23 protein-coding genes (2 of these 23 cut by a window edge) are annotated in these 57,671 nt (G+C 60.7%); 21 read left to right on the forward strand and 2 right to left on the reverse strand.

Annotation, left to right across the window (positions count from 1 at the left end):
- The 7 genes from OIM11_01555 to tig form a co-directional block, all read left to right on the forward strand.
- Positions 1-33,239: the 3' portion of a BspA family leucine-rich repeat surface protein gene (locus tag OIM11_01555; protein HJI99833.1), read on the forward strand. It extends 10,729 nt beyond the left edge of the window; the window shows 33,239 of its 43,968 coding nt (coding positions 10,730-43,968); its start codon lies off the left edge, out of view; it ends in the stop codon at positions 33,237-33,239.
- A gap of 173 nt (positions 33,240-33,412) precedes the next feature.
- Positions 33,413-34,066 carry a hypothetical protein gene (locus OIM11_01560; protein HJI99834.1) on the forward strand — a complete coding sequence of 218 codons (654 nt, stop codon included), beginning with the start codon at positions 33,413-33,415 and terminating at the stop codon, positions 34,064-34,066.
- Positions 34,067-34,445: 379 nt separating this feature from the next.
- Positions 34,446-35,243 carry a transposase gene (locus OIM11_01565; GenBank protein HJI99835.1) on the forward strand — a complete coding sequence of 266 codons (798 nt, stop codon included), beginning with the start codon at positions 34,446-34,448 and terminating at the stop codon, positions 35,241-35,243.
- Positions 35,244-35,336: 93 nt separating this feature from the next.
- Complete coding sequence (locus OIM11_01570) at positions 35,337-36,602, forward strand: molybdopterin molybdotransferase MoeA (protein HJI99836.1); 1,266 nt, start codon at positions 35,337-35,339, stop codon at positions 36,600-36,602.
- Positions 36,603-36,817: 215 nt separating this feature from the next.
- Positions 36,818-37,633, forward strand: coding sequence for an ATP-dependent sacrificial sulfur transferase LarE (gene larE / locus OIM11_01575; protein HJI99837.1), 816 nt, complete (start codon positions 36,818-36,820; stop codon positions 37,631-37,633).
- 207 nt (positions 37,634-37,840) lie between these two features.
- Positions 37,841-38,275, forward strand: a complete 435-nt coding sequence (locus OIM11_01580) for a DUF2510 domain-containing protein (GenBank protein HJI99838.1) — start codon at positions 37,841-37,843, stop codon at positions 38,273-38,275.
- Between the two features lie 255 nt (positions 38,276-38,530).
- The gene (gene tig, locus OIM11_01585; GenBank protein HJI99839.1) at positions 38,531-39,835 is read left to right on the forward strand and encodes a trigger factor; all 1,305 of its coding nucleotides are present in this window, start codon (positions 38,531-38,533) and stop codon (positions 39,833-39,835) included.
- Positions 39,836-40,057: 222 nt separating this feature from the next.
- Here the strand turns inward: tig and OIM11_01590 are convergent, their stop codons facing one another.
- Positions 40,058-40,483 carry an FKBP-type peptidyl-prolyl cis-trans isomerase gene (locus OIM11_01590; GenBank protein ID HJI99840.1) on the reverse strand — a complete coding sequence of 142 codons (426 nt, stop codon included), beginning with the start codon at positions 40,481-40,483 and terminating at the stop codon, positions 40,058-40,060.
- Positions 40,484-40,546: 63 nt separating this feature from the next.
- Positions 40,547-40,714 (reverse strand): hypothetical protein, encoded by a 168-nt coding sequence (locus OIM11_01595; GenBank protein HJI99841.1) that lies wholly within the window; start codon positions 40,712-40,714, stop codon positions 40,547-40,549.
- Between the two features lie 313 nt (positions 40,715-41,027).
- Here OIM11_01595 and OIM11_01600 point away from each other — a divergent pair, with 313 nt between their 5' ends.
- The 14 genes from OIM11_01600 to OIM11_01665 form a co-directional block, all read left to right on the forward strand.
- The gene (locus tag OIM11_01600) at positions 41,028-42,314 is read left to right on the forward strand and encodes an MFS transporter (protein ID HJI99842.1); all 1,287 of its coding nucleotides are present in this window, start codon (positions 41,028-41,030) and stop codon (positions 42,312-42,314) included.
- Positions 42,315-42,776: 462 nt separating this feature from the next.
- Positions 42,777-44,300, forward strand: coding sequence for a helix-turn-helix transcriptional regulator (locus OIM11_01605; GenBank protein ID HJI99843.1), 1,524 nt, complete (start codon positions 42,777-42,779; stop codon positions 44,298-44,300).
- A 420-nt stretch (positions 44,301-44,720) separates the two neighbouring features.
- The gene (locus OIM11_01610) at positions 44,721-45,962 is read left to right on the forward strand and encodes an MFS transporter (GenBank protein ID HJI99844.1); all 1,242 of its coding nucleotides are present in this window, start codon (positions 44,721-44,723) and stop codon (positions 45,960-45,962) included.
- 375 nt (positions 45,963-46,337) lie between these two features.
- Positions 46,338-46,526 (forward strand): hypothetical protein, encoded by a 189-nt coding sequence (locus OIM11_01615; GenBank protein ID HJI99845.1) that lies wholly within the window; start codon positions 46,338-46,340, stop codon positions 46,524-46,526.
- 105 nt (positions 46,527-46,631) lie between these two features.
- On the forward strand, positions 46,632-48,971 hold the full coding sequence (locus OIM11_01620) for a molybdopterin-dependent oxidoreductase (GenBank protein ID HJI99846.1): 2,340 nt from the start codon (positions 46,632-46,634) through the stop codon (positions 48,969-48,971).
- Positions 48,972-49,319, forward strand: coding sequence for a hypothetical protein (locus OIM11_01625; protein HJI99847.1), 348 nt, complete (start codon positions 48,972-48,974; stop codon positions 49,317-49,319).
- A 168-nt stretch (positions 49,320-49,487) separates the two neighbouring features.
- Complete coding sequence (locus OIM11_01630) at positions 49,488-50,195, forward strand: molecular chaperone TorD family protein (GenBank protein HJI99848.1); 708 nt, start codon at positions 49,488-49,490, stop codon at positions 50,193-50,195.
- Positions 50,192-50,512: a DUF1883 domain-containing protein gene (locus tag OIM11_01635; protein ID HJI99849.1), complete on the forward strand. Its 321-nt coding sequence runs from the start codon at positions 50,192-50,194 to the stop codon at positions 50,510-50,512. Before OIM11_01630 ends, OIM11_01635 begins: the two co-directional genes overlap by 4 nt.
- 113 nt (positions 50,513-50,625) lie before the next feature.
- Positions 50,626-52,992: a molybdopterin-dependent oxidoreductase gene (locus OIM11_01640; GenBank protein HJI99850.1), complete on the forward strand. Its 2,367-nt coding sequence runs from the start codon at positions 50,626-50,628 to the stop codon at positions 52,990-52,992.
- Between the two features lie 2 nt (positions 52,993-52,994).
- The gene (locus OIM11_01645) at positions 52,995-53,486 is read left to right on the forward strand and encodes a hypothetical protein (protein ID HJI99851.1); all 492 of its coding nucleotides are present in this window, start codon (positions 52,995-52,997) and stop codon (positions 53,484-53,486) included.
- Positions 53,487-53,704: 218 nt separating this feature from the next.
- Complete coding sequence (locus OIM11_01650) at positions 53,705-54,133, forward strand: FKBP-type peptidyl-prolyl cis-trans isomerase (protein ID HJI99852.1); 429 nt, start codon at positions 53,705-53,707, stop codon at positions 54,131-54,133.
- Between the two features lie 12 nt (positions 54,134-54,145).
- Complete coding sequence (locus OIM11_01655; GenBank protein ID HJI99853.1) at positions 54,146-54,448, forward strand: hypothetical protein; 303 nt, start codon at positions 54,146-54,148, stop codon at positions 54,446-54,448.
- Positions 54,435-56,768 (forward strand): molybdopterin-dependent oxidoreductase, encoded by a 2,334-nt coding sequence (locus tag OIM11_01660; GenBank protein HJI99854.1) that lies wholly within the window; start codon positions 54,435-54,437, stop codon positions 56,766-56,768. The genes OIM11_01655 and OIM11_01660 overlap by 14 nt, the downstream gene beginning before the upstream one ends.
- 176 nt (positions 56,769-56,944) lie before the next feature.
- A protein-coding gene (locus OIM11_01665) for a molybdopterin-dependent oxidoreductase (protein HJI99855.1) crosses the window boundary here: on the forward strand, positions 56,945-57,671 show its beginning. It continues 1,565 nt past the right edge of the window; the window shows 727 of its 2,292 coding nt (coding positions 1-727); it begins with the start codon at positions 56,945-56,947; its stop codon lies off the right edge, out of view.

Raw genomic sequence — 57,671 nt, forward strand, 5'->3', positions numbered from 1 at the left:
TGAACGTGACGGGCGCGACCGACCTTTCGGGCATGTTCCAGAATGACCGAGCGCTCACCACGATTACGGGTGTCGATGAGTGGAACACTTCATCGGCGACTACGTTTGCAAACATGTTCGCAGGTTGCACGAACCTGAAGAACAACGATGCCGTTGCATATTGGGATACGAGCTCCGTCACCGATTTCTCCAGGGTGTTTGCCGGGGACACGGCGCTCGTCTCGCTCAACCTTGCCGGATGGGACATGACCAAGGCCACCACGGTTGCCGGCATGCTCTCCGGTTGCACCGCCATCAACCAGCTCATGCTCAGCAACACGAGCGTGCTCGAAGGTGCCGGTCTTGACGACACGCTTGCAGGTCGCACCAAGTACGACGGTACCTGGGTACGCGCCGACGGCCTGTGGTTTGACCGTTCCACGCGCCTGACCGCTCTGTATCCGTTTGGCGGCAACACGCGCGGTGCCGACCGCATCTATACCTGGGACGGCAGCTTCCTGGGCGGGCGTTTCCCAAGCAACGAGCAAGCCTGGTGGAAGTACATCAAGGCCACGCGCACGCTCGATTTGGGCACCGATGGCATCGGCGCGGTTGCCGTGACCGAGCATTACGATGAGTTGCCCTGGCTCGATATCGAGACCGTGGGTTTTGTCACGAACATCACATCTCATGGCCAGCTGCAGCTTCCCGAGGATGCTTCCTATTGGTTTGCTAGTTCCAAAATCGACCACAGCAACGTTGCCGTTCCCGGTTTCGGAAGCTGGAGCGGCTCTGCAAGCAGCTTTAGCGTGAACGGTAACGCCATCACCATTCATGGCATCAGCGGATGGTCTTTCATGTATGTGCCGGTGAGCCTGGATGCAGGCACCTACTACACCTATTTCAACTACACGATGCCCACATACGGCACTTTCTTCGAAGTTACGAACAATCTGGATCTTGCGCACGCGCATGCTATCCACACGGCAAACCTTGTCTCTCCAAATGCCTACACGTGGCTCAGCGCGACGAGTACTCCTGTGGAGAAGATCGTTGAGTTTACCGTCCCGTCTGCCCGTACGGTATATCTCGTGCTCTACATCGATACGGTAAGTGATGGCTACACCGCAACGCTCACCATCAATGATTTCATGGTTTGCAAGAATCCAGCCTACTGGCTCGTCACCTCTTTTGACGGCACGGGTCTCGACCCCTCCAATACTAAGAGCCTTGAGGGCTTCTTCGAGGGTGACGTTAGGCTCTCCACGGTACAGGGCACTGCCGCTTGGAACACCGCCAAGGTCGAGAACTTCGCCTACATGTTCAAGGATTGCAAGAGCCTCTCCAACCTGGCTCGCATCGGCACCTGGAATACCTCGAACGCGCGATTCATGACCGGCATGTTCCAAAACTGCATCGCCCTCCAGGACAATAGCGCCCTTACGAGCTGGAACACGGGCCACGTCACCGACTTCACCTCGATGTTCAAGGGTTGCACGGCTCTCACCACGCTCGATGTCTCCGGTTGGAACATGCAATCCGCCACGGTATCCAATGATGAATACGTGGGCATGAAGGACATGATTGCCGGATGCACGGCCATCAACACCATCATCGCTTCCGGCAACTCGGTCCTCGTGGGCAGCGGTCTGGGTGACACCCTTGCCGGTCGTGCCCGCTGGGACGGTGTCTGGGAGATTCCCGATGGTTCCTGGTACGACTGCTCGGATCGTCTGGCGGGACGCTATCCGCGTCGCAGCTCGTTCACCGACAAGATTACCTATCGCTGGAACTCCACCGTCCGCGGTGGTCGCTTCACGCCCGATGGCTCCAAGTGGTGGAGACTCACCGACGAGGATGGCAACGGCAGCTTCGAGACCTTGACCATCGGCATCAACGAGTCCGACGAGTCCCTGAGGAACCCCAACGTCGAGACGCTTGCCGCGGAGCTTCCCTGGTTGCTGGTCTACAATTCCGACCCCGCGATCTCCGCCGCCCGTGCAAAGACCACCATAACCTCGCTCAAGACCTGGACCTTTGACGTCAACCGCCCGTTGGTCGTGCAGAATCCCAGCTCCTGGTTCGAGGGCTACACCGCGCTGCACGATATCGAGGCCAGTGGCATGGACGTCGGCTCAGCTACCGACCTGAGCAAGATGTTCAAGGATTGCACCAAGCTCACGAATATCAGCGGCATGCAAAAGTGGAGTGTCGTCCAGGTAAATAACTTCGCCTCCATGTTCGAGAACTGCTCGAGTCTCGCCGCTCTCGACATCTCCGGCTGGCACATGATTTCGGTCCAGTCGACCAACGCGCTCAAGAACATGCTCTCCGGCTGCAGCTCCATCGCCTCGCTCACCGTGGCCGGCGATGTCGCGCTCGTCGGAAGCGGTCTTGACGATACGCTCGCAAGTCGCGCCCGCACCCAGGGCATGTGGGAGCTTGCCGATGGAACCTGGTTCGATTGCTCCGAGCGCCTGAGCATGCGCTATCCGCTCTGGCCGCGCTCGGCGTCTGACGAGGTCTTTGACGATACGCTCACGTACATCTGGAACGGCGATGTTCTTGGCGGCCGCTTCGAGCCTAACGACGTGAGCTGGTGGAAGCTCACCGACGAGGACGATAACGGCAGCTTCGAGACGCTCACCTTGGGTACCGACCGCTCCAATTCGGTGAACTTCGTCGCGGCCGACCTTCCCTGGCTTGCGGCGCGTCCCACAGTCAAGTCCGAGCTGACCACCGTCAACACGGTGGCGGCATCCAGTCCGGGCGGCCTCAACATCACCTTCCCCGAGGCGTGGTTTGCCGACTACGTCAAGCTCACCGACTTCGATGCCACCAACATGGACGTCAATAACGCCACGTCGCTCAAGGACATGTTCAAGGGCGACGCATTGCTGACCAACCTCGTTGGTACCGACAGCTGGCACACCGATAAGGTCACGGATTTCTCGGGTATGTTCTCGGGTAATGCCGCCCTCAACCAGGAGAGCCTGGATCGTCTTGCCGCCTGGAATGTTTCCCAGGCAACGACCATGGCCTCCATGTTCGAGGGCTGCGCCTCCATCACCGACCTCACGCCGCTTGCTGACTGGGACGTCTCCAAGGTCACCGATCTTTCGGCCATGTTCAAGGGTGCGTCGAGCATCGTTGACCAGATGCCGATAGGGAAGTGGGACACGAGCTCCGTCACCACCTTCGCCGAGATGTTCCGTAACTGCACGTCCCTGAAGGACCTCGACCTGTCTACCTGGCAGATGGTTGGCAAGAACGTGACCGACATGCTTAACGGGTGCCGCTCGCTCTACCACATCAAGACGGGCCCCACCACCGTTCTCGAGGGCACCGGACTTGCCAACTTGGTCGATCATGGCCAGGAGAAGGGCACCTGGTTCAACGAGGACAGGACCTGGTACGATGGCTCCGCTATTCTTGCCGCGCATTATCCGGCCAGCGGCAACATGTACGCCAACGATGACTATTACTTCTATGCCATCATCCAGGGTCGCTTCGACAGCAACAACAACGTCTGGTGGCGCTACGACATGTCCGAGCACACCCTGACGCTCGGCCTTGAGAAGCCCAATGAGTCCAACGAGGTCCAGGAGCTTTACAACCAGCTTCCGTGGGGTAGCCTCGCACCGCCAGACATGCCCAAGGGCAAAGACATCACCTCCATGATTGAGAAGGTGTTCGTCGATGGTGACGACACCGTCATCAGGATCATGAACCCCTCGAAGTGGTTCCAGAACTACGTTGCTCTGACCAACATCGAGGCCGAACAGCTTGACATCTCGGGTGCCACCGACATCTCCGGGATGTTCCAGGGCGACTACAAGCTCCAGTCGCTCAACCTCTCCAAGTGGGACCTCACCAAGCCGGGTCTCAACATCCAGGACCTCCTCGACGTCAATCCGCTCCCGTCGGTTACCGACCACGAGCGCGGCGACATCGCCCTCAACGAGCTCATCCTGGGCCCCACCACCATTCTCGAAGGCACGGGCTTTGAGGGCATCGCGTCCCACGTGAACTTCGCCGGTCAGTGGCTGAGCTCCGCCGATGCGAACTTCCGCGGCACCAACACCGACCTGCTTGCCAAGTACATGAAGAGCGGCAGCAAGCCCGCCGGTGTCATCACCTACACCTGGGAACTCCATAACAGCGCAGATCAGAACCCCGACTTCTGGTGGCGCTACTTTGCCGAGGAAACCGTCTACAACGGCGTGACCTACCAGCCCGGCACGCTCATCATGGGCGTTGCGGACCTCAATAACGATGGCACCGTCAGCAACCGCGTCACCATCACGCCCGGCCAGGAGCCCTGGCTGCCGTGGCTGCCTTCCGTCGCCCGCAGCTCGGTGCTCCACGTCGTCACCATCATCGACGATGCCACTGGCACCAAGATCAACCCCGTCAACCTTGCCAGCTGGTTTGCCGGCTATACGAGCCTCATCACCTTTGACGGCACCGGCATGGACACCAAGAACACCCTGAGCTTCGAGAGCCTCTTCGAGGGTGACTCCAAGCTCGAGGAAGTGGATATCGCCGGTTGGGATATGCGCGAGACGACCTTTGGCGGCACGGACGATGCCCCCATCCTCACCGGATATGCAAACATGTTCAAGGGTTGCACCTCCCTCAAGAAGATTGTCGTGGGTGCAAACTCCGCGCTCCAGGGCACGGGATTTGACAGCATCACCGGTCGTGACCCGAACACCGGCATGTGGCGCACCGATGCTTCCGAGGGCAACACGCTCTTTGACCACACCTGGTTCGAGACGAGTGCCGGTCTTGCGACGCGTTTCGATACCGCTGGCCATGGCAGCATCTACGGCACGCGTGTCGAGTTCATCTGGACGCCGGGCAAGGGCGGTCACTTCGTGGGCAATGCCGATGCCTGGTGGGCTTACGATTCCGAGGCAAATACGCTTTACCTAGGTAGCGTCAATGGCAAGCAGGAGGTTACGTGCAGGGCGACTAACCTGCCGTGGCGCGGTATCGTCGATACAACCAAGGTTGCGAATGTCGTGACCTGTGGCCAGCTTGCTCCCACCGATATGACCGGCTGGTTTGCGGCCAATCCCTTCGAGACTAAACCCAATCCCGTGGGATATGAGCTTGAGGATGGTATCTATCGCATCAGGTACTGGAATCACAGCAATACCAACTACCTCGCGACGCTTGGGTACTATGGCTTGACAAAAGACTCTGAGGCAAACAAGGCCTTCTGGCGCGTCACCAAGGTGGGGTCGAATTCTCACGGCGCGTATTACACCTTACACAATGTCGGCACTGGCGAGAACCTATCGTACGGAGGAAGCAACTACTTCTATATTCGTAATTTCTCTCTGTCTGGGTTCAACCGTTCGGTAGTCATTTCCTACGCAGATACGAGATATGGTCTCGATCTTTGGTATGGCAGGACGGAAGATGGCGGCTGGGCCGAGAGCCAGGTTCAGACGTACTACCTGAACCTGGCATATGAAGGACAGGATGTCTGGAATTTCTACGCGCCCGGTGATAACGATTCGTATATTTCTGGTACTGCTCCGGACGGCAATGCCTGCGCTTGGTCCTTCGAGCTCGTCTCCGGCAACTTCCAGTCCCTCAAGGAGTTTGACGCTACGGGTCTCGACTTCTCCGACACCACGAGCATCGAGAACATGCTCGGTCGCAATACGACCCTCGAGAAGCTCACCCTCAACCAATATAACTACCTCACCAATTCCGGCCTCAAGGCCCATCAGGGCGTCCTTGGTGCTTGGATCAACGTCACCGCCGATGATCCCGACTGGTGGGGCACCACCTCCAACCTCGTGAACCGCTATCCGGCCGGTTTCGGTGGCGTTGGCAATGACCCGAATAACAACATCGGCAAGCAGACCTATGTCTGGCAGACCGAGCACGTTGGTGGTCGCTTCCCCAGCAACGATGCCGCCTGGTGGCGCTACTTCGTCGACGAGACCGAGTACAAGGGCACCACCTACCCGGCTGGCACGCTGCTGCTTGGCGTCGATAACGTCGAGACTTCCACCACCAAGAGCATCGACGTGACCGAGACCGGTCCCTACATGCCCTGGAAGGAAGTGCTTGGCGCTGGCTCCATCGTTCACGTGGCCACGAGCATGCAAACCGGATCGCGTCTGCATCCGATGTCGCTGGCATCCTGGTTCGAGAACTCCGATGGTTACTACGCCGGCCTTGTCGATGTCGACTTGAGCAATCTGCTCGTTGACTCCAACACGAAGAGTTTCGAAAAGCTCTTCTACAAGTCGCCCGTCACCTCCGTGAACATTTCCGGTGGGTCGGTTGCCAATGTCCAGACTGCATCGCCTTGGCAGATGAGCGAGTCGGCAAATCGCACCAACATGTTTGGTGAGGCAAATAATCTCGTGGAGCTCACGCTTGGCATGGGCAACATCATCACCAACACGGGTATCGAGGCAATCATCAAGCAGCGGATGAACGCTACCGACGTCGACAACGTGGCTGCACGTTGGCGCGTCGAGGAGCTTGACGGCCACCACGCCTTCCGCGATTTCAAGATCGGCGACTACTATGTAACCCTTGGCAATGACAAAGATCCGGGTATCGTCACGCTGTATGGCAAGAGCGCCAATGCCCTTGCAGGCAATTCCAACACCTGGGGCGTTATCCGTTGGCACTGGTATCCGGGTACCATCGTCCGCTTCCACAACAACAAGGAGTCGCTGCCCGATGGTTTGAACATTACGGGCAGCATGGCGGATGCCTTCGTGCCCTATGACTTCGGGTGGACAATTCCCAACCCGTCTGACCAGAGCGAGGGAACAAGCACCACCGACGGGTTCCAGCTTGAGAACTACCGCCTCATCTGGTGGAACACGCTTTCGCAACCGACCAAGAACAATCCTGGCCATGAGTTCAAGGCGGGCGAGAAGATCATGCCCACCGCGACCCACCCGGTCTTTGGTCATGAATATACCGACCTCTACGCGCAATGGGCGCCCATTCGTTACAGCATTCTGCAGTTTATAGCCAATGACGCTCATGGCGGCGCTGCCGACATCAACGGTGACGCTGGCGACGATGTCGTGATTCCTGACTACAACGAGGGTCTGAGCGATACCGACCACTACTACATGCTCGGCTATGACATCGCGGGCTGGTACACGCAACCCAGTCTCGACTTGCCGGGCACGCGCTACAACGCCGGTGATCTCTACCGCCTGCGTTGGGAGAGCGTTGCCGACATGGGCATCGACGTCGAAATCGTGCAGGTCGAGGATGATAAGCACGAAATCACATACCGCGCTATTCAGAAGCTCTACGCCATCTGGGAACCCCATGGTGGCTTCGTCCTGAACTACAACCTCGGTGGTGGATCGCCTGCCGTCGAGGACAGAACCGATATCCTGTGGACCGACACGGACCTGCTCCCGGCCATCACCCCCGTTCGCGATGGCTATGAGTTCCTCGGCTGGTACTACGTCTTCAACGATGCGGGCGACCGTGCCGAGGCCACGTCCGAGACGCCGTTCCACACCATTGCCCGCGATATTGATGACAACACGGTTGTTCCCACGCTCTACGCGATGTGGAAGCCTGGCAAGATCGAGATTATCTACGAGGCCGACGGCAACGGTACCGTTTCCTCGACCACCACCTCCGATGATGGCAAGACCGCATCCGAAATCGTCGATCTCGACATCGACGCGACCGGTCGCCTCGACATCAAGGGTGCCATCGCCACGCCTGCTCCTGGCTATCACTTTGACCGCTGGACCAATTCCATCGATAGCTCCCTGGCTCGTCGCGATGTTCTCGATGCCGACACTATCTTCGGTGTCATCAACGATAACGGCACCTTCCATCCCGCCACCTTCACCGCGCACTTTGCCCCCAACACCTACACGGTCAAGTACTACGAGAACGGTGGTTTTGGCGCCCTTGCCGATGACCGCGCCACCTATGGTGTCTACCTGCAGCTTGCTGTTGGCGGCACCCTCGATGGCATCTTCCGCGATGGCTATCGCTTTACCGGCTGGAACACCAAGGCCGATGGCACCGGCACCCAGTACGGGCCCGGCGCGCGCGTCAACGACTTCGAGGGCAGCAACGGAAGCATCATCACGCTCTACGCCCAGTGGGCTGAGCTCCAGACGACCATCGTCTTCACCGCCGCGCCCGTGGCCGGTGGCGTCGAGCCCGTCACCGACACCATTCCCGATGGCATGACCGACGTGTCCTGGCGTGGCGACGTCGCGACCGATGACCTCATCGAGCTCGTCGACAGCCAGGGCAAGGTGGTTGCCAGCTGGACGCGCACGCAGCTCGGCTGGACGCTCTCGATCATGCGCGTGAGCGGTGCCGCCACCGCCGCAGCCGCAGCCCTGCGCGGGTACCAGTTCGTCGAGTGGATCGATGCCTCGACGGGCAAGGTCGTTTCCACCGACGCCCGCTTCACCCCGACGCGCGCCGATGGCGTGACCTGCTGGCCCGCCACGCTCTCCTTCATCGCGACCTTCAGGCCCAACACCTTCAACATCGCCTTTGACGTCAACGCGGATACGGGCAAGGACGCGCCCGGTTCCATAACGGCGACTTATGGCACGCAGCTGCGTCTGCCCACCGTCGCCGGCAACTCGCAGACGGGCACGCCCGCCATGACGCGTCCCGGTTACAAGTTCGTGGGATGGAACACCGCGGCCGATGGCTCGGGCGACACGTTCCTGGATGCCGAGCTCCTGCTGGACGTTGCCATTAACAAGCTCGTCGATGGCGTTAATCCGATCCAGGACGCGACGGTCACCCTGTTTGCGCAGTGGGAGCCGCTCAAGTATCTGGTGAGCTTCCGCCCCGGCGCCGATGATGCCACCGGATCGATGGACGACCTGCAGCTCACCTATGGCGTCTCGGGCAAGCTCCCCGCCAACGTCCTCGCGCGCCCCGGCTACGACTTCAAGGGCTGGGCCACCACGCCCAATGCCGCGGCGGCGGAATACGACGATGAGGCAACGGTCTTCAACCTCGTCGATGACGGTCGTACCTTCACGCTGTTCGCGGTATGGTCGGCTCGCCTCTACAACGTGAACTTCAACACCTCGGATGCCTCTCACGGCAACGTCTCCTCCGGTGCTCCCGTTCAGGTTTACTACGGGCAGCATCTGACCAGCGCGCAGGTTCCCGCCGTCACGCCCGCCGCTCCCTACGAGTTCTCGCACTGGACCTACGTGATTCAGCTGCCCGATGGTGGCACCATTACCGGTATTGCCAAGAGCCCCACCGAGGTCACCATCTTGGGCATCACCACCTTCACGGCCCAGTGGAAAAATGACCAGGTCTTCAACATCCGCTACTACCAGGGCGATCACGGCGTCTTCCCCGATATCTCCGGTAAGACCTACTGGATTGGCGTGGCCAAGGATTCACCCTTCCCGCTGTTTGCCAACGGCGCCGAAGTCGATGCCGATCTTCTCGATGACATCAACTCCAACGCCCGTAACTTCGGCCTCCCCAAGACGAGCCCCGGTTGGAAGTTCGTCGGCTGGGAGTGGACCATCGATGGCGTCACCTACACCACCGTCGACGGCAAGGACGAGCTGCCCACCACCGTGACCTGCACCATGAGCCTCACGGCCATCTTCAGGCTCTCGGGTCAGGTGCTCTCCTTCGACGCCAACGGCGGTACCGTCACCGCGGCAGGTGCCACCTCCATGAGCGCCACGCGCTACCTTACCGGTGCCGATGCCAAGCTCCCCGAGGCCGACGCGGTCGTGCGCGATGGCTACGTCTTCACCGGTTGGGGCATGACCAAGGACGGCGCCGCTATCTACGCGCCGGGTCAGGTCATCCAGATGTTCATCGAGAACACCACGCTGTACGCGATCTGGGAAGCCAACACCTACACGCTGGCCTTCGATACCCAGGGCGGCTCGGCTATCGCGGCGCTCACTGGCGTGCACTTCACCGACACCAATCTGCTTGACGGCATTGCCGACCCGACCAAGCCGGGCTATCGCTTCCGTGGCTGGTACAACGGCACCTCCGAGGCCGATACCGAAATTGACGAGAACACCATCTTCGCCTCGCTCGTGAGCTCTTCGGCTGCCGGCAGCGTCGGCACCATCTACGCTCGCTGGGAGGAAGTGCCCGGTTCGATCACCTACACGGCCGTCACCGTCGATGCTACGACGGGCGAGCGCACGCCGACAAAGGGCGGTTACGTGAGCGTGCGCGAGGAGCACTTGCCGGCCGTGAGCGGCACCCCCGTCGGATCGTCGGCCTACGTGCTTACCGGCTACACCTTCGTGCGCTGGATTGACGAGTGGGGCAATACGGTCAGCTGGGACGCGACCTTCGTTCCCACCAAGGGCATCTATGATCCCACCAAGGGCATCTACGCCATCTGGGAGACTCCCACCAAGTACTACGCGGTGTTCACCGCCCAGGACTTCACCGTCGTCTTCGACGTCAACGGTGGTACGGGCTCGCTCGACGACATGGTCTTCACCTACGATACCTCCCGCACGCTGCCCACCGCGGAGCAGGGTGGCATCACGCGCGTCGGTTATGACTTTGCCGGTTGGACCACCGGTGCCGATGGCTCCGGTCAGCTCATCGCCGATGGTGCCACGGTCAAGAACCTCGCCGGTGCCGAGGGTGGCACGGTCATCCTCTATGCCTACTGGACCGTCCACGCCTTCAAGCTCACGCTCTCGGCCAATGGCGGAACGGCCAATGCCGCCGTTGCCGACGGCACTTATGACTATGACGGCAACACCATCATCTACAGCCTCTATGCCGGCTCCACCCAGCACCTTGCCGCCGCTAACGCCTTTGTGCGTCCCGGCTACGTGCTCGACGGTTGGGCCGAGACCGCAGGGGGTGTGGTGCACTGGAACCCGTCGGCGACCTTCACGATGCCCACGGGCGACACCACGCTCTACGCGCATTGGACGGCCATCACCTACACGGTGAGCTTTGCCCCCGGTGCCTCCGACGCCATGGGCACCATGCCCGCCTCCGTATTCACCTACGACGTGCCGCGCGCGCTGCCCAAGAACGCCTTCGCCCTCAACGGCTACGTCTTTGACGGCTGGCGTGACGCCTCGGGCAACAAGTACGCCGACATGGCCACCATCGTGAACCTCTCTTCACAGGCCGGCAGCGACTTCGTGCTCTACGCCACCTGGGCGCCGCGCGTCTATGCGGTGAGCTTCGTCTCCTCCGAGCCCAACCGCGGCACCGTTACCTACACGCCGCGCCAGGTTGCCACGGGCGGCACCGTCGACATGAAGCTCGTGCACACCAAGCCCAACACGGCCGGTGGCTGGCAGCTACGCGTGTGGACCTACACCATGACCTTCGACGACACTACCTTCATCACCGGTGAGACTCCCGACCCCGCGCAGATTCCCATTCGTGGTACTACGGTCTTCACGGCTCAGTGGGCGAGTATCATCGCCGTCTCCTACCTGCCTGGCGAGCACGGCTCCTGGGATTACGGGGCCGAGGGCACCCTCTACGAGGGCCTTAACCACGGCGATCAGGCACCGCACTTTGGCTTCACCGCCGCTGTCGGTGGCAACAAGATCCCGTCGCTCTTCGCCGCCGACGGCAGTCCGCTGGGCGAGACGGCCGCCGATGGCGTCACCTGGGAGTTCGCTTACTGGATTGGTCCCGATGGCAACAGGTACAGGATCGTTTCCGACATGGTCGTGAGCTACGAGAGCGGACGTCCCGTGACCATCACCGGTCCGTTCTCGTTCACCGCACACTGGAAGCGCAGCGCCACGGTCGACCTTCAGCTCGAGGGTGGTCTGTGGACGAGCGAGACGCCGGTCACCAGCTACACGGTCACCAAGAACACCTCGCCGCTGGAGGATGTCGAGCACATCACCCTGCCGGGCCTGGCAGACGTCACGCGCGACGGCTGGCGCTTTGACGGCTGGGCGCTCACTCCGGGCGGCACCGTGCTCTACGCTCCGGGAGCCACCATCACGGCTCCGGATGTCAACATGACGCTCCACGCACGCTGGACCGCGCGTCTCTACACCGTTGCCTACGAGACCGGCGACGGCACCTACATCCGCACGCGCACGGACGTGACCTGGGATTCCACTGATGTCGTCCCGGCGCCGGCCACCCGCGTCGGCTACGTCTTCCTCGGTTGGCATACGGATGCCACCATCGACGAGGAGAACTGGCGCGAGGATCAGCTTGGTCGAGGCCTTGCCTTTGCGGCCATCGCCAAGCTTCTTGGCGCCGACGACACCATCACGCGCGTGACACTCTACGCCTGGTTCACTCCCGAGCGTGCCGAGCTCCACTATGCGGTGGGCACCGGCAGCGGCTCGGTCAGCCGTGACTTCGAGGTCGTCAACGCTGGTGACGGCAAGCCCATGGGCTCGACCGCGACGGCTGCTCCCGGCTACGTCTTCGAGGGCTGGTATGACGCTCGCGGCAATCTCGCGCCCCATGGCCGCGATGCCGCCTTCGCGCCCATCAAGGACGCCGATGACGTCTGGTTCACGGGTACCACCTGGTATGCGCGCTTCGCGCCCATCACCTACACCATCGCCTTCGAGGGCAACGGTGCTGACCCCTCCTCGCCGGGCATGCAGGACATGACCGCTTCCTACGAGGTTCCCGCGGCGCTTGCCATCGTCGGCGTGAAGTTCACGAGGGAAGCCTACGTCTTTGACGGATGGAACACCGCAGCCGATGGTACGGGCACGGCCTATGCCGATGGTGCCACGGTCGTCAACCTCGCCACCGTCCAGGACGCCGTCGTCAGGCTCTACGCGCAGTGGCGCGTCGTGGGCTACACCATCACCTACGACCGCAACAACGACGTGCGCGGTACGATCACCTCGCCGCCCAACGGGGCGCTGCACAAGGTCGACGAGCCCTTCATGCTGGCCACCGCAGCCGACACCGTCGAGATGTGGCGCCTTGGCTACGTCTTCGATGGCTGGTGTGATGCTGCGCATCGCGACGACGCGGCGGTCCAGTACGCCTTTGGCACCGAGGTCACCCTCGAGCAGCTCTGCGGCGACGAGGATCCGCGTGACTTCGTCCTCTACGCGCACTGGACGCCCATCACCTACACCGTCTCGTTCCACGGCAACGTGTGGGATGCCTACTACACGGGCGACGACTCCACTCCGCAGACCGTGACCGTGAAGTACGGCGAGCAGGTCTCGCTGGCCAATCGCTTCACCCGCGCCGGTAACCACTGGATCGGTTGGACCGTCGAGGGCACCAACCTCTTCACCCAGACGAGCTCCCAGGGCTACATCTCCAACCTCGCTACCCTCGAGGGCGCCGTCGTCCACTTCTACGCCCAGTGGGAGGAAGAGCGCGTCAACGTCGTCTTCGCGAGCGAGAACGGCACGAGGGGTGTCGTTGACGGCGAGGACAGCCAGGCGGTTTGGTACGGCAAGTATGCCGAATACGATAAGGTCATCACGACTCCTGGTAGGGGCTGGTACCTGGTCGGTTGGGATGTCACCTACGTGACTGGCAACAACGAGACCATCACCCAGACCGGGCTTGACGTCAACGCTCCGGCCACCTTCCAGATTCTCGGCCCCACCACCTTCCTTGCCCGCTGGAAGGAAGCCATCATCGTCAACTACCTGCCCGGTGACCATGCGGCAGACGGTGCCTTCCCCGACCCGGCGGTCGAGAACGAGACGATCTTCACCCACGTCGCGCCTCTGGGCAAGTTCCCCGCCTATGCCAATAGCATCGGTGCCCTGCCCGAAGGCGCCGTGGATGATGATGGCACGAGCTGGTACTTTGCCGGCTGGCGCATCCAGTGGTTCGAGCGTGGGGCAAGCGGCGTCATTCTCCAGACGCGCGACGTCCTCCAGGTCGACCTCTCCAAGGTCGCCGACCTGACCGTCGAGCTGCCCGGCCGCGATCCTGACGATCCCAAGGTCTACGACATCAACGTCGTGGCCCTGTGGGCCGAGGCGGACTACTACGTCACCTTCAACGCCAACGAGCCCGATCCCAACGATCCGGCCACGGGCACCATGCCTCCCAAGCAAGGTTTCCTGTTCAACTCGCAGATTGCCCTTACCGACAATGCGTACGTGGTGAACGGCTACACCTTTACCGGATGGAACACCAAGGCCGATGGTTCGGGCATCTCCTATGCCGATGGTGCGGTTACCGGTATCGCCGATATCAACGGCGCTTCCTGGGTCACCACCGATCCCAAGCCGACTCTCCAGCTCTTTGCCCAGTGGGCACCCAAGACCTACACGGTCACCGTCGATCTGCGCGATGGCGCCCCCGGCACGCTCTCTGCTGGCACGACCGGCGACAAGGACTTCGTCGCCAAGACGATTACCTCCGGCACCATGACCCACGTGGTCTACACCGCGACCGAGACCTACGGCCAGGGCGTCGCCTCGGCCATCGGGCTCGTCGTCAACAAGGGCTATCGCCTGGCTGGCTGGGATTGGACTGCCGTCAAGGATGATGGCACCACGGTCAGCGGCAGCGTCACCGTGGATGATGGCGACGCCAACTTTGGCCTGCCCAAGCTCATCGTGGCGGGTAGCGTCACCGCGTACGCCGTCTTCGAGCAGCTCTCCTTCGTGAGCTACCTGCCCGGCGACCATGGCAACTGGACGGCCGCGACCACCACGGGCGATACGGGCGCCTTCTTCGATGACATCAGGATCGGAAGCTCGGTGCCCACCTTTGCCACCGGCAATGACGGCCTGCTCGTCGATGTTCCCGGCCTGGGCAAGCAGCCCGGCGCCGACGACGACTCCAACTGGCTGTTCAACGGCTGGCGCGGAAGCGACGGCAAGGTCTATCCCGATTACGTCATTCCCAGCGAGGTGCTCGTCACCGCCGGCGGCGTGACCTTCACCGCCCTGTGGGTTGGCAAGGACCAGACGCTCACGCTCAATCCCAATGGCGGCGCCTTCACCAACGGCACGTCCGGTACCATCACGCAGATTGCCAAGACCGATGTCGTCCTGCCCGGCACGACTGACATCGAGCTCATCGGTTGGATTCTCGACGGCTGGTCGCTGTCGGCCGGTGGTTCGATCCTCTACACGCCGGGTGCCACCATCAAGATGCCCACGGCTCCGACGACCCTGTTCGCGCACTGGAAGCAGGACTACGTCGAGGTCTCCTACGAGGTCAAGACCGATGGCACCAATTACTTTGGCCACATCACCGGTCCTTCCGGCGCTGGCAACGGCATCGTGTGGGTCGAGCAGACGGTTCATGATCCGCGTGGCACCTACGTGCCGTCCTTTGCCGATCCTGCCTACGACAAGCTCGTCAACATCAAGGGTACCCAGTCGCTTTCCGCCGTTACCGGCGACGCGCTCGATCCGGCCAACCTCTCCAACATGCTCTACGCTGGCCCGTTCACCCTTACCGCCAACGCCTTTGATGGCTATCGCTTCGTGCGCTGGGTGGACGAGAATGGCAACGAGGTTTCCACCAATGCCTCGCTGCTCGTCGGTCGTGATCTTGTAAGTGGTCGCTACGAGGCCCATACCTACTATGCGGTCTTTGCCGAGCTCGAGAGCGTCACCATCGACTACACCGTCTCCAACAGCAACGTCGTCTGGGTCGATTTCGCGACCGAGGCCGTACCGCCCGTTTCCGGCAACCCCAAGACCAACGTCGCCCACGTTTCCGCTGGCTACGTGATCGAGGGCTGGTACGACGCGGCTGGCAACAAGGTGGCAAGCGGTGACAGCTTCACGCCGAGCCGCGGTGCCGACGGCATGTACGCCGCCGCTACCTACACCGTGCGCGTCATCCCCAGGACCGACACGCCGTTTGTCATCGAGTACTGGCTGCAGGATGCCAACGGCGTCTTCAGCAAGGATGCGAGCGCTACCATCAATGCGACTGGCTCCACCGACCTCGTGCTCACGATCACCGGTGACACGAGCGATGGCGGTGCCATCTCCGGCGTTCCCGCCGATGGCGTCATCACGCTGCCTGGCGGCCTTACCGGATTCATCACACATTACGATGGCCATAGCTTCAGCGCCTCGGCCTCCACGCTCACGGGCACCATCGCCGCCGATGGCAGCCTCGCGCTCAAGCTCTTCTACACCAACAACGCGCTCACCAACCCGACCATCATCTACAACGCGGGTACCGGCGGTTCCGTCACGCTTGGCAGCGAGCAGATCGATATCACCGTGAGCCCGATTCCCAGCCCCGTGGGCTCCACCCCCGTCGCGGCGCCTGGATACCAGTTCAGCCACTGGCAGATCGGCGATGACCCCGACAACCAGACCAAGATTGGCGATTCCTCGCTCTTCATCCCGTCCGTGCCCGATGGGGGCTGGGTCGAGAAGACCGTCTACGCCTTCACGGCGATCTTCATCGAGCTTCCCGAGATTACCATCAACTACGTGGCGGGCACGGGTGGCACCGTCTCCATCTCCACCGAGAACACGAGGCCTGCCACGGGCACCCCGGCAGGTTCGCTTGCCACTGCCAACCCCGGCTACGCCTTTGATCACTGGGAAGACGCCGATGGCAACATCGTCATGTACGATGCGACCAACAAGGCACCCGCGCACCTCGTCCCGCCGCGCAGCGCCGATGGCGTCTTTGTCGCGACCACCTACAAGGCCATCTTCGTCGCGCTGCCCATCGACTACACGATCCAGCATTACAAGGTCGATCGCTACGGGAACGTGACCCTCGTCAAGACCGACACCGATTCGGACTACGCGGGCACCATCGTCAACGCCGTGCCCATCGACACGACCACCAATGCGCTGTGGGCTGGCTACACCTACGCACCGGGTCATAGCGGCGAGGTTTCCACTGGTGTCGTCATGGTCAATCCGGCACTCGTCCTCAAGCTCTACTACACCGCCAACTCCGACACCCCCTACGTCGTCTATCGCTACCAGCTTGACGGCAACGGCGTGTTCACCCAGCTCACCAGCGAGAACTACACCGGCTACACCGATGATCTGGTCAGCACGACGCCCAACGTGCCCGTCGGCTACCAGCTCGTCCCCGATGGTACCGGCGCTTCCGGCACCATGGCTGGCCTGCCGGTAACGTTCACCACCAAGCTCTCCGGCATCGTTACTGGTGACGGCAAGCTGGTTCTCGTCCACGTCTTCCAGGCCATCCAGGTTCAGTACGTCGTCAACTACTGGAAGATTCCGGGTTCCGCCCTCGGCCAGAGCGATCCCTTGGCATACAGGGCTCCCGCGGCACCGAGCCAAACCTTCTATGACTTCACGGGCGTGAGGGTCACGGCCGTGGCGCCTTCCATCCCCGGCTACACGTACATCCTGCCGAGCGCCCATCGCGAGATGTATCCCAGCGTCGATACCGGCGTGGTGCTTGGCAACGGCACGCTCGTCCTCAACCTCTACTACGAGGCCGACTACCATACGCTCACGCTCGTTCCCGATACGGGAGCCGGCGCGGGCAACTGGGCACCGGGTTACTCGGCGTTTGGTTCGACGCTGCTGCGCAGCGAGACCGAGACCACGCTGCCCACCACCAACCACCTGCGCAACCCCGGCTACACGTTTATGGGTTGGGCCACGGAAAACGGTGGCGCGGTCGTCCATGCTCCTGGCGCCACCATCGGCATCGGTACCGATGACATCACGCTCTATGCCGTCTGGGTTGCCAACACGGACACGCCTTACACCATCGAGCGCTACCAGCTCAATGCCGATGGCACCATCACCAAGCTGCCCAACCTCACGGGCACGGGTACTACCGGCGAGTCCGTCACGACCGTCCCGGTTGCTCCCGAGGGCTATCAGGTTCCCACCACCCACTACATCACCGGCCTGTGGGATGGCGATCCCAACTACGTGATCAACGAGCGTCTTACCGACATCATCAGCGGTGACGGCAAGATGGTCCTCGTCCACGTCTTCGTCCCCGTGTCCGGCGACTACGTCGTGAAGATCTACAAGGTCGATGGCATGGGCAACGCCATCCAGGTCGATGCCGCGGGCAACGAGCTCGCCGCCGGCGACGCGCTGCTCGAGGGCTACAAGCATGCCGGTGCCGTCGGCTCCAACGTCATCGTCGATGCCACGGGTGCCAGTGCCACCGCCGGCTACATCTACCATGCCTACGCTTCCAACCCGCCTGCCGGTTATAGCTACCTGGGCGATGGCGTGAGCTTCACCGTCAACGGCCAGACCTACCTGACCATCGCCTCCGGCATGATCGGCAACCAGACCCTCGAGCTCGTCATCTACTTCGAGCCCAACACCTACGAGCTCACCTACGTCACCGGCGATCCCACCGACCCGGATGCGGGCAAGTGGGTTGGCGCGGGCGACTCCTCGCCGGCCACGCAGTTTGGCTACGAGCTCAACCTGCCCAAGAACGAGACGCTCGCCGTCGTCACGCGCACCGGCTACGAGCTGCTTGGCTGGACCACCGTCGAGACGTACTCCGTGCGTGCCGACGGCACCATCGTCACGGCAGGTGCTGAGGGCCTCGACGTCAAGGAGATCGTGAACGCCCGTGGCCAGGAGGCCCTCGATGTCATCACCTGGCTCGGCACGCTGGCTGCCGGCAACTACTACGCCGCAGGCGACCTCTTCAAGATGCCGGCCCGCGACGTGAACCTCTACGCCGTCTGGACGCCGACGCTCACCAACTACTTCGTCAACCGCTACAGCGTGGCTCGCGATGGTTCGGTCACCCTCATCGACTCGGAGAACCGTCTTGCGCCCACGCATACCATGGCCGAGGCCACCGATGCCGACAAGGTCATCACCGGTCAGTTCTACCGCGCCCCGGGTAGCACGGCTCCCGCCAGCATCGAGTCGGCCCTCGTCACACCCGACGGCCTTGCCACCATCATGCTCTATTTCGACGTCACCGCCGACACCGAGTACACGGTCGAGTTCCTGCGCTACACGGGCACCGGCCTCATCGAGCCCATCAACGCCTTCAAGGCCAACGCGACGAGCGTCACCGGCGTAGCCGTCTACGACGAGTCTCTGCCGGCCGATCCGGATGGCGCTGCCACCAACGTGCTGCTGTTCAAGGGTTACGCCAACACGCGTATCTATGTCGACCAGGCTGGCACCGACACGGCGCTCGTCTACTACAACAACTGCCTTGCCAAGATCGCGGCCGACGCCATCACCGGTTATGCCTATAACGCCACCTTCAGTGTCGTCATCGACGGCAAGACGTATACCTCGACACCGACCGGCATCATCGGTGCGGGCGGCGCACTCAAGCTCACGCTCGTCTTCGATGCGCAGCAAAACGACCTTATCTACGACGTCAACGCCGCCGGCGACGAGGCCAAGGGCAACGCCGGTTGGGTCATTGCCGACCAGTCGCCTAAGCCCGCGCCGCGCACCGGCACGACGGTGACGCTGCCTGATGCGACCACGCTCTACCGCTTTGGTTACGTCTTCGGCGGATGGAACACTCAGGCCGACGGTCTTGGCACCACGTACGCTCCTGGCGCCAGCTTCGTCACCGGCAACGCAGCCCAGACGCTCTATGCCATGTGGACGCCGGGCGATGCCGATTACTTCATCGACTACTACAAGGTGCGCGGTGACGGCATCATCGAGTTCTACGATTCCACGATCTTCACGGCCACCACCGGCGAAACCGTCACGGTGACCGATGACCAGAGGGAACACAACGTCCCGACGGGCTATCGTTACGTCGCCTCGATCGAGGTCGGCGGCACTCCCTACACGAGCGACACTTCCGGTGTCGTCACGGGCTGGTCCGGCAACAGGGCGGGAGACACCACCGGCGCGCTGCATCTCAAGCTCTACTACGAGCCTACCAACAGCACCGAGTACCGCGTCGTCCGCTGGGCTGCCACTGGTGACGGCAAGCTCGTCGCCGTTGACGAGAACGGTAACCTCAACTTCGCCATCGCACTTGAGCCCACCGAGGACGGCAGGCTCGTCCAGCGCGATGCCGATGGCAACCCGGTTGCGTGGCTCGACCCGGATGGCAACGAGTTTATTATTACGACGGTCGTGAGCCAGCCCAAGCTTGACGAGGATGGCAATTATCTTCAGCAGCCTATCAGGGACGAGCAGGGCAATCCTGTTAGGGATGAGAATGGCGACATCATGTACGAGAATGTTTTCGAGGATGTTCTCGTTCATACGACGCAGTACCGCTACTGGTCCATCCAGCCCAATGGTGCAGTTGTACCGCTGGACGTTGCGGGTAATATCGATCCCAGCTATAGCAGCAGCTCCGAGCTTGATGGGGTCACCTACCACCTGCCGGCCTTTGCCACGCCGCACTTCATCGTCCACACCAACGGCAAGGCCGATGCCATGGCCAATGCTGCCGCCACTCCCGAGGAGGTCGCGTCCAGCCCCAACACCAATGCCCATGACAACGTCGCCATCCCCGGTTTCGAGTTCCTGCCCCATGGCAACATGACGCGCCTGGGCGATGCCGCCGAGACCAAGGTCACGACCGTGGCCCAGGGTTCCATTGCCGCCGACAACAGCCTCGTGCTCACGCTCTACTACTACGCGGTTCGCTCGCAGCTCACCTTCGACCCCGGTACGGGTGCCGATGGCAGCACCGTGGGCAGCTGGTACAACGATGTCGATCCGTCTGCCATGTACATGCCCAACGAGACCGTGACGCTTCCCACGGGCACCAACCTGCGCCGTCCCGGCTACACCCTGGCCGGTTGGACCACGGTTGGCTTCTACACGGGCACCGATGCCGGTTCCTTTGCCGAGGGCAGCGACGGCGATAGCCGCATCGGCGTTGCCGGTGGCCAGACGGCCATCGACCTGCAGACGTGGCTTGCGTCGCTGGGCGGCAAGTTCTTCACCACGACCTTCACGATGCCGCGCGGTGCCACCACGCTCTACCCGGTATGGCTGCCCCGCAATGACACCAAGTACACGGTCGAGTACTACAAGCATCGTGGCGACGGCACCGTGGTTCTCGACAGCACCGTCGAGTATGTGGGCATGACCGACACGCTTGCCAAGGCGGGCCTGGTCTCCACGGGCATCATCGACGGTGTCCCGGCCGACGACGTGAACCGCTACCAGAACTATCTTCTTGCCACAGCTGCTGAGCTTGCCGCTCATGGTCATAACCAAATTGCTATCGCTAATATCGCGGCAGATGGCTCCACGATTCTCAAGATCTTCTACGAGGCCCAGGAAGTCGAGTATAAGATCCAGTGGATTAAGTTTACGGGCAATGAAACATTTGTGGTTGCCGATGAGAGAGTAGAAAACGGCCTGGTTGATGGCCTCGTTGAGGTAAGCGCGGCTGACCTTGCTGTTGGCTTTGATCGTTACCTGCGCAAGGATGACTTTAGCCTCAAGGGCCAGAAGTCCCTCTACAAGACCGATATCGCTGCCGACGGATCCACGATCCTCAAGATCTTCTACGAGGCGCAGGACGTCACGCTCAAGCTTCAGCTTGGTAGCTCTGGTGCCTGGTCTGGCCAGGAACATGACGCCGATAGGTACAAGGCCGACCGCACGGTCAAGCTCTCCACGCTTGTCGAGCGTCCGGGCTACGACTTCGTGGGCTGGGCTTCCATCCCCGATGGCAAGGACACGAAGGGCACCGCCTCGATCACGCTCGCCGATGCGCTGCTGGCCGCCCTGGCCGGTGCCGACCCGACCCATGTTGACGCCAACGGCAACCTGCTCTTCAGCTATAACGGCAGTGACATCACGCTCATCCTCGCGAGCGGCGATTGCAACTACACCATCGGCGCCGTCAACGTCACGCTCTACGCGGTCTGGAAGGCACGCAGCGATAGCGTCTACACCGTCGAGCATTATCGTGTCACTGGTGACAACACCCTCAAGGAGGTCATCACCGAGACCCTCCACGGCATCACCGATGATCCGTACACCGCCATCTCGTACAACACGACGACGGGTGACCCGCGCTACAACGCCAGCTTCACCGGCTACGCCTACAAGCCCGGCTTCAGCGCGGCAATTGGGGGACAGACCCTTTCCGAGATCCTCACCGGCACCGTCCTTGCCGACGGCACTCTCGTCCTGAAGCTCTACTACGAGCCCACGGCCCAGAACATCACGCTCAACACCGGTGCCGGTACGTGGAACGACAGCGAAGGCTTCTACAACGCCACCTGGAATGCCGACAAGACGCAGGGTGTCGACAGCACCATCCTCACCGAGAAGACGCTCACCGTGCCGAGTCGCAACTCCGCGACGCGCGACGGCTACACGCTCGCCGGTTGGACGACCATCACGACCTATGACATCGTGAACGGTCAGATCACCGCTGGCAGCCGCTACAACATTGCCGATGCGACGGGTCAGCGCTCGCGCGACATCGTCGCCTGGCTCGAGAGCCTCAATGCGGCCCTCGCCGCCAATCCCAGTGCCGGCGGAACCGACCCCAATGGCGGTAGGCAGTACTTCGCCTGCGGCACCTCCTTCGTGCTGCCGCCCAACGGCGCCGTGCTCATCGCCGTGTGGCAGGCCAACACCAACACGGCCTACACGGTCGAGCACATCAAGCTCGTGAACGACGGCACGACCATCACCGAGAAGATCGAGCTCACCGAGAACCTCACCGGCATCACCGGCGAGACGGTCACGGGCATCGCGCAGACCTATCCCGGCTACACCTTCGTGGCGAATGGCCAGACCGCATACCCCGGCCAGGCCTACGTGACCATCGCTCAGGGCATCATCGCCGGCAACGGCAGCCTCGTGCTCAAGCTCTACTACACGGCCAACACCAACACCACGTACACGGTCGAGCGCTGGATTGCCAGCGCCGATGGCAAGCTGCTCACCAAGGTTGACGTGAAGACCCTGACGGGCACGACCGACACCTCCGTCACGCCCGCCTCTTCCGACCCGCTGGGTTACACGCTCGACAACTCCTTCGTCCCCTCGACGATCTCGGGTGCGGGAGATTGGCCCAATGCGGCCATCCCGACCGCCGTTATCGCCGGTGACGGCTCGACGAAGATCATCCAGTTCTACATCCCCATCGACGTGCTCTACACCGTTGAATTCTATCGCTACACCGGTGATGGCAAGGTCCTGCCCTTCAACGGCTTCGAGGCCGCTGCCGGCAAGGATTACGCCGAGTTCATCGCCGGAAGCAGTGTCCCCGTCTGGATTGACGGCACGAGCACCGGCACCGCCACCAACAAGGTGAAGGGTTGGGGCAAGACCTCCTCGACGCTTTCCGTCGACCGTCCCGCTGGCATCAGCGCATCGGCCGGCTTCACCTACGCGCACCTCAACCTCTCGGCTGCCGAGAATCCCAACTTCATCGGCTACACCTACGACGAGACCTTCGAGCAGGTTATCAACGGCGTGACCTACAAGACCATCGCCCAGGGCACCATCCTTGCTGACGGCAGCCTGCTCCTCAAGCTCTTCTACGTGGCCGATACGCTCAACCTCGTCTACAACACCGGTAGCGAGGCAACGACGGTCACCTTCCAGAAGAACCACAGCTCCGAATCCACGTTCACGCTGCCGATCGACGCCAACGAGGGCTCGATCGTGGAGCGCGACGGCTACACGCTCGTCGGTTGGACCGTGGCAAGCCACTACACGGGTACCGATGCCGCCAGCTTCGCACTCGTGGGTGCCGACGCCCCCGGTGCCAAGGCCATCAGCGACGCCAAGGGCTACGAGGCCCAGCGCCTCGCCGCCTGGCTTGGCACGTTGGGGACAGACCCTGATTTTGCGGCGCATTGGGGACAGACCCTCAATGCCGACATCGCCAACCACATGGGCAAGACCTTCTACGGCCAGGGCGCGTCCTTCAAGATCGGCGTTCTGTCGATGACGCTGTACGCTGTCTGGACTCCCACGGGCACCACTGAGTACACGGCCGACATCTACAAGGTCAAGGGCGACGGCACCATGGAGCTCGTCGGCACCAAGACCTACAACAACGGCGTGGCCGACGAGGACACCGATACGCTCGCACAGCGTCCGGCCCAGAGCGGCACGAGCGGCGAGACCTACGACGGCTCGCTCACCACCGAGTTCGGCCTTGCCGGCTATCGCTGGGTTGTTTCCACCGAGGAAGCCCTGAGCTTCAGCGGTATGCCCGCCAACACGATTGCGCACGCCATTGTCAATGCGGACGGCACCACCAAGCTCGTGTTCATCTTCAGGGCCGTCGAGGCCGACTACGGCGTGAATCGCTACCGTGTCGACGGTGATGGCAACATCATCCTCGTCGATGTAAGTGGTAACGACGTCAAGGTCGGCGATCAGCTCGTCATCATCAACGGCAGCAACCTGACGCCGGAGCAGATCGCCGCGGCCGAGGCTGCCGCGCGCATCCCGTACAAGGGCCTCACCGATGCCAACGTCAATGTCACCGCATCCGAGAGCGACATGGACGGCCACACGGGCCAGTACTTCAAGAACGGCTGGTACTACACCATCGACAACGTCGATAACGTGTACCCGACCACCGCGCTCGACGGCTCTACGATTTTCGCCTATACCTACGATGGCACCTACGCCGGCACCATTACCACCGGCGTCATCGCCGGCAATGGTAGCCTCGTGCTCAAGCTCTTCTACACGCCGGGCAACTTCACGCTCGCGCTCGAGCCCTCGCAGGGCACCTGGTCCGACACCCTCTTCAACAACGCTCAGACGCAGGAGGGCACGCTCGCCAGCAAGACCGACACCTGGTATCGCCACTTTGGCGCTGATGCCACGATCACGCTTCCCAAGCCCAACGAGCTGACGCGTGAGGGCTACACGCTCGTGGGCTGGATGGTCGGCAACGATTTCGAGCATGCGATGCGCTTTGACGAGCTCGGTCCGACGATCACGTACACCATGCCCATCGGCGAGGTCGTTCTCAGGCCGCTGTGGCAGGGCCTCGAGACTGCCTACGTCGTCTATCACGTGAAGGTGCGCGGCGACGGCACGCTCGAGTACTACATCGGCTCCACCAAGGTCGCCGAGGGTGTGGGCGAGATCGTTCGCGGCACGACGGGCCTGACCGCCCAGATCACGGCCAACAGCTACGTTGGTTACGAGGCCATCGCCGACCTGCAGTCCTACACCTACACTGCCGCCGACGGCACGACCAAGACGGTCACGACGGCCGCCAACGTGCTCATCGAGTGGGGCGGCGCCTTCGACGGCACCAACAAGGGTGTGACCAGGGTCTACATCTACTACAAGCCGCTCGTCGTGAAGTACACGGTCGAGCACTGGGCCATTTCCGGCGACGGCACGCTCTACGCGATCGACGCGAGTGGCAACCTCGTGCGCGGCGCCGATGGCGTGCTCGTGAGCAGCCCGACCGGCATCCGCGTCGAGTACACCGACGGCACGGTGCTCTCCGACTCGCACATCTACGTCATGGGGTCCGTCCCCGCCGATGCGGTCGCGGGTACGTACACGACCTACAATCCCTGGACCATCGCGGGTTACGAGTACGCGCTGGGCAGCATCTCCGCCATCAACGGCAAGGGCCCGTGGACGGACGGCATGCTCGCCAGCGGTATCTACGTTGCACCTGACGGCACGCTCGTCCTCAAGCTCTACTACGTTGCCAAGAACCTGACCCTTACCTACGATCCGGGCTCCCACGGCACCATCACCGCTGGTGGCAATGGGGGGACAGACCCCGGAATTTCAGCCGACGTCACCCATCGTGCCGACCACACCTTCAAGCTGCCCAACGCCGCTGATGGCGAGAAGCTCACCGTGAGCCGACCGGGCTACGTGCTCAAGGGCTGGACGACGATCGCCAGCTACGGTGTTGATGCTGACGGCAACATCGTCTCGGCGGATGATCCCACGGCCGTCACGGTCAAGAGCATCGCCGACGCCCTGGGCGCCGAGGCCGAGGCCGTCATCGCCTGGCTTGGCACGTTGGGGACAGACCCCTCCGGTCGCCCGCTCTACTACCTCAACGGCGCGAGCTACCTCATGCCCGTTACCGACAAGACGCTCTACGCGGTCTGGACGCCGCGCAGCGACATCGTCTACTACGTCGAGCACTGGCTCATCACCGGTGACGGCACCTTCTCGCCGCTCAATCCCGACGGCACCGTGCGTCGCGATAGCAACGGTGCCCTCATCACCGGCACGCCCAACACGAGCGCCGATGCCTCCGATACCACCAACGCCGCCTGGCGCGTCACCTACAACAACGGCAAGTCCGATGTCGTCTTCGACCTCGACACCATCGGCGGCTACATGCGCACCATTGCCGGCTACACCTACCTGCTCAACAACGCGAGCTTCACGATCGAGGGTGCCACGGGCACGACCTACGCCGTGAAGACCATCAACGCTGACGGCAAGACGGTCTTCTACCTGTTCTACCGCGCCAACGAAAACACCATTCGCTTCGAGACCGGCTCGCTCGGTACCATCACCGGCGGTACGCTCGATGCGACCGAGAACACCAACTTCATCACGCAGAAGCACTACACCGACGACAGCTTCGACCTGGTCGACGTTCCCGCGCCCACGCGCCCGGGCTACGACTTCCTCGGCTGGACCATCGCCGACAAGAAGGGGACAGACCCTGTAAATGACGCGATGGGTTACACGGCCCAGCAGATCGTCACCTGGCTCGAGGGTCAGAACACCGGCAAGGGCACCTACCTCAAGCTCTTCTTCAAGGACGGCACCAACTTCACCTACCTCACGCCGACCGGCGACATCACCCTGCGCGCCGTGTGGACGCCCAAGCTCATCGACTACACGGTCAACCGCTGGAAGCTCACCGGCCATGGCGACAAGGTCGAGCTCGATACGGTGACCTACCAGGGTTACGCCGACACCGAGGTGCGCTTCGACGCCGCCAAGACCGAGTACAAGGACGGCATCACCTATCTCAACATCGCCGTTCCCGAGGGCTACCGCTTCCTGAATGCCGGCGCGAGCGAGACCTACATCGGCACCAGCAGCATCGCCCAGACGGTTTCGACCAGTGCGTACGGCAACATCAGCCCCGATGGCACGGCGAGGTTCACGATCTGGTACCTCCCGAAGAGCTTCGACCTCAAGCTCGACCTCGGCAACATGGGCACATGGATCAACACGAGCGGCACCAACAGCGGCAGCGTCAAGACCATCAGCTACGACACCGAGTCGCAGCACGTGATGTTCGGTTACCTGGCCGCGAGCCGACCGGGCTACACGCTCATGGGCTGGTCGACCAACCCGGCCACGGCGACTGCCAAGGGCCAGGCCTCGCAGGACTTCTGGGATATGCTCATCGGTTCTGGCGCCGACCCGAGCTGGATCCGCGTCACGACGCTCATCAGGGCCGACAAGACGGGCACCTCGCTTGCGGGTTACACCTACGCTTACGTCGAGAACACCTTCGAAGACCTCCTCAAGATCTTCACGATGGGAAGTGGGGGACAGACCCTTTACGCCATCTGGCGCGCCAACGACGATACGGTCTACTACGTCGATCACGTGCGCTGGGAGGGCAACACCACCGCCAAGACCACCATCACCGAGACCTTCCGCGGCATGACCGACAAAGAGTACACGGCCGCACCGTTCAACACGACGGCGGGTGACGCGCGCTATAACGGCGACTTCATCGGTTACGGCTACGATGGCACGACGCCGAAGCCCAGCACCGCCACGAAGGCCATCGCGCCTGACGGCACCATGCGCATCACGCTTAACTACTTCGCGCAGAAGCTCCAGCTGCAGCTCGAGACGAGCGGTGGCACGTGGAACTCCGGCTTCACCTGGAACCCCGAGCATCTCACCGAGTCGAACTTCGACTTGCCGACCAACGCCAACATCAGCCGCCCGGGCTACACGCTTGTGGGCTGGTCGACCACCAATCCCGATGCCGGTCTGGGTGACCACATCAAGGGCCTCGCCTCGCAGGTGAAGGCTGGCCAGCTGGCCGCCATCACCGGCAACGACACGGCCAATGGTGGCGCCAACTGGATCGCCGTCGCCACGACCGCCGACGGCAAGACCTACGTCTTCGTCACCCCGGGCTACAAGATGCCAACAAGGGGACAGACCCTCTATGCCGTCTGGTATGCGAATAACGACACGAGGTACACGGTCGAGCGCTGGGCCGTCTCCGGCGATGGCACGCGCTACGCCCTCAAGGCCGACGGCACGCTCGAGCGCGACGCCAACGGCATGCTCGTCAGCAGCACGACCGCCGATGCCGCCCATCGCATCGAGTACATCGGCACGACCGACGAGTTCGCTTTTGCCGATAGCGCCCTGGCAGGCTTCGACGCCAGCATCGCGTATCATCACGCCGATCAGAATCTCAGCATCACCGGCTACACCTACACGGGCGAGGGCAACTTCGTCACCGCGAAGAACGGCCAGACCACGTTCAAGACCATCGCCACGCTCCAGATTGCCGGCGACGGCTCCACCAAGCTCGTGCTCTACTTCGCGCCCAAGCAGTACACCATCACGTACTACATCGGCGACGCGAGCATCCCCAACCTGAGCGCCACGCCCACGCCGGTCACGCTCTACGCCGACCAGAGCTACACGCTGCCCACCACGGAGGTCACGCGTAGCGGCTACACGCTCAAGGGCTGGACGAACAGCCAGTACGTGACCAGCGTCGATGCCGCCACGATCATCTCGAACCTCAAGGGCATCAAGTCGCAGAACGCCTTCACGAGCATCAGCGCCGACACGACTCGCAACGCCATCACCGGCAAGGTCTTCACCGCCGTGGTAAGTGGGGGACAGACCCTCTATTGCATGCCGACGGGTGACGTGACGCTGTATGCCACCTGGCGTGCAAATGACAACACCGAGTACCTCGTCGAGCGCTGGGTCGTTTCCGGCGATGGCACGCGCTACGCGGTCACCTCCGACGGCAAACTCGTGCGCGATGCCAACGGCAGGCTCGTGACGAGCGCGACCGCCGACGCGGGTCATGCCGTGAAGCACGTCGGCATCACCGACGAGGAGGCCTGGGCCGATGCCGCCGAGGCCGGTGTCTCCTACCGCAACGATGACTCCGCGCTCAGCTTCGCCGGCTACGCCTTTGCCGCCGACGGCACCGCCATCGACGCCAAGAACGGCGTCACGAGCTTCGTGACCGATGCCCGCGCCATCATCACCGGCGACGGCAAGACGGTGCTCGTGCTGTACTTCAAGCCGCTGCTCAACACCATCACCTTCAACTTCGGTAGTGGTGTGAGTACGGGTGCTCCCGCGACGATGCAGGTCTACACCGACCAGACCGTCGAGCTCTCCTCCGCTGCCGATCGCACGGGTTACGATCTGGCCGGCTGGTCCAATGTCCCGACCTACAGCGTGAAGGTCGATGGCGCTGCCACGGCTACCACCGTCAACGTCGGCACTTCCAAGGGCCTCGCCTCGCAGGCAGCGGCTGATGCGGCCAAGGCCAACACCAAGCGCACCTCCGACAAGGGCGCCGCATTCACCGCGGTGGTAATAGGGGGACAGACCCTCTATCTCGCCCCGACCGATGCGAGCATCACGCTCTACGCCACCTGGCGCGCCAAGTCCGATACCGTCTTCTACGTCGATCGCTACAAGATCACCGGCGACGGCGACCTCGTGCCGATCGACAAAAACGGCAATGACCTCGCCGCTGTCGACCCGCTGCGCTTCACCGGCGTCACCGACGAGCTCGCGACTGCCGGTGCCACGGCTGGCCCCAAGCCCTGGAACACCAACGCCTACGGTGCTCTGGCCGGCTACTACACCATCGCCAACGGCAAGAGCGACAGCGTTCCCAAGAAGGACGGCTCCGGCGTGACCGGCGCAACGGTCAAGAGCGAGTGGCGCATCGCGGGCGACGGCAGCATGCACCTCGTCGTCTACTACTTCCCGCTCAAGGATCGCGTGCTCGACCTCAACGTCGGCGACGGTACCTGGGAGCCGGGCAAGGAGTCGCAGTACTCCGGCAAGCAGCACTCCACCGAGTCCAGCTTCACGCTGCCCACCAACGCCGACGTGAAGCGTCCGGGCTACACACTCGTGGGCTGGGCCATCGACAAGAACGGCCTCATGGCCGCCGGCAAGGATACCGCCAAGGGCGCGGCCTCGCAGGACTCGTGCCGCACGCTGGCTGCTGGCAAGACCGGCTACATCGCCAATGGCGGCGCCGAGTGGACTGCCGTGATTTCCGCCTACGACCCGGCGACCTTCACGTTCACTTTCATCGATGCCGATAAGGTCATCTACATCATGCCCACCAACGCCAAGGTCATGCTGCGCGCGGTGTGGCGCGCCAACGACAACACGCCGTATTACGTGACGCGTTGGGGTGTCGACGGCGATGGTGACTTCTTCCCGTTCAAGCAGGATGGCACCGTCGACATGATTGGCGATGCGACGATCAACCACAAGGATGATCCGCAGTGGATTCGCGACAACTACGTCGTCCACTACGGCATCACCGACGAGGTGGCCTGGGCCGATCTTGACGTCTCCGGCGTCAGCTACCGCAACGGCGACAATATCGAGATTCCCGGTTACCGTTACCTCGTTCCGGGCGATCCAGCGTTCGACTCCATCGGCGGCGGCGTCGACACGGTTGCCCGCGCGGTCATCACGGCTGATGGCAAGATGCTCCTCACGCTGTACTACAACTCCAAGGACAATATCGAATATCAGGTCTACCACGTGCGCGTCACGGGTGACGGCACGGTGAAGAACCTCATCTACCAGGAGTTCATGCGCAAGAATAATGCCGAGGTGGTCGCCGATAATCTCGACAGGAACGGTCTCAACGATAGTCGCTTCGAGGGCTATGAGTACGTAGAGCATATCGTCATCAACGGCGTGTCCTACACCTCGCACATCAAGGGCAACGTCCACGAGGGCCTCATCCTCTACCGTTACTACAAGGCCATCTACGACGAGGGCGAAGACGGCATCAAGCTCGTCCTGAACCCCGGTGCGGGTACCTGGGTCTCCACCGGCGAGTCCACGCCGACCATGATCGACGGCTCTGGCGAGTGGTCGCGCGATCCGTACGCGACCGAGACCACGATCCGCCTGCCGGGCGCCGACCAGCTCTACCGTCCCGGCTACGAGTTCGTCGGCTGGTCCGACCTGCCCGACGGCTCGGTCATCAAGGGCAGCGCATCGTGGCCCATCGCCGACCATCTCGCGAGTGTCGATCCGAACACCGGCCAGTACACCGATGTGCTGCGCGCCTTCCTCATGAGCCTGTACGGCGAGCGTGCGGATAGCGCCGAGAACAGGGCGATCGAGGTCGATGGCGACAATCCGACCTACAAGTACCTCGACCACATCTTCGTGCTGCCCGACGGTTCCTTCATCATCCCGACGCGCTCCATGACGCTGCATGCGATCTGGCGTGCGCGTAACGACACGAAGTACACGGTCAGCCACTGGTGGGTCGACCAGTACGGCGTGGCGCACGAGATCGAGGACAGCAGGCAGGACCTCGTGGGCATCACCGACGAGAACGTGTACTCGACCAAGCTCGAGGACGGTCACGAGGCTATCGACGGCTACACCTACGTGAAGGAATACCAGGGTGCGATCGTGCTCGTGCGCGACAAGGACGGCAATGCCGTTCAGGATACGGACGAGAACGGCAACCTGCTGTTCGATGCCGATGGCCTGCCCGTCTTCAAGTATGTGTATCAGCCCGCCATCGATATTCTCGGCACGCTGCTTGCCCGCGGCATCGAGTCCGATAACCTCGCTGGTGACGGCAGCACGCACCTGCGCTTCTACTACGTCGCCAATAACAACACGAAGTACTACGTCGAGCGCTGGGTGATCACCGGTGACGGCACGCTCGTGCCGCTCAAGGCCGATGGAACGGTGCCGCACGATGCGGACGGCAACCTCCTCGTCTATGACGAGAAGTGGGCCGAGAGCCAGCGTCTTGTCTACGTCGGCTTTACCGGCGAGATTGCGTGGGCGGACGGCGTCGATGCGAGCGTGACCTATCGTCATCTCGACAACATCCCGGTCCTTGGCTACAGCTACCTGCCCCACGGCCAAAGCGTGACAATTGGGGGACGGACCTTTACGACCCAGGCGCGCGCGGTGATTGCCGGCGATGGCTCGACGGTTCTGGTTCTCTACTATGTCTTCGACGAGGCGACCCTCACCATCGATCCCTCCAATGGCCTCTGGATTAGCCCCGGTGGCAAGGAGGGGACAGACCCCGCATTGTCAGCTGGCAACGAGGGGACAGACCCCGATGCGCCGCGCAAGACGCTCGAAGAGCTCATCGCCGAGCAGATTGCCGCTGCTACCAAGGCGCTTTACGCCGCTGGCGGTAACGTCGACCTCAACGATCCGCGTCGCCTCCCCATCACGGTGAAGTACGGCACTGACGCGCAGATCATGCTTCCGACCGCCGATCAGCTCCTGCGCAACGGCTATATCCTCATCGGCTTCGTGGACGGCAACGGCAGGCAGTATGCACCGGGCTACATCTTCACGATGCCCGGCTCCAGCATCAGGCTTATGGCCCTGTGGGCGCCCATCACCTACATCATCAGCTTCGATAAGAACGATGATGTCGCGACCGGTACCGCGTCCGACCAGCGTTATGAGTACGCTTCGCTTGGTACGCGCCTCGACGACGTGGCATTCGAGCGCCGCAATGCCAAGCTGCTGGGCTGGGCCTTCTCGCCGGATGCGGTCGTTCCCGACTTCACCGCCGGCCAGCTTATGGAGGCCTTGCTCGAGACTGGCGTGCTCGGTCTTGTGAGGGGAGGCACCATCGACGATCCTACGGCGGCGATGTACCTGCTCGCGGCGATGGTCGGCAACGGCAACAACGCCATCAAGCTGTATGCGATCTGGGATATCGAGCGTCACGTGGCCGGCCTCGAGGGATTCGAGCCCGAGGTTGACGATTTCGGCCACTTTGTCACCGAAGGCGAGTACCCAGGCGGCAAAATCACGATTGATTCGGACGGCATTGAACCTGGCTTCACGCTTTCGCCCGACGACGTGCTGATTGAACTTAATCCTGATTACTACATCAAGGGTTGGAACGTGACACGCGATGGGGTAACCACCTACATCGATGGTGCCGATGCGATCTTCTCGGTGATGATGGATAGTGACGTGGTCTTTGCGCCGGTCTTCGGTAACTATGCTGAGGAAGAGGCCGAGGAGAGAGCGCGTTATCAGGCGCAGCTTGCCGCATATGGCGTGCCCAGGACCGGCGATGACGTCGCATCTGGCATGGCCCTCGAAGCCGCGATTGCCCTGCTCTCGCTCCTTATGCTGGCATTACTGTTCGCCCGTCGCCGCAAGTCCGCGAACGAGGAGTGAACCGCGTTCTGGCAACTAGGGGACAGACCCTCGGTTACCAAGGCGTCTGACAACCTGCAGGTGGCAACTAGGGGACAGACCCTCGGTTGCCACGTGCTCTTCCCCAGCCTGTGCCGCCATCAAGCGATGCTATAATTGCCTGAACAGATTGACCTTCGAAAGGTACCAAACGCATGAATAACGAACCAATGTACAACGCGTTCATCAAGAATCGCGAGCAAGCAGGCAATCAGTCGTCAAAGTCCAACAGCAAACGCATGAATGACCGCGTTAAACCAGATGATCTTCCCGATTTCGTTTTTGATGTCGATGATCCGAGCGAAAGTGACGCAAATAGCTTTGCCCAGGGTCCGGTGGTCGGCGTTGATAGAACGCTGGGAAACTATTCGGACCTTTTCAGACACGAGGCCGAGGATGACACTCTCGACGATTGTGACGATGCTCTCACCAGTGAGCCGTTTGAGTTCGAAGATGGATGCGTGAGCTTGCCCCATCCAGACGTTTTCAATTCGTATCCTCCCGAGGTTCAGCGCAAGATCATGGAGTGGACCGATCGTGACATTCGTGCCCGCCGTGATGACGAATCGCGCCGTCAGGACGCGATTTTGCGTGCCAATATTGCACGAGACAAGACGAGGATGGCTGTTCCGGTCGTCATCATTATCATGTCTATCCTCTGTGCGGCGATTACGGGTTTATACACGAAGAATGCGCTTTTTGTGATTGCGTTTCTCATTGTCGCTCTCGTGGTCATCATCGCGCTTTTTGTGAGCCGCTACGAGCAGAGCAGACGCGGGCATTCTTATTCGCAGTATCCGAAGATGTAGAAGGATTATCGTTGGTTACGATTTAGAAGCCCCGGTCAGGGGCTTCTTTTTTATGGTCTTCCAGTCGAAGGACTGACAGCTTGCTCATTGGTCGGCCCATCAGGGGTCTGTCCCCTCATTACCGCTGTCCCCTCAGGGGTCTGTCCCCCTTTCGCCACTGGTGGATTGCTGGCAACTGAGGGTCGGCAACTGAGGGTCTGTCCCCATCCTTCCATCCTTCCCTGACGAGGACGTCGTCCTGACCGATTCTTCTCGGAAATCACTCCGGTTTTGCTCTCCTTAAAGTCCGAAATCGTTCAGATTCTCGGGGTGGTTTGCTCGGATACACATGATCTATCGTTCTCGCTGTGGACAAGACCGACCGGAAAGGAGGTGAAACATGCCACGGCGACCGCGCAAACACTCATCAACCGGGTATTACCACATCACAAATCGTGGGGTTGGCAGGGCATGCGTTTTCAACGAAAGCCGCGATCATGCGTTTTTCCTGGAGTGCCTGCGGCTTGCCCAGCAAATCTGCAGTTTCAAGGTTCTCGCATATTGTGTGATGACCACGCATTTTCACATCGTTATCAAGTGCAGCGGCCCTATTCCGCCTTCTCTTTTTCAGAGCGTCGGTGCGCGTTTCTCGGCTTATTATCACAAACGGCATAAATGCGCTGGCCAGATATTCCAGGGTCGTTTTCATAGCGAGGCAATTGAGACAGAGGCGCATCTTTTATCGGCGATCCGATACGTCTGGCGAAACCCCGTCAAAGCTCGACTCTGTGTTCGTTTAGCTGATTATCCGTGGAGTAGCTATAACTACCTGGGGAAATCGGACGAACTTGTGGACAATGAGCTTCTGTGTAGTTTCATGAGCGCGGACGAATGGCGCGATTTCGCCCAACAAGAGGCAAGCATACGTCATCTCGAGCCGTTCTCCAAGCGCTTGTCAGATGAAGCCGCGCGAAAAATAATTCGCCGAAAGTGCGATCATCTCACTGGTGTTTCGGCGGATATGCTCAAAGTTCAAAAGTGCCCCTTTGCGCTTGCAGCCTGTCTTGATGCGGGGATGACCAAAACGCAGCTTGCCAGGATCCTAAGAATTGCCTCAACGACTATGCACCGTGCATTCAGGAAGTGGGGCGCGGAGCCCCCGCCCCTTTGCACCGTTGAAGCGGCAACCAGCCCGTGAGCGACCAAGCTTGGGATTGTTCGTCCAGCCTTCTGGAAGATTTGGTACCCTGTCGAATAAACAGAATGATTCACCTTTCGAGAGGATAATCAAATGAGCCAGGATATGATAAGCGTTGATGAGGCGCGCCAAAGAACGATTGAGCTTGCGGGTAACGCTCGTTTTAGAACGCCGGTCGAAGAGGTCGATTTGTTTGCCGCTGTTGGGCGAGTCGCCGCCGCTGATCTCATAAGTGATATCGACGTTGTGCCTTTCGATAATACGGCAATGGACGGATTTGCCGTAGTCGCGTCATCTCTCAAGGATGCGAGCGAAGAAGCCCCTGTCGAGCTTGAGATTGTGGACTGGGTCGGTGCAGGCGTTGTGAGCGAGGTCGTTCTCAAGCCCGGAGAGGCAATTCGCATCATGACGGGTGGCATTATGCCGCAGGGTGCCGATGCGGTGGTCAAGATTGAGGACACGACCTTCACCGGTGACGGTGGAGTGGGCGAGCACGTACGCATATTCGCTCCTGTAAGCAAGACCAATGTGCGCAAAGCGGGCGAGGAGGCCAAGGCGGGCGATGTCGTCGTCCGCGAGGGCGAGGTGATTCGCGCCGCAACCGTAGGCCTGCTCGCGAGTACCGGAAACACGGTCGTTCCCGTACACGCCCGCCCCAAGGTTGGCGTTATCAGCATCGGCACAGAACTTGTCGCTCCTTCGGTAAAGCCCGAGCCAGGCAAGATTCGCGATGCGAACGCATACGTATTGGGCGCATATGCGCTCGAGCTTGGCTGCGAGGTGAATCTGTATCCGATTGTCAGGGATGACGAGGCTGCCATCCGCGCCTTGTTCGAGCAAGCAATCGATGAATGCGATTTTGTCGTTTCGAGCGGTGGCGCGAGCAACGGCGATTTTGACTACGCCATCGAAACCGTTCGCGATCTGGGGGAGGTTGTTTTTGATTGCGTGAGCTTGCGACCGGGTAAAGCTCAGGCATTTGGTTGTGTAGGCGATACGCTTGTCGAAGTTCTCTCGGGCAATCCAGCAGCTGCCGCAGTGGGCTTTCAGCTTTTCGGTCGGCCGGCACTACGCGCCATGCAAGGCTACGCAGAGCTTGATCGTCCCGTTAGCGACGCCGTTCTTGCGCAACCGACGCGCAAGAAGGAAGCTCGCGCTTTTTACCAGCGCGGTCATCTTGAGGTTGGGGAGAACGGCGAGTTGCTTGCATGTCAGGAAGAGAAGCAGTCATCTGCCCTCTTGTCGGAAATGAATCGCAGCACCGTGCTCATAGAGCTCCCGCAGGGTACGGGGACATTCGAGGTTGGAACACCTGTCAAGTGCCTTCACCTGGACATAGATGAAGGCGTAGTTATCTAGTTTCATGCGGAACATCGCCAGCAAAAGCCGCTTCTATCGCGAAGCGGCTTTCTTTTGCGTATAGATGGCAATTGGGGGACAGACCCTGCTGTACCGACCCCGCTGTACCGACCCTGCCACACTGGCCCCCACACGTAAGCGGAAAAGAGGGGACGGACCCTCACGCAAGCTCCCCCAGGTATAATCGTTTCGCCAGCATCATTATGAGGAGTCAGATGCCCGCCCAAACTCCTGATGAAAAATACAGTGTCCTACTTGACCATTTGCAATCATTCGAGAGTGTTGCGGTCGCGTTTTCCGGTGGTGTGGATTCTTCTCTGCTCCTGCACGCCGCACGCGAAGCGCTCGGCGAAAGGGCAATCGCAATTACGGCTCAATCGCGTCTTTTTCCGCAACGAGAGCTCGACGAAGCTTCTGCATTTTGCAGGGACCGAAGTATCTTGCAGCTAGTCGTCAACACAAATGAGCTTGAGGATGATGCGTTCCGGCAGAATCCGTCCAATCGCTGCTATCTCTGCAAGACGGGCCTGCTGCGCGCCGTCGTTCAAACGGCAAGTGCACACGGAATCGAGACGGTTGTCGAGGGATCAAATATCGACGATGAGGATGATTATCGTCCGGGGGCTCGGGCAATAGCCGAGCAGGGGGTGTTAAGTCCTTTGAAGGAGGCTGGTTTCTCGAAGGATGAGATACGCGTTCTTTCACGCGAGAAGGGCCTTCCTACCTGGAACAAGCAGTCATTCGCATGTCTTGCCTCGCGCTTTGCATTTGGGAATTTCATTAGTGATGAGCGTTTGGTTGCAATTGATGAGGCGGAGCAATGTCTGCTTGATAGGGGGTTTCGGCAGGTCCGTGTGCGTTTTCACGGGGAGATTGCACGTATCGAGGTGCTACCAAGTGATTTAGCGCGTCTTGTCGAGCCAGGTGTTCGTGAGGATGTAAGTCAAAGACTCAAAGCGCTAGGGTTTAAGCACGTGACACTTGACCTCGATGGATATAGGACAGGCAGCATGAATGCGATGATCGAATGACGAAAAGGGGACGGACCCTCGATTTCCGATGAGCGAATGACAAAAAGGGGACAGACCCTCGATCTCCGCGGACCCTCGATCTCCGCGATTTTCCGCTTACCGTTCCTTGTCGGGGTTCTTGTTGCCGTTCTTGCCATTGGCTGTCGCCCCTCGTAGTCAATGCCCTATACTTGCTATCACAACCACTACAGTACATAAGGAGAATTCATGAGCGAATCACGCGCCGGATGGTATCCGGACCCTTCGGGCGATCAATCAAGGCTTCGGTATTGGGATGGAAGCCAGTGGACCAACGATTATGCTGACAGCCCCGCAAGCTCCCAAGCATCGGCCGGGCAAGATCCCTCGCCCTCTGAGGAGATAGCGTATCAAGCGCAGATTGTTGACAATTGCCAGGTTACGTATGACATGTCATCACAGGATTCCACATTGCGGCTCATCGCTTTCGTCTTCTGCATCATCTCAACTGTGACAGCCGGGTGGATGCTTATCCCTCTTGCCTGGATGATTCCCATGACCGTGTGCGCTTGGGGAATCTACAAGGGCAAAAGGCCAAACACCGTGGCATTTGGCGTATGCACGTTGATTTTTGTGAGCCTTGTGGGAGGCATTTTGCTGCTCGTCTCCAAGAAGGACGCCTAATTCGTATTGACGCAAAATGAAATGAGGAGAAGGGAATGAGAAGAAGGGGACAGACCCTCGATTTTCAGACCCTCGTCTTCCCGCTCTCTCATTTCCCAGCACCTGCAATCCCGCTGCGTAACAAAATGGGGACAGACCCCGCATTCCCCGCACACTCTATTCAGTTCGGCATATAGTGTGTGCGTACGCCATATTATGGCCAACGAATCCCGCGCACAGCATCGCACGGGATAGAAGCGGAAGTGGGTTTACCTCATGAAGATCAGCAAGATCAAGAAAGCCGATGGCAAGACCATTCTCGAGGTCACAGCAAGTGCCGATGACGTCAACAAGGCGTTTGCTCTCGCGGAGCTCGACTTTGCCAACTCCATGGGGATAAACCCCACGCCAGACAAAACCCTCGCGCAAATCGCCGAGGAAAAGATGGGCATCAAGAATCTCGACTCCATTATCGAGGCCAATGCCGTTGAGGCGCTCGCGCCTTTCGCAATTGATCAAAGCGGCATCGCCCCCGCGTTTCCTCCCCATCCTACGCCGAGCACGGCTCTCAAGCGTAACCAGGAATTCTCCTTCACCATGGAGGTGACCCCTAAGCCCGACTACGAGCTTACCTCCTACGATCCCATCGAGATCACCCTTCCCGAATTCACCATCAACGAGGCCGAGGTTGACGCGCAGATTCAGCAGCTTGCCGAGCGCAACACCACGTACACCACCGCGGACCCCAAGCCGCTTGAGAAAGGCGATGCATGTCTCGTGGCGATAAAGTGCTACGAAGACGGCAAGGAGCTTACCGGCCTTACCACCGATGGGCGCACGTACGTTGCGGGCGAAGGCTACATGCCTGCCGATTTCGACGCGCACATCTTTGGCATGGAGCCGGGCGAAACGCGCAAGTTCGTCTTCGAGGGCCCGAGCGTCGATGAGAATTACAACGAGTTCACGCAAAAGTTTGACTGCGAAGTCACGCTCAAGGAAATCCAGAAGCCCGTTGTTCCCACCATCGACGATGCGTGGCTCAGCACGAATCTCCCCATGTACAAGAGTCTGGATGACCTGCGCACCGAGATTCGCGGCAACATCGAGCGCCGTGATCGCGAGCAGTACGAAGCGTATAAACGCCAGGTGGCCGCCAGCGTGCTGGGCGAGCGTTTCGAGGGCAAGATCGCCGACGAGGTATACGAAAGCGCACGTGACAACCTCATGAGGAACATCCGCATTGGCTTGCAGCAGCAGGGCATGTCCTGGGAGGATTACGTGAGCCAAAACGGCGGCGAACAGCAGATAAACATGATGCTCATGCTACAAACGCGCGAGATGGTCGTTCAGGGATACGCGCTTGATGCGGTCTTCCGCCATGAGAACCTTGGATTGTCCGAGGATGATATCGACGAGGCGTGCCACATGATGGCACCCAACGCCAACCCCAAGCAGGTTCGGCAGCAGATAGAAAACGAGGGAAAGAACTTCGTCTTGCGTGAGTCCGCCGAGCGTCTCAAGGCGAACAAATGGGTTGCCGATCATGCAAAAGTCACTATTCAGGAGGCACCGCAGGCATAGCTCAACTGCGATATTTAGTCTGGCTTGGCGCCGAGGGAATGTTTCCCTCGGCGTTTTCTTTTGCCGCAGGTGGGAAGATGGGGACAGACCCTCTTTTGGCTGACCCCCAATTGGCTGCGGTGCTATCGCGCATGCAAAAAGGCACCGAAGAGACCAATGGGCAGGGGAGGTCGTCTTCGGTGCCTTCGTGCTCGGCAGAGGACTGAAAGGGGGATGGAGGGTCTAATCCTCAAGCTCGAGGAGCTTGACCCAGTACACAATGTCCTTGCCAGCGAGGGGGTGATTGAAGTCGATGGTAGCGACTTGGTTCTCAACGCTCACCACCTTGGCCGGAATCGGCTCGATATTGCGCGGGGAAGTCCACCCAATATACTCGCCGACAGGCAGGTTCTCGCCGTTGGGAACCTTGTAGGTGGGGAAGTGCTGCACGGCGCTCTCGTCGTACTCGCCATAAGCGTCAGCCGCCGCGAGCTCGACGGTGCGCTCTTCGCCCGGTTCCATCTCGAGCAAGGCGTCCTCAAGGGCTTTCATGACCTGCCGCCTGCCGAGGATTATCTCGTGGGGAGTGCCTTCGCAATCGTCGAAGACCTCGCCATTGGGAAAACTGCCCCGATACAGAAAACGCGCAGTCTGTCCTTTGTGTGCCATGCCAGTCCTTTCGTCATGTGGGAGGTGCCGAAAGCGCCCCCGCTGCTCACCCGAGCTGGCCGATTAATGCCAACGCTGAGAGGTGAGGAAAAATCCCTCGACGGGCTTGATCTCGCTATCGTCATCAACAAGATCAGCAGCGAGCTCTTCGGCGTTGTTGCAGATCGCGCTCACGGGAGCCTCGATCTCGTCGACCTCTGCAGTCTCTTCGGTAATCTTCTCGTCAGCCATGGTTTCCTCTCCTCTTCGTCGAATGCAAGGTTGCCAGACCTCGGCGGTTACGCCCTCATAACCCATGCGAGGGCAACTCGTATGAAATTCTGGCGTCCATCAGATGGTAGTTCCCAGCTCGCCGTATGCATATCGTATGAAAGGTATGAGATTAGACACGACCTATCAAACTCCCCGCTCGATGCCTGCCGTAAGTCAAGGCGATAGGGTGTGTATCAATAGCGAGCAAATAGAGGGTCTGTCCCCCAATTGCCAGTCCTGGCGAGGAAGGGTCTGTCCCCCAATTGCCAGATGAATATGCAGGAGGAGATTCGTGAACCAGAACATTGATGGTAATACTGGTACCGTCACAAACAACGGCGAGGCACAAGGTGTCCGCAGATACCAGAATCCCGTGCTCGTGGGCATCATTTTGCTCATCTCGGGAATATCGGTGGCGATGATTCAGTACAAGGTCCCCACCATCATGACAAACCTCATGGGAATTTTCAGGATGGACGCGGCGACTGCCTCCTGGCTCATGTCGATTTTCACGCTCGTGAGTATCTTTGTCGCGTTGCCGGCTGGCGCGCTCGCGCAGCGCTTCGGCGCAAGGCGCATGCTCGTTATTGCGTGCGGCATCGCCGTTCTCGGTTCGCTCATTGGCCTCTTTTCCGAAACGAGTCCGATGCTTATTGCTTCGCGTGCGGTTGAAGGTGCCGCTCTCACGATTCTCACAACCTGCGGACCGATTATCGTTCAGCAGAATGTGAGCCCTGACAAAGTTGGCACTTCGATGGGCATCTGGGGCATCTGGGGATGTCTGGGATCAACTGTCGCCGCCGTGCTCACGCCAACCGTCTTTGGCATGTGGGGTTTCGATGGCCTTTGGATTGCATTTGCCGTGGTCAGCGCTGTTGCAGCTGTTCTCGTTCTAATCTTTATCCGCAAACCGCAAGCTGCTTCTGCGGCAGCCGAGGGTCTGTCCCCCGATTCCCGCGAATCGCAAGAAGCTGGCATGCAAGGGTCTGTCCCCACCGCGCCAGTGAAGCCTCGCTATCGTGATATCTTCTCGAAGGACATGTTCCTGTTCTTCGGCGCGTTCGTTGTTTACAACATCTGCATGCTCGCGATTCTCGCGTTTGTGCCGACAATTCTGCAGATGCAGGGGTTCGACCCGACGCTCTCGGGCATCATCAGCACGGCCCCCATGCTGCTCTCGATTATATCCTCGCCGCTTTTCGGAGTGATCTCTGACAAAATCGGGCGCAATAAACCCCTGCTCATCATTGCTATGTTCGTTATGGGTCCCTGCACCTTCTTGCTCTACACGCAAACAGGCCCGCTACTCTGGGTGGGCGTCTTTGCGATGGGCCTGCTTGGGATGGGTGGCATTGGTCAGTACCTTTCGGGGTTTACGAAGCTGCTGCCGAGCCCGGAGCTCGCGTCTGTGGGCATGGGTGTTCTCGTGACCTTTCAGGGCGTTGGCCAGTTTCTCGGCACATTCTTCGTGCAGATGCTGCTTGGTCCACAGCTGGCCGAGTGGTGGTTTGCCGGCATGGTGCTCATGTTCCTTGGATTTGCGGGAACGGCCCTTATCGCCATCTGCAAGCTTCGTTGATAAAAAGGGGACAGACCCTTCTGTAACGACGCCTCGTATTTCGTTGCGTATCAAGAAGGCAAGAAGGGGACAGACCCTCGTTTGCCTGGACCCTCACTCGCTGGGAAGAAGGGGACAGACCCTCGTTTGCCTGGATCCTCGCTCGCCTGCAGGTGGCAAGAAGGGGACAGACCCTTCCGCACCCCTTCCGCATCGTCCCCTCGAACCTTTGCTACCTGCGCTTTCATTCCGCATATCACGCACGTCATACTTTTTATACGATGGTGCCGCATGCCTGCAGACGATATATTTATTCTGCAAGTTGGGTTTATATTCGCGCATCATGCATATCATGTCTCCCCGCAGTCGTAGGGAGCCACGCCATCATGCGCGGGCTATATCCACTATCGAACGCCACTCTCTCGGGGGGGGGGGGGCACTCGTAGCATGTGCATCGTGCTGTGCGAGTCAAGGGGGCGTGCCATGAGCGAAGCGACAACGGATCAGGAGACTGGTCCAACTATCGAGCGCAAGCCTATCGGCGGAGACGAGGCTGATTTCGAAGCTGTCCTTATCGACGGCATCTTGGGTTTTAGCCTGTCGATCGGCAACGCGATTCTATTGCTTGTCGGAGCCGTCTCGCATGCTGGCTCCTTCTTCGACGCAGCCCTCATGCTCGTCGTATCGGCATTCGTTACCGCTCTATTCTTCAAGGCCGTGCAGCTCAGGACGGATACCATTTCTGCGCATCTGCCCCGTGTGGTATACGTGTGCCTCCACGCGCTCTGCTTCCTCACGTCCGTTGTCGGGATGTTTCTGGGGCTTCAATACGTTGCTGCGGTTGCTGCCGTACTTGGCCTGGCCGACACTCTTATTCTCTACGGGCGCTTTCTTGCGGCGCTTGCCCGCAAGGCGCTCATGCTCGTTGTCGATACGGCGTTTCTGTATCCGGGCATCCTGATGATGATTATCGTCAACGTGCCCGCTCCCTACGATGCCGTTATTTTGTCGGCCCTGGTGCTCGTCACCATAGTGGTCGCCTTGCTTTTCATGCGCCGAAACTATGATTTCGGCGAGTTCATCAGCGCGGCCGACTCCAAGGCCCGCAGTATCAAGGTCAAGGGAAACGTCCATACGCTGTTTCTCGTCGGTTTCATGATCGGCGCGTTCCTGCTCTTCAATCCACTGCCCTTTACCATGCAGGTGTCGAACGTGGCGCTCGGTCTTGCCTTTACGCTTGCGGGCGTTGGTTCGCTGCTTATGCGTCAGATAAACGAGCGTGATACGAAAGATGCGTTGCGCAAGACCATGGGGCTCGTCTCCCTTGTGCTGCTTTTGCCGCTGGCCCTTGTCCCTGGCGAGATCAAGCTCGTGCTTCTGACCTGCTATAGCTGCTATGTCATCCTTGAGACGATTACCATTCTTGATGCGATTATCGAAACAGTGCGCTTTAATCTCATTGCCGCCATGTGGCTCATCAGCAAGGAATGCTCGGTGTTTTTCAGCGGCATCGCCGTGGGCGGGGCGATATTCGCGCTTCTTCCCTGGATTACCCAGATGCTTGGTCCCGAATATGCCCTGCTTGTTCTCTGTATTGTGGCGGCTGCGCTTTGCGCATGGTTGCAGATCAAGGTCAACTACCAGATTTATCCCTTTGCCCCCGTCATCGAGGAGGATGTTGACGAGGAGGTAAGCGCCCATATCGAGCGCAATGGGCGTCGCAAGGCGCAATGGCATCAAAAGGTCGATGCCGTGTGCGAGCAGTATCACCTCTCGCCACGCGAGCGCGAGATTCTGCCCATTCTGCTGAGGGGCCGCGATGCCAAGTACATCATGGACACCTTCTATATCTCGCAGTCCACGGCCAAGACGCACATCTACAACATCTACCGCAAGTTCGGCATTCATTCGCGCCAGGAGTTGCTCGACTTTGTCGAGGATATCGAGTTCATGGACTTTGCGATGCCCGATGATTCCGCCGAGCAAGAAGACGCTGCTCGGGAATAAGGGGACGGAATAAGGGGACAGACCCTCCCGCTCCAAAACGGCCGCGTGGCAATAAGGGGACAGACCCTTTGGCGCCTGCTCCAAAACGGCCGCGTGGCAACAAAGGGACAGACCCTCTCGCGTCGGACCCTCTCGCGTCGACCCTCCCGCATCCGATCCTCCCGCTCCTCCAAAACCACCATGCGTCAGCCCTCATACCTGAGGTTCCATATCCTGAACGGGGCATTTGGAGACCAATCACAAAATTTCCACATTTGCGACCAATTCTCGACCTCAAATAATCCTCGGACAATAAACCCCAAGGACACGTGCGTTTAGACGCACGCGCCCCGCACCCGAGTTGTGCGGCTCGGGGCGCTGGCGCTTCAAAAATGACGCCAGCTGGGGAGGGAATGTGTTATCGAGGAAAGAGGAGGAGTTATGTCAGAAACATCACTTGATAAGTCAAAGTGCATAGACGGCAGCTATGGTTGGGTAGTCGTGCTGTTTACCATGCTGGTCGGCTTCGTGCCCGGTTCCAACATGGCCAAGGCGATCTCGCTTGCGCCGATCGTCTGCATGAACTTCCAGATCAACGAGGCAACCTTCGGCCTGATCGTCGCGTCTTTCTACATCATGGGCTTCATCATGGCGTTCCCCACCACGGGTCTCGTGAACAAGCTCGGCATGAAGGGGTCCGTCGCCATCGCCGTCGGCTGCGGCGTCGTCGGCTCCATCATGGGCGCGACGGCCGGAACCAACATGACGGTGTTCGTCATAAGCCGCGTCGTCGAGGGCGCGTCCTTCGGCATCATGGGCGTCGTGGGCGCCTCGTCCATCGGCCCGTGGTTCTCACCGAGGAAGCGTTCGCTCCCGCTGTCCATCTGGTCGATGTGGGTCGCCGTCTGCATGTGCGTCTGCCCGCTTCTCTTCGGCTGGCTCAACGAGTCCATGGGCGTCGACATGGCGGGCATCTGGTGGGGCACCGCCGTTTATGACCTTGTCGTCGGCATCCTGTTCATCCTGTTCTACCGCAGGCCGCTCGACCTTGACCAGGTCGAGAACGCGGAGGATCCCACGGGCACCAAGAAGGCGAGCATCACGCGCGCCCTCAAGAGCCCGATGCTGTGGGCACTCGCCCTCATCTTCCTGTTCGACGAGGCCGCCTTCATGGCGATCAACGGCTTCATCGTCCAGTACCTCACCACGCAGCTCGACGCATCGCTCGTCTTGGCAAACGCCATCTTCTCGCTGTTCGGCCTGATGGGCGCCCTCACGCCACCCATCTCCGGCTGGATTACGCAGAAGTGGAACAACCACCGCTGGGTGCTGCTCGTCGGCCTGATCGTCGCCGTCATCTACACCGCCCTGGTCTTCCAGCTCAAAGACCCGATGCTCTACTACCCGCTGTCCATCCTCGCCGGCATCGTCGGCGGCGCCGTGCCCTCCATCCTGTGGCAGTTCACGCCCAACACCGTCGAGGACGCCGACATCCCGGCAGCCAACGCCTTCATGGCGTTCACGCAGAACATCGGCATGACCATCGGCGCGCTCATCATCGGCAACGCGATCGTCATGTGGGGTTGGAGCATGGGCTCGCTCATCGGCATGGTGCCTCTGTACATCATCTGCCTCATCATCTACTTCGCTTTTGGCGTTCAGAAGAAGCTCAAGCTTCAGTAGTTTCAAGCACGCGGGATGCGTCGTCTTTCGAGACGGCGCATCCTCTCGTGCGTTCTTTGCCCTTCGAGCAACGTGAAAGAAAGCTCGAATTGAGTCGTGTAAACCCCTGGTCACAAGCGTCTGCAAACGCAATATCAGACGCGAGGTACGAGGCTATTTCGCAAGGGGGTCCACGATTTCCGCACCTGTGTACGATTCTCAACTCACGCACCTGAGCCTTAGTTTGTACCCGTCGCAATTCCCCAGCGACATCGGAATGTTTCGAGAGCGAATTTCTCGAGTTGACATGAGCTACTTGGCTCAATGGGACGGCTTCCTCGCACAGCGGTTCTTCCGCGGAAGGACGTCCCGTCTCTTTTGAAAGGAGAGGCGCGTATGTGTTTCAGGCCCGCAAGTTTCGAGTCCGAGGGTGATAACCCGTATTTCGTTCCCGGCGATCCCGAAGACGCCGCCGCACCTGGAGCCCCCGGAGCCCCCGGCGCTCCTGCCGCTCCCGGTGCACCCGCTGCACCAGGCGCACCTGCTGTCCCCGGTGCTCCTGCCGCCCCGGGCCAGTCGTCCTAGGTAGACGCATGCCGGCTTTTGTCGGCACAGGCGTCATCGGTCGATGGCCGAATCGCAGGTACGAAGTGGCAATGCTGGTTGAGAGAGAAGAGGAAAGGAAAGAGCATGAAGATTTTCAAAGGTCAGGGCACTGCCGATCTTGGCAAGCCATGGCGCTTCGAAGAAGACGGCCTCACCGTCACCCGCGGTTGCGCGTGGTCTCCTCCGGGATGCCATCCGACCGGATGCGGCATCAAGACCTACGTGAACTCCAATGGTGAGCTCGTGCGCGTCGAGGGCGATGAGAACCATCCCATCACCAACGGCCGCCTCTGCGTCCGCTGCCTGACCATTCGTGACTACGTCTACAACCCAGACCGCGTCCTGTACCCCATGAAGCGCGCCCGCGAGGACCGTGGCAAGAACAAGTGGGAGCGCATCACCTGGGACGAGGCATATGACACCATCGCCGAGAAGGTGAAGTACTTCAAGGACAAGTACGGTGCCGAGTCCATCCTGGTCATGGGTGGTACCGGTCGCGAGGGTGGTCCCATGCTTCCCGCGTATGCGCATGCATGCCTGGGTACCCCCAACGCCTGCTACACGCAGTCCGGCTATTCCTGCTACATCCCGCGTGTCGCGGGCACGACCTACGTCATGGGCGCGACCTATCCCGAGATGGACTACGCCGGTGGTCTGCCCGGCCGCTATGACGATCCGATGTTCAAGCTTCCCGAGCTCATCGTGTTCTGGGGCAAGGAGCCCCTTCCGTCCAACGGTGACGGCCTCTTCGGCCACGCCGCCATCGACATGATGCGCCGCGGCAGCAAGCTCATGAGCATCGACCCGCGCGTCAACTGGGTTTCCACGCGTGCCGACTGGCATCTGCGCCTGCGTCCCGGCACCGACGCGGCCCTCGGCATGGCCATGCTCAACGTCATCATCGAGGAGGACCTCTACGACCACGACTTCGTCGAGAAGTGGTGCTACGGCTTCGAGCAGCTTGCCGAGCGCGTCAAGGAGATGCCCGCCGAGAAGGCAGCTGAGATCTGCGGTCTCGATGCGAACCAGATTCGCGAGGCTGCCCGCGTCTACGCCGCGGCCAAGCCCGCGCAGATCGCCTGGGGTCTGGCCATCGACCAGAAGTCCAACGGCGTTCAGGCCGGTCACTGCATCATGGCTCTCGAGGCCATTACCGGAAACATCGACGTGCCCGGTGGCCAGCTCATCGGCGACGTCAACGACGGCCTCGAGCTCGGTTTCGGCTGGAACAACCTCGGTCCCGAGCTCCAGAGCAAGATTCTCGGCATCAAGGAGTATCCGGCATATGTCGGCCTCGTCCTCAACGCGCAGTGCGACATGGTGCTCGACGCGCTCGAGGCGGGCGACGATGCCAAGTACTACCCGTTCAAGATGGGCGTCTTCGAGGACACGAACTTCCTTGCCGGCACTTGCGCCGCCCAGCCCAAGCGTTGGCATGACGCGATGGTCAAGAACCTCGAGTGGTGCTTCGGTATCGACGTGTGGATGACCCCGACGATCCAGGCAACCTGCGAGATCTTCCTCCCGCTGTCCTCGACCGTCGAGCATGACACCGTCGTGTACACGCACTATGGCGCATCGCCGATTATGGCCGGTGCCGTCAACAAGTCCATCACGGTGGGCGATTGCAAGGGCGACTGCGAGATCTTCTACGAGCTCGGCCTGCGCTGCATGCCCATCAACTTCGAGAAGTACAAGGACTACTACGACTTCCTGGCTGACTACCGTCTCGCGTACAAGAAGTCCTTCGAGGAGCTGCGCGAGGAGGTCGTCCACCAGAAGACCGAGATGTGCGGCTACTACAAGTACGAGTCCGGTCGCCTGCGCCCCGACGGCATGCCCGGCTTCAACACGCCGACCGGCCGCGTCGAGCTCTACTCGACGATGTTCCGCCAGTTCGGCGAGGATCCGCTGCCGTACTACGAGGAGCCGCAGCTCTCGCCGGTCTCCACTCCGGAGAAGATGGAGGAGTACCCCTTCGTCCTTACCACGGGCGCTCGTACGTACTGCTACTTCCATTCCGAGGGCAAGCAGATCCCGTACCTGCGCGAGATGAATCCCGATCCGCTGATCGAGATCAACCCCGAGGATGCGCTCAAGTACGGCATCGCCGACGGCCAGTGGGTCGAGGTTGCCAGCCCGTTTGGCAAGTGCGTCCTGAAGGCGAAGGTCTCCCAGATCGTGAAGCCTGGCGTCGTGCATGCGCAGCATGGCTTCTGGTTCCCGGAGAAGGATCCCGAGGAGCCCAGCCTGTACGAGGTGTGGCGTTCCAACATCAACGAGCTCATCCCCCACTTCATGGTTGGCAAGCTCGGATTCGGCGCGCCGTTCAAGTGCCTCATCTGCAGCGTGAAGCCGGTGTCGGAGAATTACGACACCGACATGATGGAGGTTTGGGACCACTTCGGAAAGTTGGTGATCTAGATGACGGCCTACGGTCTGCTTATCGATTACGAGTTCTGCACGGGCTGCCAGTCTTGCGAGGTCGCGTGCAAGGAGATTCACAACATCCCCGTGGGGCAGTGGGGCATTCGCGTTCTCGATGATGGCCCCTGGGAGTGCTCGGATGGCAAGTTCAACTGGAACAAGATTCCGACCCCGACCCGCCTGTGCGACCTCTGCGTCGAGCGCACGGACAAGGGCCAGCAGCCCTTCTGCGTGCATCACTGCCTCGCAGGTGTCATGCAGTGGGGCACGGTCGAGGATTTGGCCAAGGAGCTCGAGGAGAAGCCCAACCAGGTGCTCTTCGTGCCCAAGCCCTACCAGTACTAGCAGGTAGACGGCATCTCGATGCACGAGGTGCGACGGTGGTGCTCGGGGGACAGACCCTCGAGCACCGCAGGTGGCGATAGGGGGACAGACCCCTTCGGATCACCGCAGGTGGCAACAAGGGGGCAGACCCTTGATTGTCACCGCAAGGCGAGTGAGGACGGGATTTCGATGGATCAGCAGGCTCTGATGCAGCAAACCGAAGACAGATGCGACAACTACGCGATGCTGTCGCGCCTGTTCAGAAGCGAGCTCGATCGCGAGCTTGTTGGCGATCTCATCGACAGCCCGGCCGTCGAGTCGACGGGCAACGCGCTCTTCGATTCGGGCTATGCGCGCCTGCGTTCGTACCTGGATGCCGTCGATGATCTTGATCGTGCCAAGTCGGCTCTTGCCATCGACTATTGCCTGGCGTTCCTCGGCTACGGTGTTGATCCCGAGAAGGCGGACGAGGCTGGCAGAAACGCCGCCTATCCGTACGAGTCAATTTATCGTACGGGCGCCAAATCGCTCGGGGGAGACCACTGCGCCGAGGTTTCCGACGTGTTCCGTTCCTGCATGTTCAGCCCCACGCGCGATCGCCTCATTGCCGAGGACCACATCGCATGCGAGCTCGAGTTCATGCAGTACATGGCCAACAGCGAGCTTGTCGCCCTGCGCGATGACGAGCATTCGGTCGTGCGCGGGACGCAAGAGAAGGAGCTCGAGTTTCTGGAGAACCACTTGCTTTCGTGGGTGGAGAGCTTCAGGAACGCGGTGGAGCAGTTCGCCGAGACGGACTTCTACCTCGGTTTGCTCGAGATGACGCAAGGCTGGCTCGAGCTTGATGCGGAGTATCTGCGCACGCAGTGCGCGAGCGGGGAGGAGGATGCGCAATGACGCAGGATCACGGTCCGGACGGTCGTGACTGGAACATGCGCGAGGTCGAGTACGACCTCGGCGTTGCCGGTCCTGGCCAGAGCATCGTCATCACCATCACCCGATCCGTCGCAGTCAAGATCATGGATCATGAGAACTACGAGCTGTACAAGGCGGATGAGGATTGCAGCGCCTTTTCGGGCCGGCTTACCTCATCGCCATATCGTTTCAAGCTGCCGCGCGAAGCGCAGTGGCACGTGATCATCAATCCCAACACCTACTCGGGTACCGCGGAGTTCAACGTTCGTCTCATCGAGGACTCCGTACTCGATAGCTGATGGGAAGAAGGGGACAGACCCCGCATCGCACGCATCGCACACGCGATTTTGGTTATTGCGGTGCGGCCAGGAGGAAAGGCCGTGCCGTTAAGAAGGAGAAGGAGAGTGAAGCAATGGAGTTAAGTGATTACAAGGCCGCTCCAGTAGTGAAGCTGGATTCTCTTGCCGACGTCAATGACATCGGCAAGCCCTGGCGCTACGAGGACGGCGACTACACCGTGACTCGTACCTGCCCGTGGTCGCCTCCGGGATGCCATCCGGTAGGCTGCGGCCTCAAGCTCTACGTCAACGAGGACGGCAGGCTCGAGCACGTCGAGGGCGACGAGAACCATCCCGTCACCCAGGGTCGTCTGTGCCCGAGGTGCATCACGCTGAAGGATTACGTCTACAGCCCTGCCCGTATCCTCACTCCGATGAAGCGCGACCGCTCCCAGCGTGGCAACGCGGATGCCTGGGAGGAGTGCTCCTGGGACGAGGCGTTCGCCATCATCAAGGAGAACTACGAGCGCATCGTCGACCAGTACGGTCCCGAGTCCATCATCGGCATGTCCGGTACCGGCCGCGAGGGTGGCACCATGTCGCTGTATCCCACCATGGTGTTCGGCACTCCCAACTACTGCTACATGCAGTCCGGTTACGCCTGCTACACCCCGCGTCTTGCGGCGGCGGCCTACATCACCGGTTCCACCTATTCCGAGTGGGACTACGCCGGCGCCCTGCCCGATCGCTGGGATGACGAGCGCTACACCCTGACCGAGGTTCTGGTCATGTGGGGCAAGGCTCCGCTCGAGTCCAACCCCGACGGCTTCTTCGGCCATGCGGTCGTCGATGCCATGCGTCGCGGTACCCGCCTCATCCAGATCGACCCGCGCGTCAACTGGCTGTCCGCTCGCGCTGACATCTTCATCCAGCTGCGCGCCGGCACGGATACGGCCCTGGCCATGGCCATGCTCGACATCATCATCAAGGAAGACCTCTACGATCACGAGTTCGTCGAGTACTGGTGCTACGGCTTCGAGCAGCTCGCCGAGCGCGTCGCCACGATGCCTCCCGAAAAGGCCGCCGAGATCTGCCAGGTTCCCGTCGAGAAGATCTACGCAGCCGCGCGCATGTACGCGAAGGCCAAGCCGGCCGCTATCATGTGGGGCCTCGCCGTCGACCAGAAGACCGACGGTATGCAGAACAGCCAGTGCATCATCGCGCTGCAGGCCATCACCGGCAACTTCGACCGCCCGGGCGGCCAGCTCGTCCCCGGTGCCGATGCCGGCCACAACGAGCTCGGCTTCGGCTACAAGGAATGCATCCCCGACGAGCTCTTCCAGAAGATGATCGGCATGGACCAGTACCCCGCGTACTGCAACATGATTCTCAACTCGCAGGTCGACCTCATGCTCGAGGCACTCGAGACCGACAAGCCGTATCCCATCCGCATGGGCTTCTACATGGCTTCCAACCCGCTGTCGAACACCTCGATGGAGCCCAAGCGCTGGCATGACGCCCTGTGCAAGTCCCTCGAGTTCTGCATCGGCATCGACCTGTTCATGAACGCCTCCATCCAGGCGACTTGCGACATCTTCCTGCCCATCGCCACCATCGCCGAGCGCGAGGGTACCGTCTTCACGCACTATGCGCCCTGCACGGTTACCGCCGGCTTCATGCACAAGGCCGTCGACTGCGGTGGCCTGCCCTCCGACATGGAACTCGCCTATCGTCTGGGCAAGTACCTGCATCCGGAGCGCTTCTCCAAGTGGGCCAACGAGCACGAGCTTGTCGAGGCCTTCCGTCTGGGTGTCGAGAACCATGGCGAGACCTTCGACGAGGTTTCCAAGTGCGTCGTCGCCCAGGTGCCCATCGAGTACTACAAGTACGAGAAGGGCCTGCTGCGCCAGGACGGCCAGGTTGGCTTTGCCACTCCGACCGGTCGCGTCGAGCTGTGGTCGACCGCGTACAACCAGTTTGGCGAGGATCCGCTGCCGTACTACATCGAGCCGGAGTTCAGCCCGGTCAGCAAGCCGGAGCTCAAGGACGAGTATCCTCTCATCCTCACGACCGGCGCGCGCACCACGGCGTTCTTCCACTCCGAGAACCGCCAGATTCCCTACACGCGCGAGCTCAATCCCGACCCGCTGCTCGAGATCAATCCCAAGACGGCGCAGGAGAAGGGCATCGCCGATGGCCAGTGGGTGCGCGTCTGGAACATGTTTGGCGAGGCTCTCATGAAGGCCAAGGTTTCCGAGGCCGTGGACGAGAAGACCGTGCATGGACAGCACGGCTGGTGGTTCCCCGAGGAGGAAGGCAGCGAGCCGAACCTCTACGGCACCTTCCGCTCGCAGATCAACAACCTGTGCCCCAACGGCCGCATGGGCAAGCTGGGATTCGGCGCTCCCAACAAGTGCCTGATCTGTAATGTCGAGCCCGTGAGCGAGTCGTATGACACCGACATGAATCTCATCTGGGAAAAATTCGGAAAGCTGGTGTAAATATGGCAACCTACGGACTTCTTATCGATTACGAGTACTGCACGAATTGCGGTTCGTGCCAGGTCTCCTGCAAGGAAGAGCATGGCTACCCGGTAGGCAAGACGGGCATTGCCGTTCATGCCGATGGCCCGTGGTACATCGATGATGACAACATCAACTTCAATTACTTCCCCCTGCCGACGGATCTGTGCGACCTGTGCAAGGATCGCACCGAGCGTGGCCGTGAGCCCATCTGCGTGCATCACTGCCTCGCCAACATCCTCTATTACGGCACGGTTGAGGAGCTGTCGAAGAAGCTTGAGGAAAAGCCCAAGCAGATGCTCATCGTCCCGCAGTTCATGCCGCGCGAGGCCAAGGGCGAGTTCGTCCATCAGGAGAACGCGACCGATGCGCACAAGGCAGCGGCCATGGAGGTCACCGGTACCGGCGCTTCGACCTTCGGTGCCCACCGCGCAGACGCCAAGGTTGGCGAGTACGAGGAGGACGCCGTCTAGACGACGATCCGAATCGCAACGGACTGGGACAAATGGACAGGTCATTTGTCCCAGTTTACGGTTTCGAGGGGGCGCCCGAATCATCGGGTCGCCCCCTTGGGGGCTGCTGGGAAGACAAGAGTCGCCGGGGCGCTTTTGTCTGGTTTTGGCAATAAGGGGACAGACCCTCGGCTTCGGGAAGAAGGGGACAGACCCTCGATTGTCTGGAAGGGGAGCATATGGAAGAGAACCGAGTCGGCAAGGTTGCCTATATTCGCTATGAGGGGGGCATCCTCGGCGAGCGCCACGTCGACAAGCACCTGGATGAGCCGCTTGCCGTGCGCATTGGTGCGGGCCGCGTGGTCAAGGGCATCGATGACGCCCTTCGCACGATGGAGGTCGGCGAGAGCGCCACTCTCATCATCCCTCCCGAAGAAGGCTATGGAGATGCCGACCCCAAGCAAATCAAGTGGTATCCCCGCTCAATCATTCCGCATGGATACGAAATCAAGAAAGACACGATGATCATGTGGGAGAGCGCCGATGGACTGGCCAAACGTCCCGCCATGGTGGTGGACGCGACCGAGGATACGGTGAAGATTGACATGAATCATCCCTACGCGGGCAAGACGCTCGAGTACTGGGTCGAGCTTGTCGACCTTCAATAGGGAGCGGATGCGATGTGCTATCCATGCACGAACTGCGGGCGCTGCGGAAAGTTTGATCCCAGCAGCCCGCTGTACACACCCCCGCCAAGTATTCCCTGTCTGAAATGCGGCGGCACTATCGATGCGGCGACCGGCATTTGCGACAGCTGCGGTGATCAGGCCTTCGTGCCGACAGGCGGCATGATGGCGAGTGCCAACAGCCTGCGTCCCGACGCCGCTGGCAACAAGGGGACAGACCCTTCGTTGTCGAACGACGCCGTTGGCAACAAGGGGACAGACCCTTTCGAGGAGGGATCACCTCATGAAACTATTTAAAGGTCAGGGCACGGCCGATCTTGGCAAGCCGTGGCGCTTCGAAGAAGACGGCCTCACCGTCACCCGCGGTTGCGCGTGGTCTCCTCCGGGATGTCACCCCGTCGGCTGCGGAATCAAGACCTACGTGAACTCAAACGGCGAGCTCGTGCGCATCGAAGGCGATGAGAACCATCCGGTTACGGGCGGTCGTCTCTGCGTCCGCTGCCTGACGATGCGCGATTACGTCTACAACCCAGACCGCGTCCTGTATCCCATGAAGCGCGCCCGCGAGGACCGCGGCAAGAACAAGTGGGAGCGCATCACCTGGGACGAGGCCTTCGACACGATTGCCGAGAAGGTCGCTTACTACAAGGAAAACTACGGGGCTGAGTCCATCCTCATGCAAGGCGGCACTGGCCGCGAGGGTGGCCCCATGCTTCCCGCGTATGCTCAAGCTGCACTCGGCACGCCGAACGCCTCGCAGCCCTTGAGCGGATACTCGTGTTACATTCCGCGCGTCGCGGGCACGACCTACGTCACTGGCGTGGCATATCCCGAGATGGACTACGCCGGTGGCCTGCCCGGCCGCTACGACGACCCGGCCTTCACGCTGCCGGAGCTCATCGTGTTCTGGGGCAAGGATCCGCTGCCCACTAATGGCGACGGCCTCTTCGGCCACGCCGCCATCGACATGATGCGCCGCGGCTCCAAGCTCATGAGCATCGATCCGCGCGTCAACTGGGTCTCGACGAGAGCGGATTGGCACCTGCGCCTGCGCCCCGGCACCGACGCCGCCCTCGGCATGGCGATGCTCAACGTCATCATCTCCGAGGACCTCTACGACCACGACTTCGTCGAGAAGTGGTGCTACGGCTTCGAGCAGCTCGCCGAGCGCGTCAAGGAGATGCCGGTCGAGAAGGCGGCGGAAATAACCGGCGTCGATGCTGGCCTCATCGCCGAGGCCGCCCGCGTCTACGCCGCGGCCAAGCCCGCGCAGATCGCCTGGGGCCTTGCCATCGACATGAAGTCCAACGGCATGCAGGCGGGCCATTGCATACTCGCCCTCGAGGCCATCACCGGAAATATCGACGTGCCCGGCGGCCAGCTCGTCGGCGACGTCAATGACGGCCTCGAGCTCGGCTTCGGCTGGAACGAGCTCGGCCCCGAGCTCCAGGGCAAGATTCTGGGCCTCAAACGCTATCCGGCGATGGTGAGCTTCGTCCTCAACGCGCACTGCGACATGGTGCTCGACACGCTCGAGACGGGCGAGCCCTACCAGTTCAAGATGGCGGGCTTCGAGGATTGCAACGGCCTGGCTGGCACGGATTGCGCCCAGCCCCAGCGCTGGCACGATGCGTACCAGAATCTCGAATGGTGCTTCGGCATCGACGTGTGGCTCACGCCGACGATCCAGGCGACCTGCGAGCTGTTCCTCCCGCTATCCTCGACCGTCGAGCACGATAGCGTGGTCTACAGCCATTACGGCGCATCTCCCATCACGATGGGCGCCATCAACAAGTCCATCACGGTGGGCGAGGGCAAGGGCGATGCCGAGATCATGTACGAGATAGGTCGTCGCTGCATGCCCGTCAACTTCGGGCGCTTCAAGAACTTCTACGAGTTCCTCGAGTATTACCGCCTCAATGGCAAGACGACTTTCGAGGAGCTGCGCGAGGAGGTCGTGCACCAGAAGACCGAGACGCTCTCCTATCGCAAATACGAGACGGGCAAGCTGCGCCCCGACGGCATGCCCGGCTTCAACACGCCGACCGGGCGCGTCGAGCTCTATTCGACGATGTTCAGGCAGTTTGGGGTCGATCCGCTGCCCTTCTACGAGGAGCCGCAGCTTTCGCCGGTCTCCACGCCGGAGAAGATGGAGGAGTATCCCTTCGTGCTCACGACGGGCGCGCGCACGTATTGCTACTTCCATTCCGAGGGCAAGCAGATTCCGTACCTGCGTGAGATCAACCCCGATCCGCTCATCGAGATCAATCCCGAGGATGCGCTCAAGCTTGGAATCGCGGACGGCCAGTGGGTACGCGTGAGCAACCCCTTTGGCTCGTGCGTGCTCAAGGCCAAGGTCACTCAGACGGTGTATCCGGGTCTCGTCATGGCGCAGCACGGCTTCTGGTTCCCCGAGGAGGATGGCGAGGAGCCGCATCTCTACGACGTTTGGCGCTCCAACATCAATCTGCTCATGCCGCACTTTTACGTGGGGGAGCTGGGATTCGGTGCGCCGTATAAGTGCCTGATCTGCAAGGTCGAGCCTATCGAGGAAAGCTACGACACCGACATGCAGGCTATCTGGAATCGCTATAGCCAGCTTGTCGTGCCGGAATAGGGAGGGGGAATTACGAGGAAAGCATCTCACCTGGTGGCAATAAGGGGACAGACCCCCAAGTGCCGGGCATGGCAACAGGGGGACAGACCCTCTGCCATCGCAGGTGGGAAGAAGGGGACAGACCCCTACATGTCGACCCCTACATGTCAAAGAAACAGAGAGGAAGGGAAGGAAACGTGACCACGACAGCAAAAATCGATAGCGGTATCGAAGACTTCAAAAACGACCTGGGCAAGCCCTGGCGTTACGAGGAGGACGGCTATACCGTCACGCGCGCCTGCGCCTGGTCGGCGCCGGGCTGCCATCCGGTTGGATGCGGCGTTAAGCTCTACGTGAACAAGGACGGCATCCTCGAAAAGGTCGAGGGCGACGAGAACCAGCCCATCACACAGGGGCGCCTCTGCATGCGCTGCCTGACCCTCACCGACTTCACCTATCATCCGGACCGCGTCATCTACCCGATGAAACGCGCCAAGGAGGATCGCGGCAAGGACAAGTGGGAGCGCATCACCTGGGACGAGGCCTACGACATCATCGAGGAGAACATCCAGGGTCTCAAGGAGAAGTACGGCCCCGAGTCCATCGTCGTCTTCGGTGGCACCGGTCGCGAGGGCGGCCCAATGTGCGGCCCTTACGGCGCGGCCATGATCGGTACGCCCAATGCCTGCTACACGCAGTCCGGTTACGCCTGCTACATCCCGCGCGTTGCCGCTGGCACCTATGTTGCTGGCGTGACCTACCCCGAGATGGACTACGCCGGCGGCTTGCCCGGACGCTATGACGATCCGATGTACAAGATTCCCGAGGTCACGATCACTTGGGGCAAGGAGCCGCTTCCCTCCAACGGCGACGGTTTCTTCGGCCACGCCGTCATCGACGTCATGAAGCGCGGCAGCAAGCTCA

This window comes from Coriobacteriaceae bacterium, assembly GCA_025992705.1.
Lineage (GTDB): Bacteria > Actinomycetota > Coriobacteriia > Coriobacteriales > QAMH01 > QAMH01.

Bases quoted from the DNA above. Each gene is read 5' to 3' on its own strand.
- OIM11_01560 (HJI99834.1), top strand. From the start codon at position 33,413: ATGAATAACGAACCAATGTACAACGCGTTCATCAAGAATCGCGAGCAA.
- OIM11_01650 (HJI99852.1), top strand. From the start codon at position 53,705: ATGGAAGAGAACCGAGTCGGCAAGGTTGCCTATATTCGCTATGAGGGG.
- OIM11_01645 (HJI99851.1), top strand. From the start codon at position 52,995: ATGGCAACCTACGGACTTCTTATCGATTACGAGTACTGCACGAATTGC.
- OIM11_01660 (HJI99854.1), top strand. From the start codon at position 54,435: ATGAAACTATTTAAAGGTCAGGGCACGGCCGATCTTGGCAAGCCGTGG.
- OIM11_01615 (HJI99845.1), top strand. From the start codon at position 46,338: ATGTGTTTCAGGCCCGCAAGTTTCGAGTCCGAGGGTGATAACCCGTAT.
- OIM11_01625 (HJI99847.1), top strand. From the start codon at position 48,972: ATGACGGCCTACGGTCTGCTTATCGATTACGAGTTCTGCACGGGCTGC.
- OIM11_01605 (HJI99843.1), top strand. From the start codon at position 42,777: ATGAGCGAAGCGACAACGGATCAGGAGACTGGTCCAACTATCGAGCGC.
- OIM11_01580 (HJI99838.1), top strand. From the start codon at position 37,841: ATGAGCGAATCACGCGCCGGATGGTATCCGGACCCTTCGGGCGATCAA.
- OIM11_01620 (HJI99846.1), top strand. From the start codon at position 46,632: ATGAAGATTTTCAAAGGTCAGGGCACTGCCGATCTTGGCAAGCCATGG.
- larE (HJI99837.1), top strand. From the start codon at position 36,818: ATGCCCGCCCAAACTCCTGATGAAAAATACAGTGTCCTACTTGACCAT.
- OIM11_01635 (HJI99849.1), top strand. From the start codon at position 50,192: ATGACGCAGGATCACGGTCCGGACGGTCGTGACTGGAACATGCGCGAG.
- tig (HJI99839.1), top strand. From the start codon at position 38,531: ATGAAGATCAGCAAGATCAAGAAAGCCGATGGCAAGACCATTCTCGAG.
- OIM11_01570 (HJI99836.1), top strand. From the start codon at position 35,337: ATGAGCCAGGATATGATAAGCGTTGATGAGGCGCGCCAAAGAACGATT.
- OIM11_01630 (HJI99848.1), top strand. From the start codon at position 49,488: ATGGATCAGCAGGCTCTGATGCAGCAAACCGAAGACAGATGCGACAAC.
- OIM11_01565 (HJI99835.1), top strand. From the start codon at position 34,446: ATGCCACGGCGACCGCGCAAACACTCATCAACCGGGTATTACCACATC.
- OIM11_01590 (HJI99840.1), bottom strand. From the start codon at position 40,483: ATGGCACACAAAGGACAGACTGCGCGTTTTCTGTATCGGGGCAGTTTT.
- OIM11_01655 (HJI99853.1), top strand. From the start codon at position 54,146: ATGTGCTATCCATGCACGAACTGCGGGCGCTGCGGAAAGTTTGATCCC.
- OIM11_01640 (HJI99850.1), top strand. From the start codon at position 50,626: ATGGAGTTAAGTGATTACAAGGCCGCTCCAGTAGTGAAGCTGGATTCT.
- OIM11_01610 (HJI99844.1), top strand. From the start codon at position 44,721: ATGTCAGAAACATCACTTGATAAGTCAAAGTGCATAGACGGCAGCTAT.
- OIM11_01595 (HJI99841.1), bottom strand. From the start codon at position 40,714: ATGGCTGACGAGAAGATTACCGAAGAGACTGCAGAGGTCGACGAGATC.